Source organism: Caproicibacter fermentans (genome assembly GCF_009746625.1).
Lineage (GTDB): Bacteria > Bacillota > Clostridia > Oscillospirales > Acutalibacteraceae > Caproicibacter > Caproicibacter fermentans.
Map to the genome: position 1 here is coordinate 1 of NZ_VWXL01000089.1, position 43252 is coordinate 43252.

Annotated in this window: 42 protein-coding genes and 1 tRNA gene; 37 read left to right on the top strand and 6 right to left on the bottom strand. The window is 53.0% G+C overall.

Going from position 1 to position 43252, the window contains the following annotated elements; genetic code table 11:
- Positions 1-200 precede the first annotated feature (200 nt).
- Positions 201-977: an IclR family transcriptional regulator gene (locus tag CAFE_RS15565; protein WP_066643162.1), complete on the bottom strand. Its 777-nt coding sequence runs from the start codon at positions 975-977 to the stop codon at positions 201-203.
- Positions 978-1267: 290 nt separating this feature from the next.
- On the opposite strand from CAFE_RS15565, the gene CAFE_RS15570 reads away from it, so the two are divergent.
- The 15 genes from CAFE_RS15570 (at position 1268) to CAFE_RS15640 (ending at position 19384) form a co-directional block, all read left to right on the top strand.
- Positions 1268-2452, top strand: coding sequence for an acetyl-CoA C-acetyltransferase (locus tag CAFE_RS15570; RefSeq protein ID WP_066643160.1), 1185 nt, complete (start codon positions 1268-1270; stop codon positions 2450-2452).
- 252 nt (positions 2453-2704) lie between these two features.
- Positions 2705-3004, top strand: coding sequence for an OadG family protein (locus CAFE_RS15575; RefSeq protein WP_066643159.1), 300 nt, complete (start codon positions 2705-2707; stop codon positions 3002-3004).
- 52 nt (positions 3005-3056) lie between these two features.
- A complete protein-coding gene (locus CAFE_RS15580; RefSeq protein WP_066643157.1) occupies positions 3057-3464 on the top strand; it encodes a biotin/lipoyl-containing protein in 408 nt (135 codons plus the stop codon).
- Positions 3465-3476: 12 nt separating this feature from the next.
- Complete coding sequence (locus CAFE_RS15585) at positions 3477-4619, top strand: sodium ion-translocating decarboxylase subunit beta (RefSeq protein WP_156991140.1); 1143 nt, start codon at positions 3477-3479, stop codon at positions 4617-4619.
- 59 nt (positions 4620-4678) lie between these two features.
- Positions 4679-5641, top strand: coding sequence for a glutaconate CoA-transferase subunit A (gene gctA / locus CAFE_RS15590; protein ID WP_156991141.1), 963 nt, complete (start codon positions 4679-4681; stop codon positions 5639-5641).
- Positions 5641-6432, top strand: coding sequence for a glutaconate CoA-transferase subunit B (gctB, locus tag CAFE_RS15595; protein WP_066643148.1), 792 nt, complete (start codon positions 5641-5643; stop codon positions 6430-6432). Before gctA ends, gctB begins: the two co-directional genes overlap by 1 nt.
- A gap of 16 nt (positions 6433-6448) precedes the next feature.
- Positions 6449-8212 (top strand): acyl-CoA carboxylase subunit beta, encoded by a 1764-nt coding sequence (locus CAFE_RS15600; RefSeq protein ID WP_156991142.1) that lies wholly within the window; start codon positions 6449-6451, stop codon positions 8210-8212.
- Positions 8213-8587: 375 nt separating this feature from the next.
- Positions 8588-9838 carry a sodium/glutamate symporter gene (locus CAFE_RS15605; protein ID WP_156991143.1) on the top strand — a complete coding sequence of 417 codons (1251 nt, stop codon included), beginning with the start codon at positions 8588-8590 and terminating at the stop codon, positions 9836-9838.
- Positions 9839-10061: 223 nt separating this feature from the next.
- Positions 10062-10844: a (R)-2-hydroxyglutaryl-CoA dehydratase activase HgdC gene (gene hgdC / locus CAFE_RS15610; RefSeq protein WP_066643139.1), complete on the top strand. Its 783-nt coding sequence runs from the start codon at positions 10062-10064 to the stop codon at positions 10842-10844.
- 184 nt (positions 10845-11028) lie between these two features.
- A complete protein-coding gene (locus tag CAFE_RS15615; RefSeq protein ID WP_066643136.1) occupies positions 11029-12315 on the top strand; it encodes a 2-hydroxyacyl-CoA dehydratase subunit D in 1287 nt (428 codons plus the stop codon).
- Positions 12315-13457 (top strand): (R)-2-hydroxyglutaryl-CoA dehydratase subunit beta, encoded by a 1143-nt coding sequence (gene hgdB / locus CAFE_RS15620; protein ID WP_156991144.1) that lies wholly within the window; start codon positions 12315-12317, stop codon positions 13455-13457. The genes CAFE_RS15615 and hgdB overlap by 1 nt, the downstream gene beginning before the upstream one ends.
- A 267-nt stretch (positions 13458-13724) precedes the next feature.
- Positions 13725-16238, top strand: a complete 2514-nt coding sequence (locus CAFE_RS15625) for an SH3 domain-containing protein (protein WP_166525163.1) — start codon at positions 13725-13727, stop codon at positions 16236-16238.
- Between the two features lie 61 nt (positions 16239-16299).
- Complete coding sequence (locus CAFE_RS15630; protein ID WP_156991146.1) at positions 16300-17214, top strand: S66 peptidase family protein; 915 nt, start codon at positions 16300-16302, stop codon at positions 17212-17214.
- Between the two features lie 160 nt (positions 17215-17374).
- Positions 17375-18571, top strand: coding sequence for a M20 metallopeptidase family protein (locus CAFE_RS15635; RefSeq protein ID WP_156991147.1), 1197 nt, complete (start codon positions 17375-17377; stop codon positions 18569-18571).
- Positions 18572-18586: 15 nt separating this feature from the next.
- Entirely contained in the window at positions 18587-19384 is a 798-nt protein-coding gene (locus tag CAFE_RS15640; RefSeq protein ID WP_066643122.1) for a M55 family metallopeptidase, read from the top strand.
- A 169-nt stretch (positions 19385-19553) separates the two neighbouring features.
- Here the strand turns inward: CAFE_RS15640 and CAFE_RS15645 are convergent, their stop codons facing one another.
- A complete protein-coding gene (locus tag CAFE_RS15645) occupies positions 19554-21086 on the bottom strand; it encodes a YifB family Mg chelatase-like AAA ATPase (RefSeq protein ID WP_330594055.1) in 1533 nt (510 codons plus the stop codon).
- Between the two features lie 169 nt (positions 21087-21255).
- Here CAFE_RS15645 and CAFE_RS15650 point away from each other — a divergent pair, with 169 nt between their 5' ends.
- Together CAFE_RS15650 and CAFE_RS15655 are read left to right on the top strand one after the other, a co-directional pair.
- Complete coding sequence (locus CAFE_RS15650) at positions 21256-21855, top strand: sigma-70 family RNA polymerase sigma factor (protein WP_228725022.1); 600 nt, start codon at positions 21256-21258, stop codon at positions 21853-21855.
- 93 nt (positions 21856-21948) lie between these two features.
- Positions 21949-22233 carry a zinc-ribbon domain containing protein gene (locus tag CAFE_RS15655; RefSeq protein WP_066643116.1) on the top strand — a complete coding sequence of 95 codons (285 nt, stop codon included), beginning with the start codon at positions 21949-21951 and terminating at the stop codon, positions 22231-22233.
- Positions 22234-22269: 36 nt separating this feature from the next.
- Here the strand turns inward: CAFE_RS15655 and CAFE_RS15660 are convergent, their stop codons facing one another.
- Entirely contained in the window at positions 22270-22749 is a 480-nt protein-coding gene (locus tag CAFE_RS15660; protein WP_156991148.1) for an acyl-CoA thioesterase, read from the bottom strand.
- 131 nt (positions 22750-22880) lie between these two features.
- On the opposite strand from CAFE_RS15660, the gene ispD reads away from it, so the two are divergent.
- The 8 genes from ispD to CAFE_RS15700 all read left to right on the top strand — a co-directional run bounded on the left by ispD (position 22881) and on the right by CAFE_RS15700 (position 29256).
- Positions 22881-23594 (top strand): 2-C-methyl-D-erythritol 4-phosphate cytidylyltransferase, encoded by a 714-nt coding sequence (gene ispD, locus CAFE_RS15665; protein ID WP_066643268.1) that lies wholly within the window; start codon positions 22881-22883, stop codon positions 23592-23594.
- A complete protein-coding gene (gene ispF, locus CAFE_RS15670) occupies positions 23591-24082 on the top strand; it encodes a 2-C-methyl-D-erythritol 2,4-cyclodiphosphate synthase (RefSeq protein ID WP_156991149.1) in 492 nt (163 codons plus the stop codon). Before ispD ends, ispF begins: the two co-directional genes overlap by 4 nt.
- A 64-nt stretch (positions 24083-24146) precedes the next feature.
- The gene (locus tag CAFE_RS15675; RefSeq protein ID WP_228725023.1) at positions 24147-24377 is read left to right on the top strand and encodes a putative Se/S carrier-like protein; all 231 of its coding nucleotides are present in this window, start codon (positions 24147-24149) and stop codon (positions 24375-24377) included.
- Complete coding sequence (locus tag CAFE_RS15680; protein WP_066643112.1) at positions 24374-25510, top strand: aminotransferase class V-fold PLP-dependent enzyme; 1137 nt, start codon at positions 24374-24376, stop codon at positions 25508-25510. The genes CAFE_RS15675 and CAFE_RS15680 overlap by 4 nt, the downstream gene beginning before the upstream one ends.
- Before the next feature lie 182 nt (positions 25511-25692).
- Positions 25693-26586: a diadenylate cyclase CdaA gene (gene cdaA / locus CAFE_RS15685; RefSeq protein WP_066643110.1), complete on the top strand. Its 894-nt coding sequence runs from the start codon at positions 25693-25695 to the stop codon at positions 26584-26586.
- Positions 26583-27860 carry a CdaR family protein gene (locus tag CAFE_RS15690; protein WP_066643108.1) on the top strand — a complete coding sequence of 426 codons (1278 nt, stop codon included), beginning with the start codon at positions 26583-26585 and terminating at the stop codon, positions 27858-27860. Before cdaA ends, CAFE_RS15690 begins: the two co-directional genes overlap by 4 nt.
- Positions 27861-27885: 25 nt before the next feature.
- Positions 27886-28224: a DsrE family protein gene (locus tag CAFE_RS15695; protein ID WP_083209932.1), complete on the top strand. Its 339-nt coding sequence runs from the start codon at positions 27886-27888 to the stop codon at positions 28222-28224.
- 114 nt (positions 28225-28338) lie between these two features.
- Complete coding sequence (locus CAFE_RS15700; RefSeq protein ID WP_156991151.1) at positions 28339-29256, top strand: hypothetical protein; 918 nt, start codon at positions 28339-28341, stop codon at positions 29254-29256.
- A 54-nt stretch (positions 29257-29310) separates the two neighbouring features.
- On the opposite strand, the gene trmB is transcribed toward CAFE_RS15700, so the two are convergent.
- Positions 29311-29997 (bottom strand): tRNA (guanosine(46)-N7)-methyltransferase TrmB, encoded by a 687-nt coding sequence (gene trmB, locus CAFE_RS15705; RefSeq protein ID WP_066643260.1) that lies wholly within the window; start codon positions 29995-29997, stop codon positions 29311-29313.
- Positions 29998-30002: 5 nt separating this feature from the next.
- A complete protein-coding gene (locus CAFE_RS15710) occupies positions 30003-30479 on the bottom strand; it encodes a YbaK/EbsC family protein (RefSeq protein WP_207708893.1) in 477 nt (158 codons plus the stop codon).
- A 244-nt stretch (positions 30480-30723) separates the two neighbouring features.
- Here CAFE_RS15710 and CAFE_RS15715 point away from each other — a divergent pair, with 244 nt between their 5' ends.
- From CAFE_RS15715 to CAFE_RS15750, 8 genes are all read left to right on the top strand, one after another.
- Complete coding sequence (locus tag CAFE_RS15715; RefSeq protein ID WP_156991153.1) at positions 30724-31773, top strand: FAD:protein FMN transferase; 1050 nt, start codon at positions 30724-30726, stop codon at positions 31771-31773.
- A 125-nt stretch (positions 31774-31898) separates the two neighbouring features.
- On the top strand, positions 31899-33239 hold the full coding sequence (gene rsxC, locus CAFE_RS15720) for an electron transport complex subunit RsxC (protein WP_066643102.1): 1341 nt from the start codon (positions 31899-31901) through the stop codon (positions 33237-33239).
- Positions 33236-34195 carry an RnfABCDGE type electron transport complex subunit D gene (locus CAFE_RS15725; RefSeq protein WP_461950005.1) on the top strand — a complete coding sequence of 320 codons (960 nt, stop codon included), beginning with the start codon at positions 33236-33238 and terminating at the stop codon, positions 34193-34195. The genes rsxC and CAFE_RS15725 overlap by 4 nt, the downstream gene beginning before the upstream one ends.
- Positions 34179-34742, top strand: a complete 564-nt coding sequence (locus tag CAFE_RS15730) for an FMN-binding protein (protein ID WP_156991154.1) — start codon at positions 34179-34181, stop codon at positions 34740-34742. Before CAFE_RS15725 ends, CAFE_RS15730 begins: the two co-directional genes overlap by 17 nt.
- A 1-nt stretch (position 34743) precedes the next feature.
- Positions 34744-35451, top strand: coding sequence for an electron transport complex subunit RsxE (gene rsxE / locus CAFE_RS15735; RefSeq protein WP_066643093.1), 708 nt, complete (start codon positions 34744-34746; stop codon positions 35449-35451).
- A complete protein-coding gene (locus CAFE_RS15740) occupies positions 35448-36059 on the top strand; it encodes an electron transport complex protein RnfA (protein WP_066643091.1) in 612 nt (203 codons plus the stop codon). Before rsxE ends, CAFE_RS15740 begins: the two co-directional genes overlap by 4 nt.
- Before the next feature lie 14 nt (positions 36060-36073).
- Positions 36074-36868 (top strand): RnfABCDGE type electron transport complex subunit B, encoded by a 795-nt coding sequence (locus tag CAFE_RS15745; RefSeq protein ID WP_066643088.1) that lies wholly within the window; start codon positions 36074-36076, stop codon positions 36866-36868.
- Between the two features lie 321 nt (positions 36869-37189).
- Positions 37190-37275, top strand: a tRNA-Leu gene (locus CAFE_RS15750).
- A 154-nt stretch (positions 37276-37429) separates the two neighbouring features.
- On the opposite strand, the gene CAFE_RS20370 is transcribed toward CAFE_RS15750, so the two are convergent.
- Positions 37430-37561 carry a DUF4368 domain-containing protein gene (locus tag CAFE_RS20370; protein WP_156991155.1) on the bottom strand — a complete coding sequence of 44 codons (132 nt, stop codon included), beginning with the start codon at positions 37559-37561 and terminating at the stop codon, positions 37430-37432.
- Positions 37562-37946: 385 nt separating this feature from the next.
- On the opposite strand from CAFE_RS20370, the gene CAFE_RS15760 reads away from it, so the two are divergent.
- The 4 genes from CAFE_RS15760 (at position 37947) to CAFE_RS15775 (ending at position 43073) form a co-directional block, all read left to right on the top strand.
- A complete protein-coding gene (locus CAFE_RS15760; RefSeq protein ID WP_156991156.1) occupies positions 37947-39029 on the top strand; it encodes an SGNH/GDSL hydrolase family protein in 1083 nt (360 codons plus the stop codon).
- Between the two features lie 12 nt (positions 39030-39041).
- Entirely contained in the window at positions 39042-40172 is a 1131-nt protein-coding gene (locus tag CAFE_RS15765) for an SGNH/GDSL hydrolase family protein (RefSeq protein WP_156991157.1), read from the top strand.
- Positions 40173-40224: 52 nt separating this feature from the next.
- Positions 40225-41946 carry a permease gene (locus CAFE_RS15770; protein WP_156991158.1) on the top strand — a complete coding sequence of 574 codons (1722 nt, stop codon included), beginning with the start codon at positions 40225-40227 and terminating at the stop codon, positions 41944-41946.
- A gap of 128 nt (positions 41947-42074) precedes the next feature.
- On the top strand, positions 42075-43073 hold the full coding sequence (locus CAFE_RS15775; protein WP_156991159.1) for a LacI family DNA-binding transcriptional regulator: 999 nt from the start codon (positions 42075-42077) through the stop codon (positions 43071-43073).
- Positions 43074-43252: the final 179 nt, after the last annotated feature.

Below are 43252 nucleotides of genomic sequence, written 5' to 3' on the forward strand. Positions count from 1 at the left end.
CGGAGCTTAGCATTGCTATTCCTATTTCGACGATTTATCTCGCAAAGTTTTCAACAAAAGCTTCGTATTTAGATCACTTTTCAACATAAATGGGGGTGTTGCAAAATTTTCATTTTGCAACACCCCCTTGCTGTTATCTATCCGTTTGCGGTCTGCGTGCAGTTCCTTGTAAGCTGACAGAAATGAAAGGTCAATACCGCTTAGAATTTTCCGTAACGGTCGGCGGTGTTTTCGGCGTACCCCAGATCATAGGAAAGCTCCTGAGAGCATTGCTTTACGTCCCTTTTCAGCAGCTCGATGCGTTTTGAGTCAACGCGTGAAATCGGCGCAATCAGTCCCATGGAAGCGACAACTGACCCGTTTCTGCTGAAAACGGGCGCTCCGACTCCCATGGCGTCGCGAATATATTCCCCGCAGGAAACGGCGATTCCCTCCCTGCGGATTTTCTTCAGGTCTTCCATCAGCGTTGAAGGATTTGTGATCGTATTGTCCGCGTGCCGGCTGAGGCCGTGTTCGATAAAGTCGCGGATAAAAGAATCCGGCTGATAGGCAAGCAGGGATTTTCTGATGGCTCCGCAGTGAAGGTCGACCTCGTAGCCGAATTTTTCAATGACCTTCAGGTTGTTCGGCCCCTCCACCTTTTCCAAAACCAGGCCCTTAAAGCCCGCGAGAATCACAAGGAACGTATCCTCGCCCGTCATGGCGGAAAGCTTTCTTAAAATGGGGGGCGCCGCGTTTTGCAGCTTTACATGGTGCGTTGCGGCCATTCCAAGAGAAATCAGCGCGGGACCCAACTGATAAAGGTGCGTCCTTTCGTCCCGCGTCACGTAATTTTTGGAACAGAATGTTTGCAGAATGCGGTGGATGGTGCTGGGGGGAAGCTCCAAAGCTTCGGACAGCTCCGCAAGCGAGAATGATTTTTCCGGTTCTTTCAATGCTTCTAAAACGTTGATTGCGCGGATTAAACTTTGTATCATAATTCATTACCTTCCTGCATAATTCCTGCATGGTATTCTAAATAAAAGTATAACTCATAATTCCATATGATGCAATTCATTTAAACCCGGTTCTCAAGCCGGATTGTGACAATGAATAGAAATTGCTTGTTTTTTATTGACAGAGACGTACAACAATGCTATTATGTTTATTGAAATTCTATCATATAGAATACATTTCATAATACGAAATAGCAATTATCAAATATTTTTTTGGTATTCCTATCCTGATGAACATGACAGGGATAATTATAGAAATGGAGGAACAAAAAATGTCGAAGAAAGTGGTTCTGGCGGGTGCCGTAAGAACGGCTGTTGGAAAAATGGGAGGGTCCCTTTCCGCAGTGCCGGCTTCAACGCTCGGGTCCATCGTGATTCGGGAAGCGCTGAAAAGAGCCGGCGTTCAGCCGGAGCAGGTGGATGAAGTGCTGATGGGCTGCGTGCTGCAGGCGGGGCTTGGTCAGAATGTGGTTCGCCAGGCATCCGTCTTTGCCGGCATTCCGCAGGAAGTCCCGGCATCGACACTCAACAATGTCTGCGGTTCGGGACTGAAAAGCGTCAATCTTGCAGCGGCAATGATAGAGTCAGGCGAAGCGGACATTGTTGTGGCGGGCGGAATGGAGAATATGTCCATGGCTCCGTACTCGATCTCAAAAGCGCGCTTTGGTTACCGCATGAACAACGGAGTGCTGGAGGATCTGATGATCAAAGACGCTCTTTGGGACGCGTTCAATGATTTTCATATGGGCATCACAGCTGAAAATGTCGCGGAAAAATACGGAATTACCCGGGAAATGCAGGATGAGTTCGCTGCATTCAGCCAGCAAAAGGCGGAAAAAGCACTTGCGGAAAACCGTTTTCACGACGAAATCGTTCCCGTCGAGGTAAAACTGAAAAAACAGACCGTTCTGTTCGATACCGACGAGGGCCCCCGCGTCGGCGTGACAAAAGAGAGCCTTGCCAAACTGAAACCGGCTTTTAAACCGGACGGAACCGTAACAGCCGGCAATGCTTCCGGCATCAACGACGGTGCGGCGGCAGTGATTGTCATGAGCGAAGAAAAGGCAAAGGAGCTCGGCGTAACCCCGATGGCAACCTGGATTGCGGGGCAGTCCGCCGGCGTTGACCCGGCCTATATGGGAATCGGCCCGGCGTTCAGCACAAAGAAGATTATGGAGAAAACAGGGCTCACCGTAAATGACATGGACCTGATTGAGGCGAACGAAGCCTTTGCGGCACAGTCGCTTGCGGTTGCAAAGCTGCTGGATCTTGATCTTGCGAAAGTCAATGTCAACGGCGGGGCCATAGCCATCGGGCATCCGGTCGGTGCTTCCGGCTGCCGGATTTTTGTAACTCTTCTTCACGAAATGCAGCGCCGAAAGTCGAACTATGGCCTTGCAACGCTCTGTGTCGGCGGCGGGATGGGCGTTTCTGCGATTGTTCGCCGCGAACCGTAACCTTTCACAAAAGTTCTGTTTATAATTTGTTCATAATTTATTGCGAAAAAAACTGTATTTTCTCAATTATTATGATAGCTTCGCACTGGTTTGTATATAATATAACCAGTATGAAGTGGAATTTGTTTTATAATATGGAATTCTATGTGGCGGATTCCGAATTGTGAAAGAAGTATGTGTTAATAGTTAATTTGTGAAATGAATTCCACAATACGGAAAATCTAAATTATGTTCTTCATGGAGGTTGGCATTATGTGGACGGAAGCGAGCATGAATCTGATTCAATCGCTGACGGTATCCGGATTGGGCTTGACCATCGTTTTTCTCACGCTGATCGCACTTGCGCTGGCCATTATGGGCTTCTCCAGAATTTTCTCCGCCGCGGGAATCGGCAAAGGGACCGGTGCGGTGAAGAAAAATTCTGCCGTGCAGCAGGCGCCGACAGCTGAAAAAGAGGAAGACGACGTTCTGGCGATTCTGATTGCGGTGATCAGCGAAGAGATGAATCTTCCGGTCGATCGCTTTCAAATTACAAAGATTCGGGAAATCTGATTATAAACCCGGCTGATGTTCAGCTGATTTTTCATTGTTAGGAGAAAAGATTATGAAATACATCGTTACTTTAAACGGCAAAAAATATGAGGTTGAAGTGGAAAAGGTGGAAACCGGATTCAAACCTCTGTCAAGGTCTGCCGCAGCGGCGGCAATGAACGCACCCGCATCTGCGCCCGCTCCCGTTTCCGCACCCGCGCCGGCGCCTGCAGCACCGAAAGCAGCTCCGGCCCCCGCGCCCGCAGGTTCTTCAAATGTGACCAGCCCGATGCCGGGCTCCGTACTTGATATTAAGGTTTCCGTTGGAGACACTGTTAAGGCCGGTCAGGTTCTTGTTTTGCTGGAAGCCATGAAAATGGAAAACGAAATTGTCTCTCCCTGCGATGCCGTCGTCGCATCGATTCCGGTGAAGAAGGGCGATATGGTAGACACCGATCAGATACTTGTAACTTTGAAATAAGGAGGCTCCCCAATGAATTTTTTCTCTGTGATGGGGACGCTTCTTGAAGAATCCGGTTTTGCCGCGCTCACCTGGCAGAGCGGAGTGATGATTCTGGTCTCTTTTGTCCTCATGTATCTTGCAATTGCCAAAAAGTTTGAGCCGCTGCTTCTGCTGCCGATCGCTTTCGGAATGTTTCTGGCAAACCTTCCGCTCGCGGGCATGATGACGGAAGCGGACCCCTGGTATCATTCCGGCCTGATCAGTATCATCTATTACGGAATCAAAAGCGATCTGTTCCCCTGCCTGATTTTTATGGGTGTCGGCGCGATGACCGATTTCGGTCCGCTGATCGCGAACCCGGCCAGCCTGCTTCTGGGCGCGGCCGCACAGTTCGGCATTTACACGGCGTTTATTCTTGCAAACGCCACCGGATTGTTTACGCCCGCACAGGCGGCGGCAATCGGAATTATCGGCGGCGCGGACGGCCCCACTTCCATTTTTATCGCGAACAATCTTGCGCCGACTCTGGTTGCGCCGATCGCGGTGGCGGCTTATTCCTATATGGCGCTGATTCCAATGATTCAGCCGCCGATCATGAGGCTGATGACCACGAAAAAAGAGAGGTCCATCAAAATGGGGCAGCTCCGCAAGGTCAGCAAAGTGGAAAAAATTATTTTCCCGGTATTCGTTGTTCTGCTCACCGTGCTGCTTCTCCCTTCGGTCGCTCCGCTGCTCGGCATGCTGATGCTGGGCAATCTTTTCCGCGAGTCCGGCGTGGCTTCGCGTTTGTCCGAAACCGCCCAGAACGAGCTTTGCAATATCGTGACGATTATGCTTGGCCTCAGCGTGGGGGCGACCGCAAACGGCGAACTGTTCCTGCGCACGCAGACTATGGCGATTATCGCGATGGGACTCTTTGCGTTCGGCTTTTCCACGATGGGCGGCCTGCTGTTTGGAAAGCTTCTTTGCTTCATCACGCGCGGCAAGGTCAATCCGCTCATCGGCGCCGCGGGCGTTTCGGCCGTGCCGATGGCCGCCCGTGTTGCCCAGGTGGAGGGTGCGAAGGCAAACCCGACCAACTTCCTGCTGATGCACGCGATGGGCCCCAATGTTGCGGGCGTGATCGGCTCGGCGGTTGCCGCAGGCTTTTTCATGATGGTTTTCGGGCACTGAATCAGGCATTACTACAACAGACAGGTAATTTTTATAAATTATTTTAGGAGGTCTTTCGTTTGGGAAAAATATATTCCTTGTCAGACGCGATTTCAAAGTTCGTTCATGACGGCGATCATCTGGTTTTCGGCGGTTTTACAACGAACCGCAAGCCGTATGCTGCCGTCTATGAAATCCTGCGGCAGGGGCAGAAGGATTTCATCGGAGAGAGCGGCCCTGCCGGCGGCGACTGGGATATGCTCATCGGGGAGGGCCGTGTCAAGGCGTTTAACAACTGCTACATAGCCAATTCCGGCTTTACCAACGTTTGCCGCCGCTTCCGCAAGGCGGTGGAAGCGGGCGAGCTTCTGGTGGAAGACTATTCCCAGGACGTTCTGATGCTGCAGCTTCACGCGGCGTCTCTCGGTCTTCCGTATCTTCCCGTTCGCCTGATGATGGGCTCGGACCTGGTGGACAAATGGGGCATCAGCAAAGAGGAACGCCAGAAAATCGACAAGCTGCCGAACGACAAGTTTGTGATTCAGGACGACCCCTTCCATCCCGGACATAAAGTGGTTCTCTGCCCGGTTCCGGAAATCGATACCGCAATTATCCATGTTCAAACGGCCTCTCCGGACGGAACCTGCCGCATCATCGGCGATGAATTCCATGACGTGGACATCGCGGTTGCCGCCAAGCACTGCGTTGTCACCTGTGAAGAAATCATCAGCGACGAAGAAATCCGCAAGGATCCGACGAAGAACTCGATCCCGGGCTTCTGTGTGGACGCCGTTGTCCTGGCTCCTTACGGCGCGCACCCCTCCCAGTGCTACGGGCTTTATGACTACGATAAGAAATTATTCCAGGATTACGACAAGGCCAGCAAGACGGACGAGGATTTCAAATCCTTCCTGGACGAATGGGTTTACGGCGTCAAGGATCATGAGGAATATCTGAACAAGCTCGGCGCGGTCCGGCTGAGCAAGCTGAAAGCGGTTCCCGGCTTTGGATATTCGGTCGATATGACCAAGGAGGGTAAATAATGGCTGACTATACGAATTACACCAATAAGGAAATGCAGGCGGTTGCCATTGCAAAATCCATCCGGAACGGTCAGGTCGTTATCGTTGGGACCGGGCTGCCGCTGATCGGCGCCTCGCTTGCCAAAAGAGTCTATGCCCCGAAATGCAACCTGATTGTGGAAAGCGGCCTGATGGACTGTTCGCCGATCGAAGTTCCGCGCAGCGTGGGCGATTGCCGCTTCATGGCGCATTGCTCCGTTCAATGGCCGAATGTGCGCTTCATCGGCTTTGAAGCGAACGAGTGGCTGCACGACACGGACCGCCTGATCGCCTTTATCGGCGGCGCGCAGATCGACCCGTACGGCAACGTGAATTCCACCTGCATCGGAGATTACAATCATCCGAAAACCCGCTTTACGGGCAGCGGCGGAGCAAACGGTATTTCCACATACTCCAACACGATCATCATGATGCAGCATGAAAAGCGCCGCTTCATGGATCATATCGACTACATTACCAGCCCGGGCTGGATCGACGGACCGGACGGCCGTGCAAAAAAGGGTCTTCCGACCAACCGCGGGCCGCAGATGGTGGTCACCGACCGCGGAATTCTGAAATTTGACGAACAGTCAAAACGCATGTATCTTGCCGGGTACTATCCGACTTCTTCCCCGGAGGATGTCGCTGAAAATACCGGCTTTGAAATCGATGTGTCAAGAGCTGTCGCGCTTGATGCGCCGGATCCGGAAGTCATTCGAATGATTCGCGAAGAGATTGATCCGGGTCAGGCTTTCATTAAAGTCCCGCAGTGAATAAAGGAGGTAACGAATGAGTAATCACGAATATTCCATGCCGGGCTATTTTCAGAATATGCCCGTGGCCGGGAGCCCTTTAAGCCGGCTGAATGAAGAGAATGAAGCGGAATTCAAAAAGGTGGAAGAAGAAATTCTTCAGCTTGTAAAAGAAGCGGAAGACGCGGGCCGCTCCGACGAGTCCATCAGGCAGTCCGGCCAGATGACGGCAATGGACCGCGTCCGCGCGCTGGTTGACGAGGGCACCTGGTGCCCGCTCAACAGCCTGTATAATCCTGCCGGCAACGCGAACCATTCCACCGCAATTATAAAAGGCCTTGGCCGCATTCACGGGAAATGGGCTGTCGTGGTTGCATCAGACAATAAAAAGCTGGCGGGAGCCTGGGTTCCGGGACAGTCCGAAAACCTGCTGCGCGCTTCCGATACCGCGAAATGCCTTCATATTCCGCTCGTTTACATTCTGAACTGCAGCGGGGTGAAGCTGGATGAACAGGAGAAGGTTTATGCGAACCGCCGCGGCGGCGGAACGCCGTTTTATCGCAACGCGGAGCTGCAGCAGCTGGGCGTGCCGGTCATTGTCGGCATTTACGGCACCAATCCCGCGGGCGGCGGATACCACAGCATCAGCCCGACCGTTCTGATCGCGCACGCAAAGGCTAATATGGCCGTCGGCGGCGCGGGAATCCTGGGCGGAATGAACCCGAAGGGGTACATGGATCTGGAAGGAGCCGAGCAGCTGATCAAGGCGCAGTCGCAGGCGAAGACGGATCCGCCGGGCTCCATCGCCGTCCATTACAGCCAGACGGGATTTTTCCGCGAGGTTTACACCGAAGAACTCGGCGTCCTGGAGGCCATTAAAAAATACATGGACGATATTCCGGCCTATAACCTTGATTTCTTCCGCGTGGATGATCCGCGCGAGCCGCAGTACGACCCGAACGAGCTGTACGACGTTGTGCCGATGAACCAGAAAAAGCCCTACAATATTTATGATGTTCTCGGCCGTGTATTTGACAATAGCGAATTTTCGGAATTCAAACCCGGTTACGGCCCTGAAATCGTAACGGGTCTTGCAAAGATTGACGGTCTTCTGGTCGGCGTGGTCGCGAATATGCAGGGCCTGCTGATGCAGTATCCGGAATATAAGGAAAACGCGGTGGGCATCGGCGGCAAGCTGTACCGCCAGGGCCTGATTAAAATGAACGAGTTCGTAACGCTTTGCGCCCGTGACCGTCTGCCGGTCATTTGGATTCAGGATACGACGGGAATCGATGTCGGCGACGACGCGGAACGCGCGGAGCTCCTGGGTCTGGGCCAGTCCCTGATCTATTCCATAGAAAATTCCGGCGTTCCGCAGATGGAAATCACCCTGCGCAAGGGAAGCGCCGCCGCACACTACGTTATGGGCGGACCGCAGGGCAACAACACCAACGCGTTTTCGCTGGGCACGGCGGCGACCGAGATGTTCGTGATGAACGGCGAAACCGCCGCAGCAGCGATGTATTCCAGAAGGCTGGTAAAAGACAAGAAAGCCGGCAAAGACCTTCAGCCGACGATCGACAAGATGAACGAAATGATTCAGGAATATGTGGAAAAATCCCGTCCGAAGTTCTGTGCACAGGAAGGCTTTGTGGATGAGGTTGTCCAGCTTCCGCGGATACGCGGCTATGCAAAGGCATTTGTCAATTCCGTTTATCAGAATCCGGAATCGATCTGCGCGTTCCATCAAATGCTGCTGCCTCGCGTGCTTCGCGATTACAATACGTTCCAAAAGAAGTAAACTTGCGCGGCTCTCAGGCTGCTGCCTTCAATCAGCTTTAAATAGGGTCTGCCAAATTTATCTGTGAAAGGCGTCTGCTTTTTCCGGGAAGACAAGGGAAAGCGCGGGACGATTTCTGACGGAAAAGCTTTTCGGAATCGGAAAGGGGGAAAATAAAAACCGAAAAGCGCGGCCGGAATCAAGAGCAGCGAATGCGGAGGAATGATCTGTATTACTTGAATGCTTGATGCTTCCTTGGCAGGAACTATTGGAAACAAATAAACAAGGGGAGAAGTATTAACAATGACTCTTACGAACTGTATTCTTCGATCTGTGTTCCAAGACGGACCTTTTGCCCCGCGCTCTGCGTGCAACGAAGTAGGAGGAGAATGAATTATGGATAAAATTATGGCCTATTTCGGGACTTTCACCGCCGCAAAAGACGGTGCCGTTGCCTCTTTCAAATTCGAGTATCTGACTACGCTTTTGTTCGCTGCGATTGTTATCTTTGCAGGGCAGGCCATGGTCAAACATTCCAAGCTGCTTCGCAAATATGCTATTCCGGCCCCGGTGGTATCCGGTTTGATTTTCTCTATTATTGTGTCAGTCCTCAAGGGCTCCGGAACCATTGGCTTTGAATTCGACACAAAAATCATGAAGGACTTCACGCAGAATATTTTCTTCCTGTGCGTAGGGTTCGGTTTCAGCACAAAGATGCTGAAACATGCCGGCGGAAAGCTGTGCGCCAAAATCGCATTTGCTGCTGTTTTGCTGATTACGCTGCAGGATGTGGCGGGCGTCGCGCTCGGCAAAGTAATCGGCATGGATCCGCTGCTCGCGCTGCAGTGTTCTTCCTCGGCTATGTCCGGCGGTGTTGGAACCGCATCCGCTTTCGGTCCTATTTTCAAAGGCTGGGGCGCAGACGCTGCGACAACGGTTGGCGTCGCCGCAGGTACAATGGGCAATATCATGGGCTCCGTCATCGGCGGCCCGGTCGCGGCATTCCTGATCGCCCGCTACTCGCTGAAGGCTGACCCGAATGATAAACCGGCGGAGCTGGCGACCGGAAAGGTCAATCCGCTGGAAAACCACAGTATGGTAAGAGCGTTCGCAATGCTGCTTCTGCTTGCCGGACTCGGCATGCCGATCTATTGCCTGCTTGACAATATCCCAATGATTTCCATGCCGAAATTCATCGGCTGCCTGTTTGCCGGCGCGATCGGCCGCAATGTACTGGAGGCCACTCACCAGAATACTTACGAGCCTGAAGTCAATGCCCTTGAGCACATGTTCCTGGAACTTTACCTGGCTCTGGTGCTTATGACCATCGACCTGACTAAGCTCGTTTCGGTTGCAGGCCAGATGGGCATCATCCTGCTGATGCAGGCGGTTCTGATCGCTGTGTTCGGCATCTTCATTTCGTTCAGACTCTTCGGCAAAGACTACGGCGCAGCGGTCATGACCGCCGGCAATATCGGTTGGGGCTGCGGCTCCGGTCCGAATGCGGTCGCGAACGAAAAAGCGATCATGGACGAATATGGCTGGCACAACATCGCATGGGTTCTTTATCCGTCTTTCGCTGTTATCATAGACGATATTTACAACCCGATTTTCCTTTCGGTTTTCGGCAGCCTGTTTAAGCACTAAAAAGACGATACGTATCACCTGATTTTCTGAAATCACTTGAACCCGAAGAAAGTTCGGAGTAGAGTATGATTTGGCATGACGGCCGCTGCTGCGAACGGAAACGTAACCATGCGGCGGCCGCTGCCGCGTCTTGGGGGGGCCGGATCGAAACCATGCCTTCGGGGCGTCGGCCGTATGCTGGCAAAAACGTTCACGAAAATTCATCTTTCTAAGGAAGGTAATTATGAATACGCTTTATACGATGGGAATCGACATCGGCTCGACGGCCTCAAAATGCGTGATCCTGAAAGACGGAAAAGAAATCGTCAGCAAATCGCTGGTTTCCGTCGGCGCAGGTACCAGCGGGCCTTCGAGGGCGATCGCGGAGGTGCTGGAAAACGGCGGTCTGAAACGAGAGGATATGGCATTTGTTCTGGCCACCGGATACGGCAGAAATTCCCTTGAAATCGCGGATAAGCAGATGAGTGAGCTTAGCTGCCACGCGCACGGCGCCCATTTTCTCTTTCCGAATGTGCATACGGTGATCGACATCGGCGGTCAGGACGCGAAAGTTCTTCATGTCGGCGACGACGGGAATCTGGTCAATTTTGTCATGAACGATAAATGCGCGGCCGGAACCGGAAGATTTCTGGATGTTATGGCGCGTGTTCTGGAAGTTGACGTCGGCGATCTCGCGGGGCTTGGGGCAAAATCTCAGGTTCAGGTCGAAATCAGCTCCACCTGCACCGTGTTTGCGGAATCGGAGGTTATTTCCCAGCTGGCGAAAGGGACGGACCGCTGCGACATTATCGACGGAATCCATCGCTCGGTTGCCGGCCGGGTCGGGGGGCTGGCCCGCCGCGTCGGAGTTCAGCCGGACGTCGTCATGACGGGCGGCGTCGCAAGAAATTGCGGAGTTTTGCACGCGCTCGAAAAAGAGCTGAATACAGAAATTCAGACGTCTCCGCTAGCCCAATATAACGGCGCACTGGGCGCCGCGCTGTTTGCTTTTGAAAAATGCAGGTAAGATCCTTTTGCCTCTTACAGGGATGATTCACATAAGTCTGCACTCCAAACGTGCAGCGACCGTCATGCTGTTTTGGCAGAATCCGTATCGAAACAAAATTCACATCAGTCCGTGAAAATACTCTATATCGCTTTAGCAAAAGATTCTGCCGGCAGCGCAATAACAGTTAGGAGGAAGCTATTTAATGAACGACAAGGAGAAGGCGGAGCAGGCCCCTGTTTCGGCAGAGGCGGCTCCCGTCAAGAAGAAGAAAACTCAGTCTCCCGGTGTTTTGGCTCTGCAGAAGGTCGTCAATGATGTTTATCAGGCGGCCCGCGACGCGAAAAAGGAAGGGAAACTTGTCGGATGGTCTTCATCCAAATTCCCCTGCGAAATTGCCGAAACCTTTGATTTGAATGTCGTGTACCCCGAAAATCAGGCCGCGGGCATCGCCGCGCACCACGACGATACACGTCTCTGCACGATCGCCGAAAACGAGGGCTACGACGCCGATATCTGCTCTTACGCCCGCATCAATCTTGCCTATGCGATGGGCAACGAGACGACAAACGAGGGCAGGCGGATGCCGATGCCGGATTTCGTCCTTTGCTGCAACAACATCTGCAACTGCATGACAAAATGGTATGAGAACATCGCCCGCATCCACAATATTCCCCTGATTATGGTCGACATTCCCTATTCCAATTACCCGGAGGTCGACGACGACTTTGTTGCCTATGTTCGCGGTCAGTTCGATATCGCGATCAAACAGCTCGAGGAGCTGACGGGTAAGAAATTCGACGAGGAGAAGTTCAAACGCGTGTGCGGATACGCAAACCGCACGGCGAACGCTTGGCTGAAGGTCTGCGATTATTTGCAGTATAAGCCGTCCCCGATGTCCGGCTTTGATCTGTTCAACCACATGGCGGACGTCGTTACCGCGCGCGGGAAGAAAGAAACGGCAGAGGCGTTCGAACTGCTGGCTTCCGAGCTTGAGGAGAACCTGAAAACCGGAAAATCGACGCTGCCTTTCCCGGAACAGCACAGAATCATGATGGAAGGCATTCCACCGTGGCCGCATCTGCGCGAGCTGTTTAAGCCTTTGAAAGAGCATGGCCTGAATGTAACGGCGGTTGTTTACGCCCCTGCGTTTGCGTTCCGGTTTAACGATGTGGAAGGCATGGCGCGCTCTTATGCCGTGGCCCCGAACAGCGTCTGCCTCGAAAAGGGAGTCGACTGGCGTTCGCAGCTGTGCAAGGACAATAAGGTTGACGGCGCTCTCGTTCATTACAACAGAGCCTGCAAGGCTTGGTCCGGCTATATGCCCGAAATGCAGCGCCGCTGGCAGAATGAGCTCGGAATTCCGGTTGTCGGCTATGACGGCGACCAGGCCGATTCCAGAAACTTTAACGCGGCCCAGTATGAGACCCGCGTGCAGGCTCTTGTTGAAGCGATGGAAGAAGCCGACAGGAAAAAGGAGAGTGGAAAGTAATGGCGATTGCGGAAAAATTAGCGGAATTCAGAAAAATTGCCGACAATCCGAAGACACAGCTGGAGCATTATAAGTCAAAAGGGATGAAAGCCGTCGGCGTTATGCCTTACTTTGCCCCCGAAGAACTGGTTTTCGCCGCCGGAATGTTCCCCGCGGGGATGTGGGGTTCCAACACCAAGTCGATTTCCCGCGCGAAGGAATACTGTGCAAGCTTTTACTGCTCCCTGGTGCAGCTTGACCTTGAAATGCTTCTGGACGGCACGATGGACGGTTTGGACGCGGTGATTACACCGACCTGCTGTGATACGCTCCGCCCGAATTCCCAGAACATCAAGGTCGCCATGAAAAACAAAATGAAGGTTATCTTCCTGGCGCATCCCCAGAACCGTTTCCCCGAATGCGGCGTGAAATACACGGAATCCTGCTACAAAAAAATCCGTGCGGAACTGGACGAGGTTTCCGGCCATAAGACGACCGATGAAGAGATTCAGAACGCGATTAAGGTTTACAACCGTTCCCGCGCGGCCCGCCGGGAGTTCGTAAAACTGGCCGGGGCACACCCCGAGGCGGTTTCCGCGGTCATGAGGAGCGGTGTTTTAAAGGCTTCCTATTTTATGCTGAAGGATGAATACGCCGACAAGCTGGAAGCCTTGAATGCGGAGCTGAAAGCGCTTCCGGCTTCCGACTGGAAGGGCGTCAGGATCGTAACTTCCGGCATCATCTGCGATAATCCCACGCTCCTGAAAATCCTTGACGATAATAAATGCGCGATTGTTGCCGACGATGTGGCTCAGGAAACGCGTTCCTTCCGCTGCGATGCTCCTGAAGATGACGCGGACCCGATCCATGCGCTGGCAATCCAGTTCAGGAATCAGGATTACGATATTCTTCTCTATGACAAGTTCTCGAGCCAGAACCGCCGCGGCGAGTACGTCGCCAAGATGTGCAAAGACAATCACGCCGACGGCTTAATCCTTTTTATGCAGCAGTTCTGCGATCCGGAGGAAATGGAGTATCCGTACCTAAAAAAAGCCCTGGATGCGGCCGGTATTCCTCATATCCGTCTGGGAATCGATCATCAGATGCGCGACTTTGGTCAGGCTCAGACTGCGATTCAGGCGTTTGCCGACGTTCTGGACTGACGATTGCTTGTTTATAACAACTTATTTTCCTGATCCATCAAAAAGGCGGTCTCTGAAAGGAGGCTGCCTTTTTGCATTCGGGAATCAAGTTTGCCCAGTATTGCCGCGTATTTTCGGCCGGGTAGAAGAGAGCTGAAAAAAGAGAGAAAGGGTTGCTTCTTGTCATATTTTAGTTTATAATCAAGACAGATTTTATAACTTTTAGTAATAACTTGGATGAGAATAATCATGACATTAGGTGAAAAGGTTCCACTTGGAGTGAATCGAATGAAGAAAAGAACCGTACTGAAAAAAACAATTTCAGCAGTCTGCGCGGGCTGCCTCGTCCTGTTTTCCTTCCCTCTGCCTTTCGGCGCGGCTTCCGCGAAGGCAAAAACGACGGATTATTTAAATCTGCGGCGGGGCGCCGGGACAAATACGAATGTTATTTTGACCATATCCAAAAATACTACGGTGACCGTTCTTGATAATTCGGATGCCCAATGGGCCAAGGTGCAGACGTCGGACGGCAAAACGGGATACTGCTTTAAGCAGTATCTCAGCTTTTCATCCGGCTCAACCACGACTTCCGGTTCAGCCGCCGTGACTGCAAAAACGACGGACAACCTGAACCTGCGGCAGGATTCTTCCCTGAGTGGAAAAATACTGATGGTTCTTGCCAAAGGGTCCTCCCTTACGGTTCTGGACAATTCCAATTCAAGCTGGGTGAAGGTTCAGACGCAGAACGGGGCGCAGGGCTGGTGCAGCCGTGCTTATCTGACGGTTTCCGGCGCGGCCGCCCCGCCGGAAACCAACACCTCTTCTTCCGCCGCAACGGCAAAAACCACCGATTACCTGAATCTGCGTTCCGGGGCCGGGATGAGCAACAAAGTGCTGCTCACATTGAGCAAGGGAGTCAGCGTCACGGTTCTGGACAACTCAAATTCAGACTGGGTGAAGGTTCGCACGCAGAACGGCACACAGGGCTGGTGCAGCCGCAAATACCTGACCGTTACAGGCGGAACGAACACCGGAACGAATTCCTCATCCTCTACGCCGCCGTCAAGCTCATCAGCCTTATCTTCTCAGTCTTCATCTTCCCAGCCGTCGTCGTCATCTTCGTCGTCCGGCAGCAATGGTTCGGGGGGGACAGATACCGAAACGAACTCAGGAGTATCCGGAATCAAGGGAGCAACCGTAACTGCCGACGTGCTGCGTTTGCGGGAGCAGGCGAACACATCCTGCAAGGTCCTCTCCAATCTTGTCAACGGCACAAGCCTGCAGGTGCTCGGCGCGCCGGCTTCCGGATGGGTCAAGGTACAGACTCCGGACGGCAAGACCGGATATGTGAGCACGGATTATGTAAAAATCATCTATTCCGACGGCACTTCGACGGGCGGAAGCACTGATACAAATCAGGGCGGCGGAACGAACGCGTCTTCTCTTTCGCTTTCGTCCGGTTCACAGACGGTGCCGGCCGGAAAGACTTTATACCTGAAAGCTTCAACCAGCCCGAGCAATGCGGATGTCAGCTGGTCAAGCAGCAACACCTCCGTCGCAACGGTTATAAACGGGTATGTGACCGCCGTATCAAAAGGCAGCGCGGTCATCACCGCAACCTCCGGAACAGAAACCGCCACCTGCGGCGTCACGGTATCGGATGCCGAACCGGTCCGAACGGCTTATGCGTCGCCCAATATTGCAGGGCCGGGCGAAACCGTTACTTTGACTGCGATTACGGACTCCAGCCGTGACGGGGTCAGGTTTTATGTTACCAAACCGACGGGGATTACAAGTTCCATAGACGCCGTCAGCAGCACGCAGGAAACGACAAACGGCGTAACGACCAAAGTGTGGAAGGCGAGCGCTACTTTCAGTGATCCGGGCAATTATACCGTGCTTGCACAGTCGCGGGCCGGTGGGGTTTACACCACCGCGGGTTTCACCACAAGCGCGTATATCACGAAGCAGGCCGATAAATCCGTCACATCCTCCGAGGAGCTTCGTGTCAGCGACGAAATGATTCAGCTGATTTCCAAGTGGGAAGGTTACCGCGCGTGTGTTTATACGGATACCATTGCGTCCAGTCAGATCCCCACAATCGGCTACGGCTGCACATTGGCGGCAAACGCCGAGTTTTACAACGGGGTGAGCGAAACCGAAGCGTGGTCCATGATGGTCAACCGGATCAACGGCTCGTCTTATACTTCCGAGCTGAATAAGATGATTCGGAACAACGGGTTTTTAATGAACCAGTATCAGGCGGATTGTCTGATCAGTTTTGCCTACAACGTTGGTTCCGGGTATTTCAACAGTTCCACTGAGATGGATTTTATCAAAATTATGAAGAATGCGGTCCGGCCTCCGGATTTCTCCTCCGGAACCACATATGAGGCGACGGTCACGGAAAACACCCAGGTCAGGAGTAACAGCGGAATCATGTCCGCACAGAACGCGTCCGTGACGGCGGGAACGGCTGTTGTTGTTACGGGCGGTGATTTTTCCGACAAAAAGGACGGCTGGTATCAGATCAAACTGACCGACGGAACGGTCGGCTGGGTCAATTCCGGGTATGTCAGCCTCGCGAATTCCTCCAGACTTGTCCATGACCTTGCTTATACGAACGCCTATGCGATGGGGACGGAGCTGATTCGCTGGAACCAGGCGGGCGGCAAATTCTACACCGGGTTGTTCTATCGCCGCCTGGGGGAAGTCAACGTCTACAATTACGGGGATTACAGCGCGGCCCGATACAACAAGTACGGATATGGGTACCCGAGCGCCGCGGCTTCGCTTCAATAAAGTGAAATGACGGTTGCCGCGGCAGACGCACAAATGATTGATCGTGACAGGAGCTTTAAGAATGATAAATCCGAAACCGCTGTTCCCCGGGGCGAGGGTCGCGCTGATCGCGCCGTCGGGTCCGGTGCCCCCCGAACGCCTGGAGCCCGCCGTGCGGTCGGTAGAGAAACTGGGACTCGTGCCGGTCGTTTATGAAAGCTGCCGAAGTGCTCACGGATATCTCGCCGGAGAGGATCAGCTGCGGGCCGATGATCTGAATCATGCGTTTGCAGACAGAAGCATTGATGGTATCCTTTGCATTCGGGGCGGATACGGCGCTCAGCGGATATTAAAGAAACTTGATTTTTCCTGTATTCGAAAGCATCCAAAGTTTTTTTCCGGTTACAGTGATGTTACCACCCTGCATATTGCGCTGAACCAGCTCTGCGGTTTTATTACCTATCATACGCCGATGCCTTCCACGGAGCTGTACGACGGCGCCGACGAATACACCATGAAAAGCCTGAAAAGGGTGATGTTCGGCGATTCGGCCGGCACGCTGGAGAATCCCGGATCAATGGAGCCGGAAGTTCTTGTGCCCGGGTGTGCCTGCGGGCGCTTGACCGGCGGGAATTTGTCGCTGGTGGCTTCTTCCCTCGGCACGCCTTTTGAAATTGATACCCGAGGCAAAATCCTGTTTCTGGAGGATGTTGATGAGGAACCTTACCGGATCGACCGGATGCTGACACAGCTTTTGCTGGCCGGCAAACTGAACGACTGCGCGGGTCTGATGTTCGGGTACTGGACCCGCATCGAGGCCGAACAGCCCGACCGTTCCCTGACTCTCTTACAGATTTTCAGGGAACTGATTGTGCCGCAGGGGCGGCCGGCTCTGATGAATCTTGCCTGCGGGCACAGCCTGCCGTCGATGTCTCTTCCAATGGGGAAAAAATTGAAAATGGATGCTTCGGCAAAAAAGATTTCGATTCTAAGATGATTTATTATTTTATTTTTCTTGACAAATATGAAGAAAAATTTTATAGTAGTTGAGACAAAGATGCCGCAGTGATTTTCTGGGGCATCTTTTGCTTTTTTGAATATGGGACATTTTCCGAAGTTCGGCTGCATTTGTTGAAAGAAAAGTGAGGTGTCGGCAAATGGAGGTAGATTTTCTGAAGCAGGCCGCGCAGGAGATGAAACCATGGCTTTCCCGGACCAGGAGGGACTTTCACATGCATCCCGAACTGGGAAACAAGGAATTTCGGACCAGCCGGATCATTCAGGATTCTCTGAGTGAATTCGGAATCGATTTTCAGACCTATGAAGACAGCACCGCGGTTGTCGGGCTGATTTGCGGGGCCCACGAGGGGAAAACCGTGGCGATTCGCGCGGATATGGACGCTCTTCCGATTCAGGAGGAAAACGAGGTGCCGTATCGATCACTGACTCCGGGCGTGATGCATGCCTGCGGGCACGACGCTCATACGGCTGTTCTTCTGGGAACCGCCTGTTTGTTTTCCCAGTACCGCGAACAACTGCACGGCAATATCCGTCTGTTGTTTCAGCCGGCGGAGGAAACCACCGGCGGGGCGGAGAAAATGGTAACGGCGGGCTGCATGAAAAATCCGGATACGGACTATGTCATCGGCCTTCACGTATCGAGCCATCCGGCCGGAACCATCGAGATCAGAAAAGGCGCCGTATATGGGGCGAGCGACCAGATTGATATCCGGGTGCTTGGCAAGCAGGCCCACGGGGCTCATCCTGATACCGGGGTAGACGCAATCGCAATTTCGGCGCAGGTTGTCACGGCTCTGCAGAACCTGGTCAGCCGGAAAATTTCACCGGTCGACTCCGCCGTTTTTACTATTGGCAAGATTCTCGGCGGAGCACAAAGGAATATCATAGCCGACGAGGTTCAGATGGAAGCGACGCTGAGGACTTTATACCCGGAGACCCGGATATTCGCAAAAGAGCAGATAACGAAAATTGCAAAGGGCGTCAGCGCTGCGCTGGGCGGCCGGGCGGAGGTTGATATCCGGGAAAGCTATCACTCCCTGTTCAATACGGACCGGGTGGTGGATGTGGTTCGCGGCGCGGCGGCGGAACTTGTCGGCAAAGAAAATTTGCTGGAGGATCCGTTCCCCAGTCTTGGAGTCGAGGATTTTTCATATTTTCTGGATGCCGCGCCGGGTGCTTTTTATTGTCTGGGCACAACCAATCCATCCAAGGAAATTACATGGCCGGCCCATTCGTCACGTTTTGACATCGATGAGGACTGCCTGCCGACCGGCGTTTTGCTGCATATTCTCACGGCGCTTCGTCTTTTAAACGGAGAAGCGGAAGAAACCTGATTTAGGAGGATTATCATGAAATTGTATCTCAGCGCGGATATTGAAGGAACCGCGGGCGTTGTTAAATGGTCGGAAACCGAACCGGAAGATCAATATTACCCGTACTTTGCAAACGAGATGACGCAGGAAGTGCGCTGCGCCTGCGAAGGCGCCATGGAAGCCGGTGTCAACGAAATTCTGGTCAAGGACGCGCACCATACCGCCACCAATATAAATCCCGAAAAGCTGCCTGAAATTGTTAAGATCATGCGCGGCTGGACGCGAGGCCCGCAGGAGATGATGGCCGGTGTTGACGGCGGTTTCGATGCTGCCGCAATGGTTGGGTACCACAGCGCGAGCGGGACAAATGGGAACCCTCTGGCGCATACGATGAACACCCAGAACGAATCTGTTACCTTAAATGGGCGGCTTGCCAGCGAATTCATGATCAACGCATACACGGCGGCGTATTATAAAGTGCCTGTCGTATTTGTCAGCGGGGACCGGTCTTTGTGCGAAAGCGCGAAGAAGCTGATTCCGTCCATCACTGCCGTACCTGTCAGCGAAGGAATCGGCAATGCTTCCGTATCCCTGCATCCGGCCGCGGCGCAGGGAGCCATCCGGAAGGGTATGCTTCAGGCCATGCAGGGGGACCTTTCCGAATGCCTGTTGAAGCTTCCGGAATCCTTTGAGGTTTCGATTCTGTTTCATGTACATGACAAGGCCTATTATGCGTCCTATTATCCGGGCGCCCGGTCGGATGGCTTGAAAACGGTCACCTTTCACGCTTCAGATTATTTTGAGGTGCTTCGTTTTCTTCTGTTTGTTCTGTAAAGATTCATACACTGAGGCCGCCGGAATCGCTTCCGGCGGCCTCAGACCGTCAATAAAGTCGCACAGCCGTAAAATTGCGTTTTACTTGCGGCGTTGGCTGCGACCGAGAGAATGTTCCCTTCCTTGCGGTACGAAACCTTCCGGCTGTGCCGGGAGTGACTTTCCCTGATTAAAGTTCCTTTAGCCAATATTTTCGATCAAGGCTGCGGTATTGCACCGCTTCCGCCACATGGGCGGATTCGATGGCGTCACTGCCGTCCAGGTCCGCGATCGTTCGGCAGACCTTTAAAATCCTGTCGTAAGCCCTGGCCGAAAGCCCGAGGCGGTCGAAAGCTTTTTTCAAAAGATTGCGGCCGGGATCGCTCAGACGGCAGAATTCGTGCAGCCGGTCCGGCCTGATTCTTGCGTTGCAGGTGATGCCGGTGCCGCGAAAGCGGTCGTTCTGGATTCGGCGGGCGGCGTTTACCCGGGTCCGGATTGATTCGGAGCTTTCCTCCGTGACGCGGGAGTCCAGCTGTTCAAATTCGACGGGGGGAACTTCAATGTGCAGATCAAGGCGGTCAAGCAGAGGACCGGAAACCCGTGAAAGATAGCGGGAAACGGCCTGCGGCGAACAGGTGCACCGGCGCGTCGGGTGACCGAAATAGCCGCAGGGGCATGGATTCATTGCCGCGACAAACATGACGGAGCAGGGATAGCTGACCGTGCCGCCGACCCGTGAAATCGTTACGGTTCCGTTTTCGATCGGCTGGCGAAGAACCTCCATGGAGCTTCGTGAGAATTCAGGCAGTTCGTCAAGAAAGAGCACGCCGTTGTGCGCCAGTGAAATTTCACCGGGCTTTGGGATGCTTCCGCCGCCGGAAAGGCCCGCGGGGGACACCGTGTGGTGCGGAGAGCGAAACGGCCTGACCTGAACCAGCGAAACACCGGGTGGGAGAGTCCCCGCGATGGAATGAATCTTGGTTGTCTCGATTGTTTCCTCGAAGGTCATTTCTGGAAGGATGGAAGGAATCCTGCGGGCCAGCATGCTTTTTCCGGAACCGGGCGGACCGATCAGCAGGGCGTTGTGCCCGCCCGCGGCGGCAATTTCCAGGGCCCGTTTTGCTTCTTCCTGGCCGCGGACGTCCGCGAAATCCGGGCAGTTCTGCGGATTGCCGCACTCGGCGGGAGAGGGCTGCGCGGGCGCGATCTGCCCGCCGCCGTTCAGGTGTTTGAGCAGTTGGGGAAGATCCGTGACGGGATAAACCTCGATTCCCTGGATTACCGCCCCTTCGGCGGCGTTTTGCTTCGGTACGAAAAAGCGCCTGAAACCCTCCTGCCGCGCGCGTATCGTCATGGGAAGAATACCGCGTACGGGCCTGAGCTCCCCGGTCAGGGACAGTTCCCCGATAAAAACGCTTCCCTCAAGGTCCGCGGCAAGCTGGCTGCTGGCTTTCATCAGGGCAATAAACAGCGGCAGGTCATAAATCGGGCCTTCCTTACGCTTATCGGCCGGGGCAAGATTTACCGTTATTTTACTGACGGGAAAATCGAATCCGCAGTTTTTCATCGCGGACCTGACCCGGTCGCGGGATTCCTTGACCGCCGCATCCGGAAGTCCAACCACTTCAAAGGAGGGCAGACCCGAAGACAGGTCCGCCTCCACCTCCACAGGGAATGAATCCATGCCGTACAGTCCCATGCTGTATAAATGCGAAACCACTCTGCAGCCCCCTTTTTTGACAATAACAAATTCATTATACCCATTTCGGTAAAAATCCGCAATAGAATTCTGATCCGGAACAGACGTTTCGAAGAATTACATTGACTTCTTGACCGGCGTAAGGTATGATGAGAGCATATGAAAGTGATGTATCATGAGGTGTTTTGCCTTGGCAGTTCCGAACCGTACGCCGCTAACCGATTTTTCAGACGGCCAGTTGGCCGTTCTTGTTAAGGATGGCGATTCAGACGCCTTTGCCGAACTGACGGCGCGGTATATGTCTCTCATCCGCTATAAATCCGCGCCGTTTCATTCCGCACAGCTGGAAACGGACGACCTGTGCCAGGAGGGCCTGGTTGGCCTTTACAACGCGGCGCGCACCTACAATTCCGCCAACGGAGCCGCGTTTAAGACCTACGCAGGCACTTGCATAGCAAATCGCATGATTATGGCTTACCGCTCTGCGCTGAGCAGAAAAAATGAACCGCTGAGCAATTTTGTGTCGCTCAGCGACGGCGAACATTCCGGTCTGGAACTGCCGGTCGGCGGTTGGGACCCTGAGACTCTGCTTGCCAGCAGCGAAGGCGTGGGCCAGTTGTGGGAAAAAATCAGGTCCGTCCTGTCGGAACGGGAACTCCGTGTGCTGCGCCTCTATTTGAGCGGCTACAGCTATGCCGAAATAGCGGCAAAACTGGCCATAACGGCTAAGGCGGCCGATAATGCTCTGCAGCGCGCCAGAATCAAGCTGAAAAGCCGTTTTAACGGCTGAACGATATGCCCGGGTAGCTTAAGCAGAGCGTTGATTATCAAAGGCGGCGGTTCGAATCCGTCTCAGGGCAATTTATTAAAGCGAGGTAACAACATGTACCAGGACAAAACTCTTATCTGCAAAGACTGCGGCAACGAATTCGTATTCACTGCCGGAGAACAGGAATTCTACGCATCCAAGGGCCTGATGAACGAGCCGCAGAGATGTAAAGCCTGCCGCGACGCCTACAAGAACAGACAAAAACCTGAAAGGACCATGTATACCGCCGTTTGTGCCTCCTGCGGCAAGGAATGCAAAGTTCCGTTTCAGCCGCGCGAAGACCGTCCGGTTTACTGCAGCGACTGCTTTTCCAAGAAAAGAGACCAGAGAAGATACTAAAAAAATGCAGCGGAATATCCGCTGCATTTTTTTATATCAGTAAGATTCCAGCCTGCGCTGCTTTCTCAGATCGCGGCGTTTTTTCCCCGCTTCCCACTCGGCTTCCTCTTCCGGCGTGTCGCAGATCAGCCCGGGCACGGGAGTCGGTCTTCCGTTTTCATCCAGCGCCACCAGCACCAGATATGCGGTGTTGACCAGCTTGCGCTCGCCGGAAAGCTCTTCAACGTAACTGTCCACGCGGACTTCCATGGAGGTCCTGCCGACATAGGTCATCTTTCCGTGAAGGACGACGACGTTGTTCGCATAGACCGGGGATTTAAACTGCAGGCTGTCGATTTCCGCCGTCGTTACGTTTCGCGCGGAATGCCTGCGCGCGACGGCGCCCGCTACAATGTCGATCCAGGAGACGAGTTCGCCGCCGAACAGGCGTTTCTGCGAGTTTAAATGAGAATAAAAAACGGGCTGAATCTGCTCCGTTACCGAGTCCGACACATGTTTCGCATTACATTCGCCCATAGTAACTCCACCATTTCTTTTTTTATATCATATCCTGTTTCAGCTGATTTTTCAACTGCCGGCGTTTTGGTATCCCGCTTGCGGGAGGAAGAAAAAATGCTTATAATAAAATGGATTTGGGGGAATTCAATATGGCTGATCATTCAGCGGAAAAATGCTGCGCGATTATCGCGGCCGCCGGCCGGTCCACCCGAATGGGCGGCGATAGTTCCAAACAGTTTCTTCCGCTTCTGGGCGTGCCCGCCATCGTCAGAACCCTATGGGCGTTTGACCGCGCTTCTGAAGTGGGACGGGTCATTGTCGTTTGCCGCGGAGAGGACCTTGAACAGATGAAAGGCTGCATCGAGCGGTATCGGGTTCAAAAGGTGACCGCGGTTCTGCGGGGCGGCGGCACACGGCAGGAATCCGTTTCCATCGGTGTTCGGGCGGTTCCTGCGGCCGTAGGTTGTGTTGCCGTACACGACGGCGCCAGGCCGCTGATAACGCCGGATGAAATTAACGCATGCGTCGGTGACGCATTCCGGTGCGGCGCTTCCGCACTGGGTACGCCGCTGAAAGACACCGTAAAAAAAATTGATTTGTCGCAATGCGTTCTTTCCACGCCCGCAAGAGAGTGCCTTTGGGCGGTTCAGACGCCGCAGGTGTTTCATCTGGATCTTTATCGGCAGGCGCTTGCAAAAGCTCAGGCGGACGGGAAAGACTATACCGATGACTGTCAGCTGGTGGAGCAAATCGGGATCAGGGTCCATCTTTGCAGGGGCAGCTACGAAAATATCAAGCTGACGACCGAAGAGGACCTTGCGGTTGCGGAAGCAATCCTGAAAAAAAGGGAGGCGGGAATTTGAGAATCGGTCAGGGGTATGACGTCCATAGGATGGTTCAGGGGCGCCGACTGATCCTGGGCGGTGTGGAAATCCCCTGTGAAAAGGGGCTTTTCGGCCATTCCGACGCGGACGTTCTGATCCACGCCGTAATGGACGCGCTGCTCGGCGCGGCGGCGCTCGGGGATATCGGCGCGCTTTTTCCGGACAGCGACCCCGCGTTTCAAAACGCGGACAGCATCCTGCTGCTTCAAAAGGTCTGCGGATTACTGAAAGAAAAAAGATATCACATTGTGAATCTCGATTCCACCGTGATTGCGCAGGCGCCCAGACTGAGCCCCTTCGTTCCGCGGATGAGAGAACGGATCGCCGCCGCCTGTGAAATTTCGGTTGACCGCGTCAGCGTCAAGGCCACCACGGAAGAACGCCTCGGGTTTACCGGGGCGGGAAAGGGAATCGCGGCGCAGGCCGTATGCCTGATTGATTCCGCTGTTCCGAATGAAATGAGATAAAGTCAAATAATCAAACGGCTTTCCACAGCATATTCTGTTAGTAAATAACAGAGGGGTGATTGTTGTGGGCAAGCCGTTAATCATAGTTGGTTCCATCACAAATGCCATCAAAAGCCGCAACATCCTGGCGTGGATGGGGATTCGTTCCTATGTGGAAAGAACGCCCCGCAGCGGACCGAACGGCGGCTGCGGGTACAGCATATACGTTCCGGAGCGCACCGATGAGGCGGAGGATATTCTGATCCGCTACGGGATCAGGGTCGGCGGACGCGCGGAAAGAGGGGACGCATCTTGATCTATCTGGATAACGCGGCCACGACCTATCCAAAGCCGAATTCAGTCCGCAGCGCGACGGCGCTTGCTCTTCGGAAATATGGCGCGAATCCGGGCAGGGCGGGGCACGATATGTCGATTGCCGCCGCCGAAGAAATTTACCGCTGCCGTACGGCGGCGGCGGATTTTTTTCGCGCCCCCGGTCCGGAATGCGTTGCCTTTACGCTGAACTGTACGCACGCGTTAAATTATGTTCTGAAGGGGCTTTTGAAACCCGGCGACCACGCGGTTACCTCCTGCCTGGAACACAACGCGGTATCCCGACCGCTTCACGCCCTGTCAGAAACCGGGGTGGAGGTGTCCGCGGCGCAGGTCTACCCGGGGGATAACGACGCGACGGTGGACTCTTTTCGCCGGGCAATCCGGTCCAATACCCGGCTGATTGTCTGTACGCACGCTTCGAACGTATGGGGAATACGGCTTCCGGTGGAGCGCATCGCGGCGCTTGGCCACGAATACAGAATTCCCATCGCGGTGGATTGTGCTCAGTCCGCCGGCGTGCTTCCCGTCGACATGGCGGACAGCGGGATCGACTACCTTTGTATCGCCGGCCACAAGGGGCTTTACGGCCCGATGGGCACGGGCCTTTTGATCACGGCGAACGGTAGCGGGCTGTCGACGCTGATCGAAGGAGGAACGGGCACGAATTCCGCCCGGGAGGAACAGCCTGACGGCATGCCGGAACGGATGGAGAGCGGCACCCAGAATATGCCGGGCATTGCCGGTTTGCGGGCGGGGATCGAATTTGTCAAAGCACGCGGAGCCGACCGCATTTTTCAGCATGAGATGACTTTGACCCGCCTTTTATACGAGCGTTTGGCGGGGATGAAAAATATCCGCTTGTATACGGATGAACCGACTCCCCGTTATTTTGCCCCCGTGCTGTCGTTCAACGTCGGCGACCTGCCCAGCGAAATCGTTGGGAGAAAGCTGAACGAACACGGAATCGCCGTCCGAACGGGACTTCACTGCGCCCCCGCCGCCCATCGGTTTTTCGGTACTCTGGAGCAGGGCGCGGTCCGCGTATGCCCCTCCGTTTTCACCTTTAGGCAGGAAATTGACCGTCTGGTGCAGGTTTTGGCGACAATCCGTTAAAAATGCGGAAGAAAAGGATTGATTCTAAAATCATATATGATAAAATGAAGACAGGGCCGGAGAATATGGCGCCGGCCCTGTGATTGTTTTGCGCTGAAGGAAAATAGCCGTCGGCGTTTTTCAATAAGTTACGGAAGCGGAGCGCTCCGGCGCTTTGGTTCTTTCAGGAAAGGGTAAATTGTATGGAATTTATCATCGGCCTATGGAATGTTTTTCTTCAGCTGATCCATAATTTCCGGGTTGCCGACGCGCTGGATATTGTCCTTGTAACGTTTATCATCTATAACGCGATCAAACTTGTGCGCGAAACAAGAGCGGGGCAGCTGGTGCGCGGAATCATTGTTCTGATGGTCGTGTGGCTCCTTTCCTATTGGCTCAATCTTTATATGATGCAGAGCATCATCAGTTACCTGTTCCAGTTTGCGTTTATTGCGCTGCTGATTATTTTTCAGCCGGAAATCAGACGGGCCCTGGAGCAAATCGGCCGCAGCGGAATCGGGGCCGGGAAGACCTGGAATTTTGGTTTTGCTTTTGTCTCCGGCGATGCGGAAGCAAAGCTCCAGAAAAGCCGGAAGGCCGTCAACGCCGTCGTTGATGCGGCAGTCCAGATGTCCAGGCAAAAGACGGGCGCTCTGATTGTATTTGAAATCAAAACAAAACTGGGAGATATTATCGACACCGGAACCGTCGTTGAGGCGATTCCCTCCGCCCAGATTATCTGCAATATCTTTTTCAACAAAGCTCCGCTGCATGACGGCGCCATGATTGTCCGCGACGGAATGGTATATGCGGCCGGGTGTATTCTGCCGCTGACCAAAAGCGACAAAGTCAGCGTTGAACTCGGAACGCGTCACCGCGCCGCGATCGGAATGAGCGAAAATTCAGATGCGGTGATCGTTGTTGTCTCGGAGGAAACCGGCCAGATTTCCGTTGTGACAAACGGAACCATTACGCGGAATTATACCAGGGAAACGCTGAACAGCGAGCTTGAGAATCTGGTGCTGTCGGAAACCGCTGAGCCTGATGAGAAAAAGCAGAGCTGGATTTCTTCCTTTCGGAGGACCAAAAAGCAATGAAGATAAAAAAACTCTCACTGAATCATTTGTTTTACAATAATAAATTCGTGCTGTTTTTCTCCCTTGTGATTTCCGTCTTCCTGTGGCTGTTCATTTCATCGGCGGATACGGAGGATCATCCGCGCGCGATTACCAGCGTGCCGATAGAAGTTACGCTGTCCGACGCCGCGCAGGCGGACGGCCTCAAGGTGTTCAGCCCCGTGAATAAAACGGCAACGGTATATATTAAGGGAAATAGCCTGGTGGTCAACCAGGTCAGTGCCGACGACCTCAAGGTGGTCGCCCTTTCGGCTTCCTCCATTACTTCGCCCAATACCTATACGCTCCCTCTGACCGCGCAGAAAACGGAAAAACGGAATCTGACGGATTTCAGCGTTTCGTACGTATCACCGGAACAGGCCATTGTCATTGTGGACCGCTATAAGGAAAAAACGTTCAACATACAAAGCGCGATCAAATATCCGACGGATTACAAGTCGGATCCGGCGTATTTTGTGGGGCAGGAGACGCTCAACAACGATACGGTTACGGTCTCCGGGCCTGAAAAGCAGGTGCAGGAAGTGAACCGGGTTGCCTTTGAATATCAGGTGACGGACACGCTGAGGGAAACAAAGAACTTTACGGCGGATCTTGTGATGTACGACGCAAACGACAACAAGATCACGGACAGCAGTCTGACGCTTAATCCAAAGCAGGTCGAGGTGACCATTCCGGTTCTGCCGAGGGAGGTCCTGCCGCTGGACGCCGTATTCACCAACAAGCCGGCCGGCCTGCTGCTTGGCAGCGGAAAAATAGCAATCGAACCGAAGACGATCGAAGTCGCGGGGCCTGCGGATGTGCTGACAAATCTGTCTGAAGTCAGTCTGGCGCCGATCGATTTTTCAAAGGTAAGTCCAAGCACCAATTCTTTTGACGTGGATGTCAGCCTGCCCGCCACATGCAAAAACCTGAGTAATATTCCGACCGCAAAAGTTACGCTGGACCTGAGCGGCCTTTCCACAAGGAGCATTACCGTGACAAATTTCAACGTGGAAAACCTGAGCTCCGGCAAGTCGGCGGAGGTCAACACAAAAACGCTGAATGTCACGGTTGTCGGGCCGGAGGATGAAATCTCGAAACTGACGGGAAATAATGTTGTTGCAAAAATCAATATGTCCGGGAACGAGAACTTTACCGGTCATACGGAAATGCCCGTGACCTTCAGCATCAGCAGTGCCCCAAGCTCCTGGGTGTACGGAAGTTATATGGTGAACCTCAGCGTCAGCAGCAGTTAAATCAAAACTGAAATGAGGAGAAATCTTGAAAGATCAGTTGTATATTCTCTGGACGAACGCCGATCCGATTACTTCGCAGAAAATGGTTCTCATGTATGCGACCAACAGCATGCTGAATTCCTGGTGGAAGAGCGTAACGGTCATTTTGTGGGGCGCGCCGGCCGGTCTTGCGGCGGAAAATGCCTCCGTACAGGAAAGAATCAAGATCGCGCGGCAGGCGGGCGTCCGGTTTTCCGCCTGCAAGGCCTGCGCGGATCAGCTGAATGTAACGGATCAGCTTTTGAATTTGGGAATTGAGGTTGAGTATTGGGGAGAACGGTTAACTGAAATTTTGAAAGAGGATCAAAAAATTATCACCATCTGACGGCAAAAAGCTTTGGCATGGGAAGAAACATGCCGGAGCTTTTTGTGTTCTCAGGGAATGATCGGAAAAAGGCGCGCATATTTTGTACAGGAACCGAAAAAGGGGGGGATCGGGATGAAAAAGCTTGGCAGCCTGTTTCTGATTTTAATTTTGTGTCTGCCGGCCGCCGGATGCCGAGCCGGGTTCCAGCAGCAGAATTCGTCCGGTCAGTCTGTCGAAACCCGGGAGACAGCCGTCAGGAATCTTGTCACGGAGTTCGGTAAACAGCTGCAGAATGTTTCTCTGACGGCATCAAAGGAAAAGGTTGCCGAGGACATGCAAAAGTATTACGGGGATTACGTTACCCCGTCGCTGCTGGAGGAATGGCAGACCGACCCTTCATCCGCTCCGGGCCGGACCGTCTCAAGCCCGTGGCCGGACAGAATCGCCATTCTCTCCGTTCAGCGCCTGGCTGACGACGCTTACGACGTCACGGGAGAAATCATAGAAGCGACCTCCGCGGATGAATCCGGAGGCCAGCCGGCGGGCAAAAAGGGAATCCGGCTTTCCGTGAGAAACATCGGAGGGCTCTGGCTGATTGACGACGTCACGGTGGATCAGCAGACGCTTTTAGCCGCCGTTGTTTATGAGAACACACAATACGGCTTTACCGTGAGTCTTCCGTCCAGCTGGAAAGGTTATACCGTTCGAACCGAGGATTGGCAGGGGTATTCGCTGGTTCCGGGTCAGGAGGGAAAAATTACGGAAACCGGCCCCGAAATATTTGTCCGACATCCGAAGTGGACCAAGGAAACGCCGCGGCAGGATATTCCGATTTTGATTTTTACCCTTGATCAGTGGAACGCGATCCAGAAGGATCAGTTCCATATCGGTGCGGCGCCCATCGGCCCGAGCGAGCTTGCCCGTAATTCAAAATACGTGTTTGCTCTGCCTGCGCGGTATAATTTTGCATTTTTGCCCGGCTATGAAGAGGTCGATACCCTGATCCGCGGAGGTGCGGTGAAGGCAACTGAAAAGTTTGGCGGCAGCTGAGACTATGGACGCAATGGCGCGAAAAGGGCCGGGCATTCAACGCCCGGTCCTCTCTCATGACGGTTGAGGTTCGCAGTCCGGATCGCTTAACATTCGGGCGGTCAGGGCTTTGATTCGGATTCCCTGCTGCAGAAACATTTTTTCATGCTCTGTTTGGATATTATCCGCCGGCGGATCGGCATAAAGGTCTTTCGTCTGCGTCAGAATTTCAAATCCGCAGGATTCAAGATATTCCTTGGTGTCTTCGTAAAGCTCGTCGTCATCGGTTTTGAAATGCAGTTCGCCGCCGGGAACAAGAAGCTGCCGATAATGGACCAGCTGCCGCGGGTGGGTCAGACGCCGCTTCTTATGCTTCTTGCGCGGCCAGGGATTGCAGAAATGAATATAAATCCTGCTGACCTGATCCTGCGGCCCCATCGCGTTCTGGATCTGTTCGATATTCAGCGCCGTCAGGATCACATTATCCACGGGCCGGCCGGCTTCCCGAAACGCCTGTTCGATGTTTCTGCGCGCGGGCCCCAAAACGGCGTCCTTTAAATCGATTCCGAGATAGTTGATCTGCGGATTCCGGGGGGCGGCGCCGGCCAGAAACAGACCCTTGCCGCAGCCCAGCTCCAGATAAACCGGCTGCCGTCGGGCAAAAAGGCTGTGCCACCGACCCAGATACTGCTCCGGCTTTCGGTAAAAATAAGGGCAGGCATTCAGCTCCGGTGCCGCCCAGTGCTTTGTTCTCATTCTCATGGCGGTTATGCACCTTCCCGTTTTTTACATACGTCCACCCATTGCTTGCTTTTGGACAGATGAAAGAGCTCGTCACAGGAAAGCATCACGCAGGAACTTTCGCTGCCTCCCGCCGGGTATACCGAATCAAAGCGCTTTAAAGAAACATCACAGTAAACCCGGGCGTCCGGCGGGTTGTCGAACGGGCAGACGCCGCCGATCCGGTACCCGGTCAGGGGTTCCACATCTTCCGCATTCAGCATTTTCGCTTTGAAACCGAACTGTGCCTTGAATTTTGCGTTATCTATTTTGGTGTCTCCGGCAGTTACAATTAAGATGCAGCCTGCCTCGCAATATAGAGAAATGGTTTTTGCAATTCTCCCCGGTTCCACCCCAAGCGCATTTGCCGCAAGCTCCACCGTGGCACTGGAAACCTGGAACTCCTGCAGGCGGTCCTGCATGGAAAAACGGGACAAATATTGTTTTACCCTGTCAACCGACATGATTTTCATCCTCCTGTTCTGATCGAGTCAATTATAGCATAAAAAAGAAAAAGTTTGGCAGTCGTTTTATTTCATTTTATAAGAAAAATCCCCCAAATTCCATATGATAAGATGAATTTCGAACTAAATTAACAATAAATGTATAAAAACATGAATAAACCTCGCACACTTTGCTTGTTTTACTGGACTTTCGGTGAAAAGGTGTTATAATTTAACATAGATTTGCTTTTTTAGGGGGAAGCTGATGCTCAATCAAAAAAGAATCATTTTGGCGCTGGCCATTTTGCTTTGCGCGGCAGTTTCCGTCACCGGATATTTTTGGGTAAAAACCAGAAAACCCGCTTCCTACGAAAGTGCCGACTTTGCGATGGGCACGTACATTCAGCAGACCGTATATGGAAAAAACGGCGAAGCTGCGGCAAAATCAGCGCTGAGTAAAATAACAGAGCTGGAAAACCGGATTTCATGGCGGATTGACAGTTCCGATGTTGCACGTCTGAACGCCGCCGCCGGGACCGATTGGATCACCATAGATCCGGAGACCGCTTCCATCCTTGCAGCAAGTCTGGACGTGGCGCAGAAATCGGACGGAGCGTACGACCCGACGATTTTACCGGTATCGTCACTCTGGGATTTCGGCGGAGAAAACCAACATGTTCCGCCAAAGTCGGATCTGCAGAAGTATATCAAATATGTTGATTACCAAAACCTTCGGGTGGATCAAAAAAATTCCAAGGCGTCGCTGAAGCTGCACTATATGGCGATTGACCTGGGCGGAATTGGAAAAGGCGCCGCGTGCGACGACGCGGTTGCCGCTTACCGCAGCGCCGGCGCCGATTACGGAATCATCGCTGTGGGCGGAAGCATCGGGGTATACGGCACTAAGCCGGACGGGTCCGCCTGGCATATCGCAATCCGCGACCCCGCGACAAAGGATGAAAACGCCGATTCCATGGGGCAGATCGACCTGACCTCCGGATTCATCTCCACATCCGGAACCTATGAGAAGACTTTTACCCAAAACGGCGTTACTTATCATCATCTGCTGAATCCGAAAACGGGATATCCGGAGAACAACGGGCTGGTTTCCGTTACGGTGAAAGCGAATAACGGCGCCGTCAGCGACGCGCTTTCGACCGCCTGCTTCGTTCTCGGCCGTGAAAAGGGAGAAAAGCTTCTTTCCGAGTATCACGCGGACGGCGTGTTTATCGATTCCAGCAACAGGGTGTATGTTACCGCCGGGCTGAAAAGCGGTTTTCAGATTACGGGCGGCAAGTACGTCCTCGCGGGCTGATTTTCTGATTCAAGATTCACTTCGGCTCCGGTTCGGGAGAAAAACTCAAGAATCAGCTGCCGTGACTGAATATGTTTTTTCATTATTTCATTAGTGTAGTTTAGTATGTATTGGAGGATTTAAACATGGAATTGACTTTTCCAACAAAGCCATTCAAAACGCATGGCGGTGCGGCAGTTCCTCACAGGAAAAATACCGCACAGATGGAATCTGTCATGCTGCCGCCTCCTGAGCAGGTAGTCTTGCCCATGCAGCAGCACGTAGGTCCGCCCTGCGCTCCAACGGTAAAGGTTGGGGATGCCGTTTTGATTGGACAAAAAATCGCCGACAGTTCCGCGTTTGTCAGCGCGCCGATTCATGCGACTGTTTCCGGTACGGTCAGCGCCATAAAAAAGGTGACGCTGTCCGGGGGTCAGTTCATGGATGCGGTTGTAATTGATTCGGACGGTAAAATGGAGGTTTCGCCCGACGTGAAGCCTCCCGTCATCAACAGCCTTGCAGAGTTTCTCAGCGCGGTGCATGAATCCGGGCTGGTTGGTCTGGGCGGCGCGGGCTTCCCTGCGCATGTCAAGCTGAAGGTGCCGGACGATAAAAACGTGGACACGCTGATTATCAACGTCGCGGAGTGCGAGCCTTACATTACCTCCGACAACCGGTGCGCCGTGGAAGACACCGACGACATTTTTGCCGGAGTCCGCGCCGTCAAGCACTGGCTGGGACTGCATCGCGTGATTCTCGCGGTGGAAGGAAACAAACCGGATGTCATTGCAAAATTCAACTCCTTCCTTGGCGACAGCAAGGAAGAGTCCGACCGGGAAATCAAGGTTCTCGAGCTGCGCTCCAGTTACCCGCAGGGCGCTGAAAAGGTGCTTATCCAGTCCTGTACGGGCCGCCGGGTTCCCATGGGCAAGCTGCCGGCCGATGCGGGCTGCATTGTCATGAACGTCACCTCCTGCGCTCATTTGGGTGAATTTCTGAGAACGGGGATGCCGCTTGTCAGCAAACGTCTGACGATCGACGGTTCCGCCGTCAACGACCCGAAAAATGTGATTGTTCCGATCGGAACAAACATTAAAACGATTATTGATTTCTGCGGCGGTTACAAGGCGACGCCGAAAAAGATCCTGATGGGCGGCCCGATGATGGGCGTTTCCATCGCGAGCGACAATCTGCCCGTCATCAAGCAAAACAATGCGGTCATCTGTCTGGATGAAAAGGAAGCACATAAGCTGGAGCCCTCCGCCTGCATTCGCTGCGGACGCTGTGTTTCCGGCTGCCCGATGCACCTGATGCCGACGCTTCTGGAACAGAACGCGATTGCCAAGCGTGTGGAGCAGCTGAAAGAACTGGACGTTATGGACTGCATGGAGTGCGGCTGCTGCTCGTTCAACTGCCCGGCGGGCCGTCCTCTGGTTCAGGCGATCCGCCTTGGCAAGTCACTGGTTAGAGCGGAGGGGAAGAAATAATGGAAGAGAAATTAGTCGTATCATCCTCGCCTCACATCAGAAGCGGGGCAACCACTCGGAAAATCATGCTGGATGTGATTCTGGCGCTTGTACCGGCCGCCATCGCGGCGGTCATCGTGTTCGGGCCCCGTACCCTGCTGATCATCGGCGTTACCATCGCTTCCTGCGTACTCAGCGAATACATATGCCGCAGAGTGATGAAACGGGAGAACACCATTGGCGATTTAAGCGCGGTTGTAACCGGCCTTCTTCTCGCTTTTAACCTGCCCGTTTCCATTAATCCCCTCATGGCCGCTTTCGGCGGAATGGTCGCGATTGTCGTAATTAAGCAGATGTTCGGCGGCATCGGGCAGAATTTTGTCAACCCGGCGCTGACGGCCCGTATCATCATGCTGAACTCCTTCCCGACGCAGATGACAACCTGGGTTCAGCCTCATTCCTATCTTGGCGATGCGGTGACCACCGCTTCGCCGCTCGGCCTCTTAAAAGAGGGCGGATCTCTGGACCAGATGCCCAGTCTGATGAGCATGTTCGTCGGCAACACCGCGGGCTGCATCGGTGAAACCTGCGCGCTGGCATTGATCCTCGGCGGAATTTACCTTGTGGTCCGCAAGGTCATTTCCCCGGTGATTCCGCTGTGCTACATCGGTACCGCGGCGGTTCTTTCCGCGGTGATGGGCCGGAACGTGATGATCGACCTGCTTTCCGGCGGCCTGATGCTCGGCGCAATTTTCATGGCGACCGACTATGCAACCTCCCCGATCACGGTCAAGGGACAGGTCATATTTGCGATCGGATGCGGCGTGATCACGATGCTGATCCGCAATTTCGGCAGCCTTCCGGAAGGTGTTTCCTACTCCATTGTTCTGATGAATATTATTGTGCCGCTGATTGACTCCGCAACGCGTCCTGTGGCATTCGGAAAGGAGCCTGTAAAAGATGAAGTTCAGCGCTAAAGAGGTTCTGAAACCGACTTTGGTCCTTGTGCTGATCTGCCTTGTCATGACAGCTTTTCTGGCGGGCACGAATCTGCTGACAAAGGACGCCATTGTTGCGCAGAAGGCAAAAGTGGCGGAAGAGTCCCGCATGGTTGCTTTGCCCACGGCCGACTCTTTTGACAAGTCCACGAAAAGCGATATCTGCTATGTCGGCAAAAAGGGAAGCGATATCGCAGGGTTTGTCTTTACCACCGAAGCCGGCAGCTACGGCGGAAAGATTCAGGTCATGACCGGTATCGACAAAGACGGAAAGGTGACGGGCGTCATTCTTCTGAGCACAAACGACACGCCCGGTCTCGGACTGAATGCGAAGAAAGAATCCTTCCGTAAACAGTATCAACAAAAAGCTCCGGACAACGGATTTGAAGTTGTCAAGGGAGACGGCGCAAAGGAAGGGCAAGGGCAGATCAACGCCATGACAGGTGCTACGATTTCGAGTAAAGCCGTCACAACCGCCGTCAATGAAGCGATCAAGGAATATCAGAAAGTTAAGGGTGGTGAGTGAGATGGCTAAAAACAGTCTGGCACGTGAGTTTACAAAAGGTATTATCAAGGAAAACCCCGTTCTGCGGCTTGTATTGGGCTGCTGCGCGACCTTGGCCGTTACAACCGCCGCAAGCAACGCAATCGGGATGGGGCTTGCCACAACCTTTGTTCTGGTTTGTTCCAATGCGGTTATTTCCCTGCTGCGCAATGTGATTCCGGATAAGGTCCGCATTCCAAGCTACATTGTTGTCATCGCGGGTTTCGTGACGATTGTGCAGATGCTGGTGGAGGCTTTTTCGCCTGCGCTGAGCGATGCTCTCGGCATTTATCTTCCGCTGATTGTCGTTAACTGCATTATTTTCGGCCGTGCGGAAATGTTCGCAAGCAAAAATAAAGTTCTGCCGTCCATTTTCGACGGACTCGGCATGGGAATCGGTTTTACCGCAACCCTTCTTGCGATGGGAATTATCCGCGAGTTATTTGGCAGCGGCTCCGTCTTCGGCGTATCCATCCTCTCCGGCTTCATGCCGCCGATCATCGTTTTCCTGCTCCCTCCGGGGGGATTCTTTGTCTTCGGTATCCTGATCGCGATCGCGAACAGGCTTTCCGGTGAAGGCAAAAAAGTGGAAGAGATCGGCTGCGGCGGTTTTACCGGCTGCGCGGGATGCGCGCTCTCGTCAAATTGCTCCCTTATCGACAGTAAAGACAAGGAGGCCGAAACGAAATGATTAAATCGCTTTTCGCCATCATTCTGACGGCTATTCTGACAGAAAATTACATCCTGGATAAATTCCTTGGTATCTGCCCGTTTTTGGGCGTTTCCAAAAACCGCAGCAGCGCGACCGGCATGAGCATTGCAGTTACCGTCGTTATGGTGATTGCAACCGCGGTAACATGGCCGATTTATTACGGAATTCTGGTTCCGAAGGATCTTGCTTATCTGGAAACGATCGTTTTCATTCTGGTGATTGCGGTGCTGGTCCAGTTGATTGAAATCATCCTGAGAAAATACATTCCGTCCTTGTACAATGCGCTGGGTGTTTACCTGCCGCTGATTACGACGAATTGTGCGGTGCTTGGCGTAACCATGCTGGTGCTCGACAAACATACGGCGGATCCGTCCGCATACGGTTACCTGCAGGCACTGGTCAATGCGTTCGGCGCCGGTATCGGTTTCCTTGTTGCTCTGGTGATGTTCTCCGGCGTACGTGAAAGAATGGAACTGAACGATGTGCCGAAATTTATGAAGGGTCTGCCGATTACTCTGGTTGCCGCGTCTCTGGTATCCCTGTCGTTTCTCGGGTTCTCAGGCCTTGTCAACGGCATGCTGGGTTAAGGAGATGATATAAAATGAACGATATTTTGATTCCAATCTTGATTTTGGTTGTAATCGGTCTTCTGTCCGGCTTAATCCTGGCGGTTGCGTCCATCGTGATGGCCGTTCCGAAGGATCAGAAGACGGAGGACATCCGCGCGATGCTTCCGGGCGCAAACTGCGGCGCCTGCGGCTATTCCGGCTGCGACGGCTATGCGAAAGCCCTGGCGACAGGGGAGGCCCAGCCCGGGCTTTGCACGGTTGGCGGCAGTGATGTTTCCAATTCCATTGCGGCTTATCTTGGAGTTGCGGCGACTTCTGTGGAGCCGCACATGTCGGTTGTCCGCTGCCTTGGCAGCCATGACAATACGACGGACCGCGTTGAGTACGAAGGTATCACGAGCTGTGCTGCGGCCGTTGCGGTCGCGGGTGGGCCGACCAGCTGTACCTTTGGCTGCATCGGCTTGGGGGACTGCGTAAACGCCTGTAACTATAACGCGCTCAGCGTACGCAACGGTGTGGCAATGGTGGAACCGAAGAACTGCGTTGCCTGCGGACTGTGCCTGAAAGCATGCCCGCGGAATCTGCTGACGCTAACTCCGGTTAAAAAGCAGGCCATTGTTTTGTGCAGCAACTGTGACAAAGGCAACCTTGTCAATAAAGTCTGCAAGGTTGGCTGCATTGGCTGCATGCGCTGTGAAAAAACATGCAAATACGACGCGATCCACGTAAAGAATTTCCTGGCGACCGTTGATCCCGAGAAATGCGTGGGATGCGGCGAATGCGTCGATATTTGCCCAAGGCACATTATCGGTCTTTACAACGCTTAAGACTGTTTTTACAGAACCGGAATATCCATTGCGGATATTCCGGTTTTTTCTGATAACAGCCTTGATTTCTTGATGAATTTATTATATAATATGCAAAGTTGTCATTGAAGAAAAGTGAATAGCCTGCGTGTTGGAATTGGCAGACGAGACAGACTCAAAATCTGTTGTCCCTATTCTTTCCGGAAGTAGATTGATACGCTACGAACCCGCATGGTTCCTGATTTTCTAAAAAGTGAATAAACCATCTTGCTTTCAACATCCCTTACTTTCATCCCTTAATTATCTGAGGGCTGGAATTTAAAGAGATTTGAAAATAGATTTGCCGGTGTGATGGAATTGGCAGACGTGCGGCACTCAAAATGCCGTGTCCTTTGGACGTGTCGGTTCGAATCCGACCACCGGCACCATACTGAGTGTTCTTATAGCATTTGAAAATGTTGTAAGAGCACTCGCTTTTTTATATGTTTATCCTGCCATCTGCGCTTGGGAGTAGCTTACGGCTACTCCTTTTCTTGTTTGTATCAAAACGTCCGGTTCCGGCAGAGATGAAACATCCGGTATTTAAATGGAGCCGATACAATTATAATGAATGGTCAGCTTTTGGACGTATATGCCGTTCACCTTTTCGGCCTGATGGACTTCAATGTGATCGATCAGCTCATTCAGCAGCGTAAGCTTTCTGGCCTGGTACAAAAACCATGAGTTTTGCCAACGTAATTCTTCAGAAAGCTCTCCGAACTTGCTGGTCTGGAGAGCTTTCCTATGTTTCCTTAAAGGCTATCTGACCGCAAATTCAAGTCTCGATAATCATGGCCAATTCTTTATAGACGCTAGATTTGGTCATCATTCTAAAACGTCACAAATTAACATTTGACGCTCCATGATGCATATTACCCTGATTTTGTTTGACTTTGAAATCAAAACCCAGTATAATATAAACAAAATTTACTTAAATATTAATTAATTTAGCTTATAGATTAGAGTAACAGAGAGAGCTCGCTGATTCCGACCTAAACTGACCGGCTTAGGCGTCCACTCTGTGCACGGCGGTCAAGAGCTAACCCATTGGGGGAAACATATGGAGTTCAATGCTTTTTTGTCACCGGGGGAACGCCTGATTCGATCGGATGATCCAGCTTTTCAGTATACAGGAAGAATTGATTTCGACGATCCTGCAGCGCCCGTTTTCGTCTATCCCTATTCGTCTGTGAAAATGCGGTTTTCCGGCCCTTCTTTGAAGGTGCTTCTGAACAACCGGCACGCTTATTGGAATAACTATCTCGGTTTCGTCATCGACGGAGAGCAGAAGAAAATACAGATTTCGGAGGGAACCGGTGTGCAGTGCCTTACGTTGGCGGAGAATCTGGAGAATCGAGAACACGAGCTGTTTTTTTTCAAGCGTCAGGATTCTTGTCACGAGATCCTGCTCTACGGCTTTGTTGTGGAAAAAAATGCGAAGGTTTTCCCTCCGGAGAAAAGAACCGGCAGGAAGATGGAGGTTTTCGGAGATTCGGTCTCAGCGGGAGAGGTTTCGGAGGCTGTGGAGTATGTGGGAAAGCCGGACCCAGAGCACAATGGGGAATACTCGAATTCCTATTATTCCTACGATGCCATCGCATCACGAAAGCTGGGCGCGGAGCTTCACAACATCTCTCAAGGGGGGATTGCGCTGCTGAGCGGAACGGGTTGGTTCCGCCTGCCTGACACCCTTGGCATTGAGGAAACCTGGGACAAAATCGAGTACAACCCGGATATCGGCCCCTCGAAGCCCTGGGATTTTTCCCGCTATACCCCACAGGTCGTGCTGGTGGCAATTGGGCAGAACGACAACCACCCGGACGACTATATGAAAGAGGACGAGTCCTCGGATCGATCGGAAAAGTGGCGCATGCATTACGAGATGTTCGTTCGGAACATCCGCAGAACCTACCCCTCCGCACTCATAGTTCTGGCGACAACGATTCTGGAACACGACGAAGGTTGGGATCGATCCATCGAACGGGTCAAAAAGCGCCTGAACGACCCGAAGGTTGTACATTTCCTGTATTCGAATAATGGACGCGGCACGCCGGGGCACATCCGCATCCCCGAGGCAGAGCGAATGGCCGAAGAACTTTGCACCTTCCTCGAGTCCTTCGGAGAACGGATCTGGCAGAGATAAGGAGAGAATGGTATGACTCAATCGGAATATCGGATGTTTGCAGAACAAAGCATCGTGAACCGCGGCAATAGAAGCAGAATTCAGGGTTGCATGAGAAGGGCGCTGGCGGGATGCCCAATCACCATTGGCTTCCTCGGCGGCTCAATTACACAGGGGAGCCTTTCCTCCTCTTCGGAGACTTGCTATGCCTACCTAGTGTTTGAATGGTGGAAGAAGAAGTTCCCGGCATCCAGGATGACCTATGTCAACGCCGGGGTCGGCGGGACGACCTCTCAGTTCGGCGTCGCCCGCGTCAAACAGGACCTTCTCGCGAAGAATCCAGACTTTTCCATCGTCGAATTCAGTGTGAATGACGATCCCACTGACTTTTTTGAGGAGACCTACGAGGGGCTTCTCCGCACCATTCTGAAGAGTTCAGGGACGTCCGTTCTAATTTTACATAACGTTCGCTATGACACTGGTGTGAGCGCGGAAAAGCGCCATCTGAAGGTCGGACGGGCGTACGGCCTTCCCTGCGTCAGTATGGAGCCAAGTCTATATCGTGCCGTACGGGAAGGCTTTACAACTGTCCCGGAGATTTCTCCTGACGGCCTGCATCCGAACGATCTCGGACACCGGCTGATCGCAGACAGCGTGATTTACTGCTTAGAGGAAATCTATGAGCATCTTTCGGAGCCGGAGCCGGAGCCGGAGCCGCAGGCCCTGCCGCGGCCTCTTACGAGAAATCGCTATGAGCAGTCGATTCGTCTGCAGAGTTATAACAGTGAGCCGAAAGGAAGCGGCTTTGTCAAAGACCTGAGTCCGCAGAAGGCGGTTTCGAAATTTTTTAAAAACGGGTGGACCTCCGCACAGCAAGGCGCTTCCCTAACCTTTTCCTTCGAAGGCACCGGTATCGCGGTGCAGTATCGGAAGAGTGTGGCTCATCCCGCGCCTGTGGCGCTGGCGGTGGTGGATGGCGACGAGGAGCACGCCGTCAGACTTGACGCCAATTTTGAGGAAGCCTGGGGCGACTGCCTTTTCCTTTCAACGGTGGCGAAGAATTTGCTGGATGGGGAACACCACTTGGAGGTTCGTCTAATTGAGGTGCCGGAACACCCCGCAGCGGAATTCTATCTGGTTTCCGTGATTGTCTCGAAAGGATAATAAAATTCGTTAGTCCGACTGCAGAGTTGGTTAAGAGAGAAAAGGAGAAGGCATGAAACATTATCGGCATTTTAAAGCTGCCATATACTGCCGGGCAGGCGACCTGGCTGCGGTGGCGGAGCAGAGGGATTTTCCGGAGCGCTTCGACTGGCTGACCCGTCACGTTTCGATCGGCAAGGTCTATCTTGAGACCTATCGGAGCGGGTTCCTCCTTCCCATGGGGGAGATGAAGCGATGGATCACATTTTTTCAGGAGCGCGGCATTGAGACAGCGGGTGGCATAACGACTGACGCTGAGAATAAAGGCGACGGAGGATTCCATCCACTTTGCTACACCAGCAGGGCGACGAAAGAACTGCTGATTCGGGTTGTGCAGGAAACTGCGTCCTGGTTCGACGAGATCATTCTGGATGACTTTTATTTCACCAACTGCAAATGCCCGGACTGCATCAAAGCGAAGAGAGACCGCTCGTGGTCGGAGTTCCGCACCGCCCTGATGCTGGATTTCTCAAAAAACGTCCTGATTCCGGCGGCAAAGAAGGTTAACCCGAACGTCAAAATGGTCATCAAATTCCCGAACTGGTATGATCATTTCGCGGACTGCGGTTACGACCTCGTGGGGGAGCCGCAGGTTTTCGACGGGGTCTACACTGGGACAGAGACTCGTTCGCCTGCGTGGACGCAGCAGCACCTGCCGAAATACCTGAGTTATTTCCATCTGCGTCGCATGGAACGGCTTGTGCCCGGCCGCAATGGCGGCGGGTGGTTCGACCCGTACGAATCCACGGGCAATCTGACGGAATATGCCGATCAAGGCTATCTGACGCTTTATGCCGGTGCGAAAGAAGTGACTCTTTTCTGCCTCGGAACCTTGCTGGAAGCTTCGTATTCTCTCAGTGCCTCCGTTGCGGGACAGGTGTTTGAGGAGACGGATGCCCTACTCGACGGGCTGGGTGAGCCGATAGGTGCAGCCTGCTACTTTTCCGCGGGTAGCAGGGGAGAGGACTACTTGCCCGATTTCATCGGGATGCTTGGCATTCCGCTCGAACCGGAGGTCGAATATCCCGAAGCGGCGAAAACGGTGTTCCTCACCGCAGGGGCGGCAGCCGATTCCAGCGTGCTTGCCAAAGTGCAGAAGAGTCTGATGGACGGAGCGGATGTAATCGTGACCTCTGGCTTCCTGCAAGCCTCCGGTGCCAAGTTCCAGCAGGAGCTAGCAAACGTGTTCCTCACAGGGAAAAAGGTTTTGGTCCGGCGGTATTGTCTCTCGACAGACGGAGGGCTTTCCTTCGGCCTTTCCGCGGAAGGGGCGCAGACCGTCCTGATCCCGCAGTTGGAGTTTCAGACCAACGATATGTGGTCGCTTGCGAATGGCATGGACGGCGACAGCAACTTTCCCATTCTGCTGAAAACCTCCTATGGAAGGGGGAATCTCTACTTTCTGGCGGTTCCCGATAACATGGAGGGACTTTATCATTTTCCCACCCGAGTTTTGAATGCTGTCCGTGCTGTGTTTTGCAAGAATTTGCCCGCTCGATTGGAAGGGCCTGCAAAGGTGGCTCTGTTCTTGTACGGGAACAACCGACTGATCGTTCGGTCATTTGCACTTTGCTCCGAGGAGGTCACCGTAGTTTTAAAGGGTGGCACGGTGTTAGAAGAAATCACGACTGGGAAACTTTTGCATTCTTCCCTGGAGAACGGTGAAAACGCGGTGCATTTTCAGGCGTTGCCTGGAGTCAGCCGGCATTTCCGGATTATAATGGATAGAGAGTAAGAAATTTTGATAATTTCCCTACGGGTAAACTTAACGATTGACTTTTAACAGCCGATTTTTTATACTTAATTAAGGTTATTAAGAAGGTTGTTAGCTAATTGATAAATTGCTTGATTGGATGATGAGTTATGCCCAAAACAATTCGTATGGCTGATATTGCCGCCCGCATGGGCGTGAGCACTGTTACGGTTTCCAAAGCCCTTTCGGGCAAGGATGGCGTCAGTGACGAAATCCGCGAAAAAATCAAACTCCTTGCGGATGAAATGGGGTACCACTACGGGACTTCGACCAAAAAGGGGCCAAAGGACACCGGTAATATCGGCATCCTGATTCCCTATGGGTTTGTAGAAAAGACCAAATCTTTTTATTGGGATATGTATGAGCACGTCGTAAACCGCCTCTCCACAAACGGATACTTCGGCATTTTGGAGATGGTCCGTCGGGAGGATGAATTGCAGGTTGCAAAACCTCGCGTGCTGCAGGATGGGAAGATTGATGGCATCATTCTGATTGGGCAGGCTGAGCCGCCCTATCTGAAGATGCTGCAGAATTCCGAACTCCCGGTGATGTTCCTCGACTTTTACGACGCGGCGAGCGGCCAGAACTGCGTGATCTCCGACGGTTACTACGGGATGTACACTGTGACAAACTATCTGATCTCCATGGGACACAGGGAGATTCACTTCATCGGCTCCATTCACTCAACCAGCAGCATCAGCGACCGCTACTTTGGCTATTGCCGTGCCATGATGGAGCATAGCATCCCGGTGACGGAGGAGATGGTGGTTCCGGACCGCGGCGAGGATGGCGTGATGTCCATCCATTTGCCAGAAAAATTGCCGACAGCTTATGTTTGCAACTGCGACATGGTCGCCGGGAACGTCATCAATCAGCTTAAGAAGCGTGGAATCTGTGTGCCGGAGGACATCTCGGTCGTTGGATTCGATGACTTTATGTTTCCCGGGCTTGTCCAGCAGGATGTCACAACCTATGCCGTTGACATGGAAGGTATGGCACGATCTTGTGTGGAGAGCCTTTTGCGAAAAGTACGCAATTCCAATTACATTCCGAATTTAAAGATCGTAAGTGGTCGCTTGGTCATTCGCAGCAGCGTGCGACGCATTTGACACGTGAAAAAAGGGGGTGTTGCAAAATGAAAATTTTGCAACACCCCCGTTCATGTTGAAAAGTGATCTAAATACGAAGCTTTTGTTGAAAACTTTGCGAGACAAATCGTCGAAATAGGAATAGCAATGCTAAGCTCCGCCGTAAAGCGAAGCTGAAAAATCAATCATTTTCTGTTTTT

Coding starts and splice junctions, on each gene's coding strand:
- CAFE_RS15565 (WP_066643162.1), bottom strand. CDS start 977: ATGATACAAAGTTTAATCCGCGCAATCAACGTTTTAGAAGCATTGAAA.
- CAFE_RS15570 (WP_066643160.1), top strand. CDS start 1,268: ATGTCGAAGAAAGTGGTTCTGGCGGGTGCCGTAAGAACGGCTGTTGGA.
- CAFE_RS15575 (WP_066643159.1), top strand. CDS start 2,705: ATGTGGACGGAAGCGAGCATGAATCTGATTCAATCGCTGACGGTATCC.
- CAFE_RS15580 (WP_066643157.1), top strand. CDS start 3,057: ATGAAATACATCGTTACTTTAAACGGCAAAAAATATGAGGTTGAAGTG.
- CAFE_RS15585 (WP_156991140.1), top strand. CDS start 3,477: ATGAATTTTTTCTCTGTGATGGGGACGCTTCTTGAAGAATCCGGTTTT.
- gctB (WP_066643148.1), top strand. CDS start 5,641: ATGGCTGACTATACGAATTACACCAATAAGGAAATGCAGGCGGTTGCC.
- CAFE_RS15600 (WP_156991142.1), top strand. CDS start 6,449: ATGAGTAATCACGAATATTCCATGCCGGGCTATTTTCAGAATATGCCC.
- CAFE_RS15605 (WP_156991143.1), top strand. CDS start 8,588: ATGGATAAAATTATGGCCTATTTCGGGACTTTCACCGCCGCAAAAGAC.
- hgdC (WP_066643139.1), top strand. CDS start 10,062: ATGAATACGCTTTATACGATGGGAATCGACATCGGCTCGACGGCCTCA.
- CAFE_RS15615 (WP_066643136.1), top strand. CDS start 11,029: ATGAACGACAAGGAGAAGGCGGAGCAGGCCCCTGTTTCGGCAGAGGCG.
- hgdB (WP_156991144.1), top strand. CDS start 12,315: ATGGCGATTGCGGAAAAATTAGCGGAATTCAGAAAAATTGCCGACAAT.
- CAFE_RS15625 (WP_166525163.1), top strand. CDS start 13,725: ATGAAGAAAAGAACCGTACTGAAAAAAACAATTTCAGCAGTCTGCGCG.
- CAFE_RS15630 (WP_156991146.1), top strand. CDS start 16,300: ATGATAAATCCGAAACCGCTGTTCCCCGGGGCGAGGGTCGCGCTGATC.
- CAFE_RS15635 (WP_156991147.1), top strand. CDS start 17,375: ATGGAGGTAGATTTTCTGAAGCAGGCCGCGCAGGAGATGAAACCATGG.
- CAFE_RS15640 (WP_066643122.1), top strand. CDS start 18,587: ATGAAATTGTATCTCAGCGCGGATATTGAAGGAACCGCGGGCGTTGTT.
- CAFE_RS15655 (WP_066643116.1), top strand. CDS start 21,949: ATGTACCAGGACAAAACTCTTATCTGCAAAGACTGCGGCAACGAATTC.
- CAFE_RS15660 (WP_156991148.1), bottom strand. CDS start 22,749: ATGGGCGAATGTAATGCGAAACATGTGTCGGACTCGGTAACGGAGCAG.
- ispD (WP_066643268.1), top strand. CDS start 22,881: ATGGCTGATCATTCAGCGGAAAAATGCTGCGCGATTATCGCGGCCGCC.
- cdaA (WP_066643110.1), top strand. CDS start 25,693: ATGGAATTTATCATCGGCCTATGGAATGTTTTTCTTCAGCTGATCCAT.
- CAFE_RS15690 (WP_066643108.1), top strand. CDS start 26,583: ATGAAGATAAAAAAACTCTCACTGAATCATTTGTTTTACAATAATAAA.
- CAFE_RS15700 (WP_156991151.1), top strand. CDS start 28,339: ATGAAAAAGCTTGGCAGCCTGTTTCTGATTTTAATTTTGTGTCTGCCG.
- trmB (WP_066643260.1), bottom strand. CDS start 29,997: ATGAGAATGAGAACAAAGCACTGGGCGGCACCGGAGCTGAATGCCTGC.
- CAFE_RS15710 (WP_207708893.1), bottom strand. CDS start 30,479: ATGTCGGTTGACAGGGTAAAACAATATTTGTCCCGTTTTTCCATGCAG.
- CAFE_RS15715 (WP_156991153.1), top strand. CDS start 30,724: ATGCTCAATCAAAAAAGAATCATTTTGGCGCTGGCCATTTTGCTTTGC.
- rsxC (WP_066643102.1), top strand. CDS start 31,899: ATGGAATTGACTTTTCCAACAAAGCCATTCAAAACGCATGGCGGTGCG.
- CAFE_RS15730 (WP_156991154.1), top strand. CDS start 34,179: ATGAAGTTCAGCGCTAAAGAGGTTCTGAAACCGACTTTGGTCCTTGTG.
- rsxE (WP_066643093.1), top strand. CDS start 34,744: ATGGCTAAAAACAGTCTGGCACGTGAGTTTACAAAAGGTATTATCAAG.
- CAFE_RS15740 (WP_066643091.1), top strand. CDS start 35,448: ATGATTAAATCGCTTTTCGCCATCATTCTGACGGCTATTCTGACAGAA.
- CAFE_RS15745 (WP_066643088.1), top strand. CDS start 36,074: ATGAACGATATTTTGATTCCAATCTTGATTTTGGTTGTAATCGGTCTT.
- CAFE_RS15760 (WP_156991156.1), top strand. CDS start 37,947: ATGGAGTTCAATGCTTTTTTGTCACCGGGGGAACGCCTGATTCGATCG.
- CAFE_RS15765 (WP_156991157.1), top strand. CDS start 39,042: ATGACTCAATCGGAATATCGGATGTTTGCAGAACAAAGCATCGTGAAC.
- CAFE_RS15770 (WP_156991158.1), top strand. CDS start 40,225: ATGAAACATTATCGGCATTTTAAAGCTGCCATATACTGCCGGGCAGGC.
- CAFE_RS15775 (WP_156991159.1), top strand. CDS start 42,075: ATGCCCAAAACAATTCGTATGGCTGATATTGCCGCCCGCATGGGCGTG.